Here is a 47,054-nt window from a genome sequence, read left to right on the forward strand (position 1 = left end):
CACGAGAACGGCCTGATGGTGCGGGTCTACGGCACCAAGGGTGGGCTCGAATGGACGCAGAAGGACCCGAACTATCTCTGGTACACGCCGTTCGGCGAACCGAAGCGGCTGCTCACCCGGGCTGGTGCCGGCTCCGGCCCGGCCGCCGCTCGCGTCAGCCGCATTCCGTCTGGCCACCCCGAAGGCTATCTCGAAGGGTTTGCCAATATCTACACCGAAGCGGCCCGGGCGATCTTCGCCAAACGCAAGGGCGAGACCATCGATGCCGCCGTCACCTATCCGACAATCGACGACGGTATGAAGGGCATGGCCTTCGTCGATGCCTGCGTCCAGTCGTCAAAACGAAATGGCGCCTGGGTAAAGGTGTAGCCGGAAAGCATGCCGGGGGGCTAGAGCGTTTCCGGTTTAGGCGGAGTCACAGAAACGCTCTATCTCCTTGTTTTTACGCATTTCCTGACGGAAAACCGCTTCGCACTTTTCCTGGAAATGCTCTAAGTACTTCCGGATGGCGGAAGGCAAACGGCCGCGCTCGACGTTGCGCGCATGCCCTTTCCGGGTTGATGCCGAAGCACCCCGCAGCAGGTTTGCCTCAAGCTGCGGGGGCCGGTTCCAAGCCTACTTTTATCGGTTGCATCCCGGCGTGGTCGGTCGCGTCGGGTCGCATCCGCTCGCCGTCGCAGCACGGTTGGTTCTCGCAGCCGAACTGCCGAGGTGCTCGGCGTAATTGTCGCGGGTGTTCTGATCGACGACGGCGACTGGTGCGGCCAAAACCAGACCGGCCGCGTTGCCGACGGCCGCGGCCGTTCCGGTCGTTGCCACCAGGATCTGGTCGCCGAGACCGACCCGGCTGTCTGTCAGCGTCTGGCCGTCGGAGATGCGCGAACCGATGAGGCGAACGATTTCGGGCGATTCCGCGAACTTGCCGTGATTGAGGCTGTCGCCGGCCTTGATCTTCGTCAGGTCGATCACCGTGATCTTGTTGTCCGCGAGCTCCTTCTTGAACGGCGCCTGCTCCGGATCGATCGCCCCGAGCCGGGAAACGTCGCCCCAGACCCGGCGCGAGACTGCCAGAGCTCGATCGTCGCGGGATACGAACAGCGTGAAGTTCGGGTGCTTCTCGCCCATGTCGGCGATCTGCTGGCGGAAGACATCGACGTCGACATCGGGTGCCGCCAGCATGACGTTCTTGAACTTTGCGGGCAGTTCGCCATTGCGGATTGCCATCTGGCGCAACGCCTCAAGCGCCAGCCAGTTGCCCATCGAGTGCGCGAGGATCGAGACCTCCTTCACTTCCGGGTCGCGGTAGAGGTACTGGAACAGGTTTTCGAGCGCATTGCGCGTGTAGTTGGTGCTTTCGCGATCGTAGCCGTAGGCAAGCAGGCTGCCGCGAGACGGCCACGTGATCAGAATGGGGGCGCTGTGGACGCCGGAATCATGGACGATCTGGGCAAAACGATAGACAGAGTCTTCGAAGCGGTTGTTGAAGCCGTGAACGAAGACGAAAACGCTCTTGTCAGGACTTTTGCGCACACTCGCGCTCAGCCATGATTTGGCGCCGGCCATGTCCAGATCGTCCGCCTTCAGCGTCGCAAAATCGGTTGCCGGATTGGGCGGCAGCTTTTTCGGCCAGGCGACCTCGCCAGCCTTGCGCACGGTGTCTGACGGAATGGAAACGGTCATGTCGACGAAGGTGGGCGCCAGGGCGCGCTCGCCGCTATACATTTCTCCGGGATTTTCCGACCGGCTGCGCGTCGTCGTGATCAGCATGTTGACCCGGCTTGAATCCGGGGCTGTATCTGCGACCGGCGTCAGCACGCCCTTCGGATGCCCGCCGCATGCGGCCAGCACAAACACAAGCATGGCAACCATTGCGCCGCTGCGAATTCGCTCGAGAGGCGAATTGAACCTCACGCCGCCAGTATTCCTGCTCATCCATCCCCCTGTCAAAGCGCAGTGCAAGCAGTCCCCAGCCGGCTTCCTGTCTTATGCCGGGGATGCTAGTGCACGGAGCAGTTACAATGCAATAGCGCGCGCTGACTTTCGGGCGAACCTTGTCCGGTATCGACGACGGGCTTTCGATCTTTTGGCAGGGCCTGACCAGGGCATCGGGGCCGTTCGTCGCGCTCGTCAGGTGGATCTATGGTCGCATTCCGGCGATCCTGCTGATCACCTCAGTAAAGCCCCAATCACCGGCTACCCATCGATCGTCATTCTCAGGCTCATCTGGCTTCTCACTGCGGCGGTGACCGCAGGTCCGCCGACGCGCCCGTTTATCGATCCCTCAATAGCAATTCGGTCCCTGCTCGCGGGCAGGACGGCGCGAATACGGAGCGAGGTTCTTATGCGCGGAATTCCCGACGAGATGCTTGCCGCCTTGAGCAAGGAGGAAATCGGCATGCTTTGGCGTGTTTTTGAGACTGTCTGTATCGAGTACGACATTCCGAGAGATGGCGAGCAGATCCAGCATCTCGCCCGATTTCTCATGCGCGAGTTTCGCCGTCCGCTGGACGAAGAAGCGCTGCTTGTCGCAGCAAAGACTTTCTACCGTCACCACGACGGTGGATTCGCAAAGTCGGCCTGAGGCCGCAAGCCTATAGGCGTCGTCTCGACGTTCCATCACCGGGTACCCGGGACGCAGTCGCTCAGAAGACAACCACGGGAGAAAACCATGAAGCCATCTGTTGGAAGCTTTGGATATCAGTTCAGGCTGCTCGATTTCACGATCCGATCATCCCTGGCGATCGTGCTCGGTGTCGTCGGCTGTGTCACCTTCTACGGTGCCTTCTGGTAACGGGCTGTCCCGAGGGCGGCGCTCAGAGCAGCACCCCGAGGACAACAGCGGCGATGGCTGAGGTCAATATGCCGTTGAGCGCCATGGCAAGGCCCGAGAACGTCCCGGCAATTTCGTTGACCTGGAAAGCCCGTGCCGTGCCGATGCCGTGCGACGTCAGGCCGGCCGCAAACCCGCGCGCGGCATAATTCCGGATCCGCAGAAGGTTCATCAGCGGCGTGACGATAATTGCCCCGAACACGCCGGTGAAGATGACGAGAAGCGCTGTCAGGGCCGGGTCGCCGCCGAGTTGCTGCGAGATGCCGACGGCGATGCCGGCCGTTGCCGACTTCGGCGCCAGAGATATCGCCACACTGTCAGGTGCGCCGAGCAGGATGGCGACACCCGTGGCGCAAACGATCGCCGTCAGGCTGCCCGCGACAAGCGCGACGACGACGGGCACGAGGTTCTGCCGGATCAGTGTCCGGTTCCGGTAAAGGGGAACAGCAAGCGCCACCGTCGCAGGTCCCAGTGCAAAATGCACGAACTGCGCCCCGTCGAAATAGGTTGAATAGGATGTCCCGGTGGCAGTCAGTATCGAGATCACCAGGACGACGGCGATCAGCACAGGATTGACGATAGGGTTGAAACCGCTGAGCGCCGCAAGCCGCTGAGCGGCGATATAGGCGCCGATCGTCACGGTCAGCCACGTGAGCGGGCTGGTCGAGAGATAGACCCAAAGCTCGAACACGCGACCGCTAGTGTCCATCGCCAGCCCCTCCTGCGCCCGACATCCTGCTCGCGAACAGGAAAGCTCCCACCGTCACCATCAAAGTCATAAGGGTCGACACCACGACGGCGATGACGATCGTGCCGGCATATTCGTAGATCAGCCGGTAGTTCTGCATCACCCCAACGCCAAGGGGCACGAACAGCACGCCGAGGTTCTTGAGCAGAGCGTCGGCCACGCCGCTGACCCGGGTGTGGGCGGTGCCATCTTCCGACCCGGCTCTCCTGTCGGCAAACCAGAGATAGGCAAGCAGGAGCACGATACCGAGTGCGGGAGCCGGCATGCTCAGGTCGAGGGTCCTGACAACGATCTCGCCGATCAGTTGACAGAGCAGTATGACAAACAGTCCTTCCATCGCCATCTCCCGCATGATCAGTGGTGATCTCCCCACGGCGTATTCCGCAACACAGCCGCATCCATGGATGCTTCGTAGCCGAAATCCTTCGGCCACGCCTACAGCATATTTTGCGCGATGGCCCAAAGCGCGTTGCTGCTCTAAGCTCTTGTTCTTTCGCATGTCGGGGTCGCAAAACCGCGGCACACTTTTGCGCGACATGCGTTAGTGGTGCGGAACCGCCATGGGGACCTCGTTGCCATCGCGGTCATAGAGCTTCCCGTCGCGATAGTGGTCACCGTCACGCAGAGCGGAAATATCCTGATACCGGATGATGCGTTCCGTGCCGGCCACGAATACGGACTGCTGATCGGAATTGCCGGCCTTGAAATGATTGAACAGCAGGTTCAGCGAGATCGCCATGATCGCGGAAGAACTGATGCCCGAGTGGAAGATGGTTTCGAACCAGGCCGGAAAGTGATCGTAGAAATGTGGTGCCGCGATCGGGATCATGCCGAAGCCGATCGAGGTGGCGACGATGACCAGGTTCATGTTGTTGTGATAATCGACCTTGGAGAGCGAGCGGATGCCGCTCGCCGCCACCGTGCCGAACAGCACGATACCGGCGCCACCGAGCACGGCCGGCGGAACAGCTGCGATCACCCGCCCCATGACAGGAAGAATGCCGAGCGTCACCAGAATGAGGCCGCCGGTTGCAACGGCATAGCGGCTCTTGATGCCGGTCACGGCCACAAGACCGACGTTCTGGGCAAAGGCGCTCTGCGTGAACGAGCCAAAGATCGGGGCGAACAGGCTCGAGATCATGTCGGCGCGCAGGCCATCGCCCAGTCGCTTGGAATCGACCTTGGTGCCGATGATTTCGCCGACGGCCAGGATGTCTGCCGACGTCTCGACCAGGATGACCAGGAGAACGATGAACATCGAGACGATCGCCGCGGCCGTGAAGACCGGCGCCCCGAAATGGAAGGGCGAGGGGAAGGCTAGGATCGGACCTTCGGCGACCTTGGAAAAATCGGTCATCCCGAAGCAAGCGCGATCAGCGTGCCGATGACCATCGCAAGCAGGATCGACAGGCGCGATATACTGGAGCTGCCGACCTTGCTGAGCAGCAGGACGGTGAGCAAAGTGACCGCCGCCAGGCCGATGTTGCTGACGCTGCCGAAGTCGGGCGCGTTGGGATTGCCACCCATGGCCCAGCGGGCCGCGACGGGCATCAGGGTCAAGCCGATCGTGGTAATAACGATGCCGGTGACCAGCGGCGGGAAGAACCGCGTGATGCGCGAGAAGATCGGTGTGATCGCCAGGCCGACGAGTGACGCCACCATCACGGCGCCCATCACCGCTGGCAATCCGCCACCTTCGCGGCTGGTGACGATCGCCACCATGGTAGCGACGCCGGCGAACGAAACGCCTTGAACCAGCGGGAGCTGACAGCCGAAGAACGGAATGCCGATCGTCTGCAGGATAGTCGCCAGGCCGCCGGCAAACAGCGACGCGGTGATCAGCAGGCCAATGTCGGCTGGCGACAAGCCGGCCGCCTGGCCGATGATCAGTGGGACGGCGACGATGCCGCCATACATGGTGAGCACGTGCTGGAGACCATAGACGAGGTTTGCGCCTGCGCCCAGGCGCTTGTCTTCCGGCCGCTCAATCGTTTGTTCGATGTGATCGTTTCGATGCGAAACATCCATGCGTCTCCTCCCAGATGCGTGTGCTGTATAATCTTCGCGTCTCCTCAAACGCGCAGCCCGAATTATAGGCCGAGATCTTGGGCACCATTGCATGCGGGTGATTTGAAGTTGTTTTCGGTTTGGCAGCGGTAATCCGTGCGTCCGGAAACGGACATCGCGATAGGTCAAGCGCCGCCGCTATCGCGACGCTGCCTGGACCACCGTGACGGCGATCATGTGGAAGACGTCATCGGCCGTGCAGCCACGCGAAAGGTCGTTGGCGGGCTTGGCCAGCCCCTGAAGCACCGGGCCGATGGCGGTCGCGCCGCCGATGCGCTGGGCGATCTTGTAGCCGATATTGGCGGCATCGAGATTGGGGAAGACGAAGACATTTGCCTGACCGTGCAGCGCCGAATTGGGTGCCTTGGACGACGATACGGCCTCGACGAAGGCGCTGTCGAACTGCAGTTCGCCGTCGATCAGCAGGTCGGGATTGGCGGCGCGGGCAATGTGCGTCGCCTCGACCACCTTGGAGACGCGGTCGTGCGCGGCGCTGCCATTGGTGGAGAAGGAGAGCATCGCGACCTTGGGACGTTCGCCAAGCAGCGCCTGATAGGACCGAGCCGACATGCGGGCGATATCGGCGAGACCGGCAGCATCCGGGTCGACCACGAGGCCGCAGTCGGAAAAGACGAAGGCGCCCTTCTTGGCGTGGTGCGGCTGGCACAACATCATCAGGAAGAAACTGGAGACGAGGCCGGCGTCAGGCGCACGGCCGATGATTTGCAGAGAGGTGCGCACCGTATCGGCCGTTGTTGCCACCGCTCCTCCGATGGTGCCGTCCGCCTCGTCTTCGCGAACCATCATGGCTGCGAAGACCAGGTCCTCTCGCACTGCCTTCTCGGCCATCTCTCGGTCGACGCCCTTGCTCCGGCGCAGGTCGTGATATCGCAACGCGAACTGCTGTGTCAGTGGCGACGTCGCCGGGTCTTCGATCCGGAAGGCAGGCGCATCGCCGCCGTGATCGCGCAGGCGCTCGGCGATGATCTCGTGCCGACCAATGAGCGTGATTTCGGCGAGACCTTCTGCGCGGGCGCGCATGGCCGCAGCGACCACCCGCGTGTCTTCGCCCTCGGCAAGCACGATGTGGCGCGGTGCCTGCTTGGCGGTTTCGATGATGCGGTCGAGTGGTTTCATTAGAGATGCCCCAGATAATGCATGCCGCCGAGAATGAAGAGGCCGAGGAAGATTGTTTCTGCGACGATGAGCGCGACTGCGTCGCCGCCGACATCGAGCACGCGCCGGAGCGACGTCTTCATGCCGACGGCGACGATGCCCGCCAAAAGCGCCCAGCGCGATGCCTCCATGCCGAGTTCGGCGACGGCGGCCGGCACCATCCCGCCGGAGTTCATGGCGGCAAGGATCAGGAAGGCGACCACAAAGCCGGGCAGCAAGGGCGGGCGCTTGCCGGCCTCCACGCCTTCCTGGGGGACGTTTCGAAGGGCGATGGAGAAGATGAGGACAACGGGTGCCAGCATCGTCACGCGGATAAGCTTGACGAGTGTTGCGGTCTCGCCGGCCTCCGGCGAGACCGAGAAGCCGGCGCCGACCACCTGGGCGACATCATGGATCGTGCCGCCGAAGAAGATGCCGGTGCCGCGCGCATCGAGCCCCAGCGACTGGGCGAGGATGGGATAGCCGATCATCGCCAGGGTGCTGAGGACGGTCACCGACAGCACGGTGAAGATCAGATTGCGCTCGGAAAACTCGTTCTTCGGCAGAACGGCTGCAATCGCCATCGCGGCGGAAGCACCGCAGATCGCGACCGCACCGCTGGTGAGAAGGGCGAGCCTCCAGCCTCTTCCAAGGATCTTGGCGGCCGCCAGCCCGAAGAGGATCGTTGCTGCAATCGCTGCCACCAGCAGGAGAATGGTGCCGCTCCCGAGCCCGATCAGAAGGTCGACGCTGATGCGCATGCCGAGCAGCGCAACGCCGATCCTGAGGATCTTTTTTGCTGAAAGCTCGATGCCGGCGACGCATCTGCCTTCCTCGGAGAGGAAGTGGAACGCGATGCCGAGCAGAAGCGCCATCAGCATGGCGGGCGCGCCATAATGATCCGACAGGAACTGCGCGGCCATGGCGACGGCGGCCGTCACCAGCAGACCAGGACCATAGGTCGACAGCGCCGAGGGCAGCCATTGGAACCGCCGCGTCGTTTCGGATACCGCATTCATGTTAAATTTCCCGTCTGAAAGCGCCAAATCTAAGGCCCATGCCCGGCGACATCAGCCGGGCATGGGTTGGATGTCAGATGTGCTGCTGCGGCCGCATGTCCGATCGCTGGATGCCCGCCACCTGCACCGGCTTCTTCATCGCGTCGCGGCGGAAGGGCTCGCCAAGTTCCTGGTTGAGGATGACCTCGACAAAGGTGGTCACGCCCTGTGACTGGTCGTCGAGCGCCTGCTGCAGGGCGGCCGTCAGGCCCGCCTGCGTATCGACCGTCACACCCTTGAGACCGCAGCCGTCGGCCACTTTCGCGTAGCTGAGGTTGGGATTGAGTTCGGTTCCGACAAAGTTGTTGTCGTACCAGAGCGTCGTGTTGCGCTTCTCGGCTCCCCACTGGAAGTTACGGAAGATCACCATGGTGATCGGCGGCCAGCCGGCGCGACCGATGGAGGTCATCTCGTTCATCGAGATGCCGAATGCGCCATCGCCGGCAAAGCCGATCACCGGCACATCAGGGCAACCGATCTTGGCGCCGACGATCGACGGGAAGCCGTAGCCACAGGGTCCGAACATGCCGGGCGCCAGGTATTTCCGGCCTTGTTCGAAGCTCGGATAGGCGTTGCCGATGGCGCAGTTGTTGCCGATGTCAGTGGAGATGATGGCGTCCTTGGGCAAGGCCGCCTGGATCGCACGCCATGCCTGGCGTGGCGACATGCGGTCGGATTCCCGCCGACGGGCCGAGGCATTCCATTCGGTGCCCGGATCGTCATCCTCGTGGTCCATCGACGACAGCTGCTGCAGCCAGGCCGAGCGGGTGGTGTGGATCAGTGCCTTGCGTTCCTCGCGGCCGATATCGCCGGCCGACGGCGACAGTTGATCGAGGATTTGGCTTGCCACCTGCTTGGCATCGCCGCAGATGCCGACCGTCACCTTCTTCGTCAGGCCGATGCGATCGGAGTTGATGTCGACCTGGATGATCGCGGCATTCTTCGGCCAATACTCGATGCCGTAGCCCGGAAGCGTCGAGAACGGATTGAGGCGGGTGCCGAGCGCAAGTACGACGTCGGCCTTGGCGATCAGTTCCATGGCAGCCTTGGAGCCGTTGTAGCCGAGCGGGCCTGCCGCGAGGCGATGGCCGCCGGGAAAGGCGTCGTTATGCTGGTATCCGCAGCAGACCGGGGCGTCGAGACGCTCAGCCAGCGCGATGGATTCGCCGATCGCGCCGCCAATGACCACGCCGGCGCCGTTGAGGATCACCGGGAATTTCGCTTCGGACAGCAATCTTGCTGCCTCTGAAATTGCCTGCTTGCCGCCGGAGGGGCGCTCCAGCCGAACGATGCTCGGCAGCTCGACGTCGATCACCTGTGTCCAGTAATCGCGCGGGATGTTGATCTGCGCCGGGGCGCAGCCGCGCCAGGCTTTCTCGATTACCCGGTTGAGGACTTCGGGAACGCGGCTCGCGTCGCGCACCTCTTCCTGGTAGCAGACCATTTCCTCAAACAGCGCCATCTGGTCGACTTCCTGGAAGCCGCCCTGGCCGATCGTCTTGTTTGCCGCCTGCGGCGTGACGAGAAGCATCGGCGTATGGTTCCAGTAGGCCGTCTTGACTGCTGTCACGAAGCCGGTGACGCCCGGTCCGTTCTGGGCGATTGCCATCGACATGTTGCCGGTGACCCGGGTGTATCCGTCGGCGATCAATGCCGCGTTGGTTTCATGGGCGCAGTCCCAGAAGGTGATGCCAGCTTTCGGGAAGAGGTCGGACACCGGCATCATCGCCGAGCCGATGATCCCGAAGGCGTGTTCGATGCCGTGCATCTGGAGGACTTTTACGAAAGCCTCTTCGGTCGTCATTTTCATTGTCTGTTTCCTTTCATGTTGGGTTGGGGGCCGACCGAGCGGCTAGAGGATTTCGTCCTTGAGGTAGTACCAGCGGTACATCCCCCACTGGCCGATGCGCCGGAACGGCGTCAGCAGCCCATGGCTGGGGAGAGGGGAGGTGAAGATCGGCAGGTCGAGGGCACCGCCCTTGCCGGCGACCATCTGCGCCATGCGCCGTCCGGCCTGGGCCGAGTACATGACGCCGTTGCCGCCGTAGCCCATGGCGTAGAACAGCGCCTGTTGCGGATCCGGGCGGAAGATGCGCGGCATCATGTCGTGACTGACATCGACCCAGCCCCACCAGGAGTAGTCGACCTTGATGCCTGTCAGCACCGGGAACTTGCGGTAGAGGCCCTCGAGCAGACGGTCGAGATGTTTTGGGTTGACCGCGTCTTTGCCGGTGATCGCGCTGCGGCTGCCGATCTGCACGCGCCCGTCGGGCAACAGCCGGTAGTAGTGGCGAAGCGTGCGCGTGTCGGTAAGCGGAATATGCGTCTGGAAATTCAACGCCGACCGCTCTTCGTCGGTGAGTACGCGCGTGACGATCGAGTTGGAGAGGATCGGCATCAGCCGGTGCTTCGTCAGCGAATGCAGGCCGGGCGAGGTATAGCCGGCCGTCGCGAAACACACCGCCCTCGCCCGCACGATCCCGCCGGGGGTGCGAAGGTGGAAGACTCCGCCTTTCCGGTCGCAGCTGAGAACCGGGCTCGAAGTATGAACGCGGGCACCGAGCTTGCGCGCCAGGGTGAGATAGCCGAAGGCGAGCTTGGCCGCATGGATGCCCATGCCGTCGGGCTCGTAAAGCGCGCCCACCGCCTCGTTGTCGCGGACGAAGTCGCGATGGATTTCGTCGCGGCCGAGGATGCGGGTGCGGTAGCCGAAGACGTCGTTGAGGACGCGGGATTCGGCTTCCAGCGACGGCATCACCTTGTTGCGGTGGGCGATATAGAGATGCCCGCCATCCTGCGGGTCGCAGGCGATTTCCGGCGAGCGGATGAGGTCGCGGAAAAGATCGAAGGCTTCGCTGATCTCGACGTGAAGCTTCCTGGCGACATCCACGCCCCAGCGCTCGATCCATTGCGAGCGCTTGAGCCGGCCCGCCGAAATCTGCGCCTGACCGCCGTTGCGGGTGCTGCAGCCCCAGGCGACGCCGTTTGCCTCGAGCACCGTCGCCTTGATGCCATGCTCCTTGGCAAGATGGATGGCGCAGGAGAGGCCGGTGTATCCCGAGCCGACGATTGCGACGTCGACGTCGATATCGCCAAGCACGGGACCATCATCGGCGGGCGGCGGTCCGGCGGTTGCGACCCAGTAGGTCGGCGCATAATCCTTGCCGTCGCCGGGATTGGCGGCGCGATTGGGATCGTATGCCGGATCGAAGGGCTTGCTCGGCCGCAATGTTTTGACAAGCTGTTCCATGTCGGTTTCCTGGCCTGGCTGGAGCTCAGTAGCGGAAGGGGGCCGCAATCAGCGGCCGGTTCTTGCGAAAGGCCTGCTTGCGGACGATCTTGCCGTCACGGAGCGTGAAGAGGTCGCAGCCTTCGGCCTCGATGCGGCTGCCGTCGGCGTTCGTGCCGGAGAAGGTCCATTCCGATACGGCCCGGTCTCCATGGACGAAATGGCTGTGGTGGGCCCAGTGAGCGTCCGGCATCGTCTGCCACACGCTGCTGAAGGCGGTCGCGATCTGCTCAGTGCCCTCGACCCGGGTGCCGTGCGCTTCGCTGCCGGCCACAGTGTTGAAGACGCAGTCTTCGGCGAAGAAGGACATGACGCCGTCGATGTCGTGCCGGTTGAAGGCGTCGAAGAGGTCGGATAGGTCGGTCGCGGTCATGGCTTGTGTTTCCTAAGCGTTTCAGGCGATGTTTTCGGGCATGGCTTCGCCGCGGCCGGGTGAACCGGCCGGATCGGCTTTGTTTGTGCGGTATGGGGTCCTGTTAGGACGGGGCGGCCATTAGCTCGGTGGCCGCGCCCCTGTTGAACGGTGCATCGTCACACCTTGCCCTTCCAGGGAATGAGCGCCTTCTCGAGACGCCGGATCAGGAGATCAAACGCAAAGGCGAAGACGCCGATGACGATGATGCCCATGATCACGGTGTCGCTGGCCAGGAACTCGGCGGCGTTGAGCACCATGAAACCGAGGCCCCGGTGGGCTGCGACCATTTCGGCCGCAACCAGCGTCGTCCAGCCGACGCCGATGCCGATGCGCATCCCGGTGAAGATCTCCGGCAGCGCCGCCTTGAGAATGACGTGGCTGATGACCTGGCGGCGGCTAGCGCCCATGGCATAGGCCGCATGGATCTGCTCGATCGAGACGGACCGCACACCGGCCCGGGCGGCGATCGCCATCGGCGCGAAGATCGCGAGGAAGATCAGGAACACCTTCGGAAATTCGCCGATGCCGAGCCAGATGATGATCAGTGGCAGGTAGGCGAGCGGCGGCAAGGGGCGGTAGAACTCGATGATCGGATCAAAGAGCCCGCGCATCACCCGGTTCACGCCCATGAGGATGCCGATCGGAACCGCGGTGACAAGGGCGAGCGCGAAGGCCCCGAGCACGCGACCGAGACTTGCCAGCGTATGCTGGGCGAGGGTCGAATTGGAGACGCCCTCTGTCAGCGCGATCACGAACTTGTCCCAGACCGCAAGCGGCGATGGCAAAAACAGCGGCCGTACCCATTGCATCTCGGTGACCAGCAGCCAGAGCGCCACCAGGGTCAGCGCTGTCAGTAGGCTGATATGTCCGCTCATGCCCTCGCCGGGGGCGCCGTAGATCCGGCCCGGCTTGACCGGCTTGGCTTTCGTCACGCGCTCAAGCATGGAGGAGCTCCGGGTTTCCGGATTGGCGTTCGTCGCCGTAGATGATGCTGAGGATCTGTTCACGCATGTCGATGAAGTCGCGACTGGATTTGATTGCACGGGCATTGCCTTCTTCCAGAAACCGTTTGTTGAAATCGAGCTCGTAGGTGTGGGTGATCCGTCCTGGTCGCGGCGACATGACGATCAGGCGCGACCCCAGGAACAACGCCTCCTCGACGCTGTGCGTGATGAAAAAGAACATCTTGTTGGTCAGCTGCCAGACTTTGAGCAGCAGTTCCTGGATGGTCTCGCGGGTCAGCGCATCGAGCGCCGCCATCGGCTCGTCCATCAAGAGCATCGACGGGTCGCAGCTCAGCGCCCTGGCGATGCCCACACGCTGCTGCATGCCGCCGGACAGGTGGTAGATCATGTGCCGGTGAAAATCCTGCAGGCCGACAAGAGCGAGGTTCTTGGAGGCGACCTCGTGGCGTTTCGCCTTGTCGACACCGCGCAGTTTCAGCCCGAATTCGGTGTTGTCGATGACATTGAGCCAGGGCAGCAACGCATGCTTCTGGAACACGACCCCACGGTCGGCACCGGGACCGGAGACGCGGCGGCTTCCAAGTGTGATTTCACCACCGCTCGGGGCCATGAAGCCCGCCATCAGATTGAGCAGCGTGGTCTTGCCGCAGCCCGAGGCACCGAGCGCGACGACGAAATCGCCGCTCTTGATTTCGAGGTTGACGCCCTTGAGCGCAATGACCGCCTCGTCCGAATAGAGACCAGGATAGGTCAGGCTCACATTGCTGACATTCAGAGTTTCCATTGTGCAGGCCTTTCGAGAAATGGCTGTTGAGTGGCGTTGGCGGCGCTCCTGACCGACCTTGCGATCAGGAGCGGGCGTCGGCTACTTCGAAGCTTCTTTCGCGTAGGCGCTGTTGACGTAGGGCGTGTAATCGTCGAGCGCCTTGTCGATTTGCTTCTGGTCGGCAAGGAATTTCGCGCTTTCCGACAGCGCGCGCACAGCACCGCCGCCGAGCCAGGTTTCGGACGCCTGCTCCTGCGCTGTCGGGAACGAGAGCAAGTTCAGCGCTTCGACGGTGCCGGCGCCATCGCCGCCGATGAGCTTGACGATGTTCTGGACCGGTGCGGAGTCTGCCGTCCAGCTTGCGCCGTTTGCCTTGTAGTCGGCGTAGGCTTCGGCCAGCACCTTGGTGAAGGCGGCCATGAACTTCGGATTTTCAGCTGCCCATTTCTTGTCGACCACCAGACCGTCGAAGGTCGGGACGCTCGCCGCGCCGATCGCTTCGGAGTCGGAAATCACCTTGCCGGTCTTCAGCAGTTCCGACAGGGCCGGAGGCCAGACATAGGCGGCATCGATATCGCCGCGCTGCCAGGCGGCCACGATCTGCGGTGGCTTCATGTTGAGGATGTTGACTTCGCGCGGATCGACCTTCCACACCTGCTCAAGCCCAACGAGAAGATGGAAGTGGGACGTCGAGACGAAGGGGACACCGACGGAGCGGCCGACCAGATCTTCCGGCTTTTCGATACCCGAGCCTTCGCGGGCGACCAGCGCTTCAGACTTGCCGATGTTATCGAGGATCCAGAACAGCTCGAGATCAACGCCGCGCGTTGCCGCCGCGGTGGTGCCGGTGGAGCCGATGACGCCGATCGGCACGTTGCCCGATGCAAGCGCCGTCGAGATATCGCCGCCGGAGCTGAACTGCCGCCAGTCGACGAGATAGCCAGCCTCTTTCGCGGCGGCGTCGAAGCGACCGTCGGCGATGGCGGCGATGAACGGGCCGACGATCTGCTGGTAGCCGATGATCACATCGGTCTCGGCGCGGGCAAGACTGGAGGTCAGGAGGCCGGCCGCAATCGTGGCCGCCCCCGCCATGGTTTTCAAGGCGTTGGAATAGAACATTTGTTTCCCTCTGGTTCCGACCCCGTTTTCGGGGTCTGTCGACTGTTATGCCGATCTCATTTTCGACCATAAGGGATAAAGCAGCTTTCCGGTTTGCTTTATAGCCAGATTGAAAGTTAGATAAGTCCAGATTGACCGATAGGGGATCGGACGTGGCACGCATTTCTGTTCCGGAAACAATCTTCTTCATCGACCGGGCGAGCCGTACGAGCCTGCAGGCGCAGATCCGCGAGACGGTCGTCTCCGCCGTGCTGTCAGGGCGGCTGCCGCCCGGTGCCCTGCTGCCGTCGACGCGCAAGCTTGCGAGCTATCTCAACATTTCGCGCCTCACCGTCACGCTTGCCTATCAGGAGTTGGCGACCCAGGGCTATCTCGATGCGGCCGACCGCAGCAGCTACCGCGTTGCCGACAAGCCGCCGTTCAACGTGCTTGATGCGGACGTGGCGTCGCCGGGGGCGGATGCGGTGGATTGGTCGTCTAAGCTGCGCTCGACCTTTCGCGTTGCCAAGCAGATGCGTAAGCCGCTCGACTGGCGGCGGTATCCCTATCCTTTCCTCTATGGCCAGATGGACCCGTCGCTGTTCGATCTCACCGCCTGGCGCGACTGTGCCCGGCGCGCGCTGGCGCGCGAAGATTTCGAACTGATGGCAGGCGATTTCGCCGCGTCTGACGATGTGCAACTGGTCAACTACATCTGTTCGCGCACGCTGCCGGGGCGCGGCATCCGGGCCAATCCCGACGAGATCCTGGTGACGGTGGGAGCGCAGAATGCGCTCTGGATCGTCATTCAGCTGTTGCTGCGGCGCGGGTCCCATGCCGTGTGCGAAAACCCCTGCCACCCGGATATGAGCGCCTCGCTGCAACTGAGCGGCGCAAAGGTGACGGTGCTTGACGTCGATGACGGCGGGCTGCCGCCGGCCAACTTGCCTGAGCACGTCGACGCCGTGTTCGTGACGCCGAGCCATCATTCACCGACGGGTGCGACCATGCCGATGGATCGCCGCGTCGCACTGCTCGAAGCCGCCTCAAGCAGGGACTTCGTCATCATCGAGGACGATTACGAGTTCGAGATGAGCTTTCTCGCGCCACCGTCGCCGGCGCTGAAGGCCTTCGACAGGAGCGGGCGGGTCTTTTACATCGGCAGTTTCTCGAAGTCGCTTTTCCCCGGCCTGCGGCTTGGCTATCTCGTGGCACCGGCTCCCGTCATCCGGGAGGCGCGGGCGCTCCGTGCCCTGATGCTGCGCCATCCGCCCGGCCACCTCCAGCGCACCGCTGCCTATTTTCTGGCGCTCGGTCACTATGACGCCGTGCTTCACAGGATGCGGGAAGAGTACCACCTGCGCCATCGGGTAATGGCAGACGCGCTCAACGCCAACGGGCTTAAGATCGCCGGTTCGGCAGCGTTCGGCGGAACCTCCTTCTGGATCGAAGGCCCTGACGGTCTCGATGCGGACAGGCTGATGGCCGATCTGCGGGAAGACGGGGTTCTGATCGAATCCGGATCGCCGTTCTTTCCGAACGACGAGGAAAGCTGCCGCTTTTTCCGCATGGGATACTCGTCGATCGGCAGAGATCGCATAGCCGAAGGCGTGAAGCTGACGGCAAGCAGAATGGCGCAGTCTTGAAACCGGTCCTCACTTCTCGCCGTTGCGGCCACCCGGCGAACGGTTGCTATCCGTTCGACAGCAGGGCCAGGATTTCTGTGCGATTGAGTTTTTTCCCGGTGGCGACGTCGAAAATCCGGAGCGCGATCTTGTTGGCGGGCGGGTCCGATTGCGTGCAGTTGTTCTGCGTGCACCACTCCGCCAGCGCCTCACGCATCTCTACGACATCGGTTACAGGCGGATTGCGTGTGTCTGTCATGGCTGAACCTCAATTTCGGCCCAAGCTTAGGTTCTGTGCGGTAGCGCCACAACTCTGAGAAATCAGGGGGATTCGGCGGTTTTGCCCCCAGAAAGCGCTGGGCGTCATGCTTGGCGCGCAACGCTTTCAGCTGGGGCAACATCCCCCGTCTGGCGGATATGCGCTTCGATCAGGCGTTTGAGGCCGGCGACATCGCGGGTTTCGAGCGCATCGACCATCATATGATGCTCGCGTGCGGACCGCTCGACGCGGGCTCTTGTGCGCCACTGCGAGACCGGTGCCGAAGAGGTGCGTTGGCGGATTTCGGAAACGAGGTCCACAAGCTCGTGATTGCCTGACAGAAGCAGCAGTTCGCGGTGGAAGGCGAGGTTGGCCTCGTAATGCTCCAGCACCGTGCCGACCATGGTCATCTGGTCGAAATGGCTGGCGAGTTGGCGCAGCCTGGCGATGCTTTCGGGCGTGGCCCGTTCCACCATCAGATCGGCCACCGCTGTTTCGAGGATGACGCGGATATCGCTGACTTCCTGCGCACGCCGGCCGTCCGGCTGATAAACGTGATAGCCGCGATTGGGCACGTGCTCGACCAGCCGCTTCTGCGACAGGCGGTCGAGGGCCCGACGAACCTCCGGCCGGGTGCAATCGTATCGCTTTTCGAGATCGATTTGCTTGAGCCAGGTGCCGGCTGGCAGCACGCCGGTCAGAATGTCCTCGAGAACGAGATCGGTGACGTCCCGCTCCTTGGCCGCAGTCTCGGTCACATCTTGCATTTCGGTCATGGACATTCCTGTTTGCTCAATTGTGAGCGGGCCGCGCGGGCTCGCCTTGTTCGCATAAGCGATCGTCTGTTTTTGCGTCTGCGATCGATACCGAAAATATCCATCGCCGCCCATTGCGCAATTTATTTTTGTATCCTAAATTGGCGCCAATTTTGGTAACTATCGCATATGGGACGCTGAATGCCAATGAAGAATACCGAACTCGTATGGTCGATCGTCGAGGAAAAGAGCCCGGAATTCTTCGAGCTTAGTGACCGCGTATGGGACAGTCCCGAAACCAACTACGAGGAGCTTCAGTCCGCGAGCGAGCATGCCCGCCTGCTTGAGGCGGAGGGGTTTCGCATCGAGCGCAATGTCGCCGGCCTGCCGACGGCGCTGATCGGCGAAGCGGGCGAAGGTGGTCCGGTGATCGCCATTCTCGGCGAGTTCGATGCGCTCCCTGGCTTGAGCCAGGTTGCCGGCCTTGCCGAAGAGCGACCAGTCGTGCCGGGCGGCAACGGCCACGGCTGCGGCCACAATCTGCTCGGCTCCGGCTCCATGCTCGCCGCTGCCGCGGTCAAGGATTACCTCAAGGCCAACGGCCTCAAAGGGCGCGTGCGCTATTACGGCTGCCCCGCCGAAGAGGGCGGTTCATCGAAGGGCTTCATGGTGCGGGCCGGCGCTTTCGACGATGTCGATATCGCCATCTCCTGGCATCCGGCCGCCTTTTCCGGCGTCAACAACCCGATCTCGCTTGCCTGCAACGAGATCAACTTCCACTTCTCCGGTCGCGCTTCCCACGCCTCGGCGACGCCGCATCTCGGCCGCAGCGCGCTCGATGCCGTCGAGCTGATGAATGTCGGCGTCAACTACATGCGCGAGCACATGCCGTCGAGCGCCCGCGTCCACTACGCCATCACCGATGCCGGTGGCGACGCGCCCAATGTCGTGCAGGCCCGTGCAACGGTGCGCTATCTCATCCGCGCCCGCACCTTGCCGGATCTGCTCGGCCTGATCGAGCGCGTCAAGAAGATCGCGCAAGGGGCAGCACTGATGACCGAGACGACCGTGCGCCACGAGGTGATCAGCGGCGATGCCAATCTCGTCGGCAATGCCCCGCTGGAAGCACGGCTCCACACCTGCCTCGAACATTTGGGTCCCGCCGCCTTCGATGCTGCCGACCTCGAAACGGCGCGAAAGTTTCAGGCGACCTATTCCCCCGACGATATCGCCGCGTCCTATGCACGCTTCGGCCTGGCGCCGCGCAAGGGGCAGCCGCTCTGCGACATGATCTACCCGCTCTATGGCGGCGACGGCAGCATCGTCGGCTCGACCGATGTCGGAACCGTAAGCTGGGTCGTCCCGACGGTTCAGATGCGCGGTGCGACCTATGCGATCGGCACGCCCGGCCATTCCTGGCAGTTGGTCGCGCAAGGAAAATTGCCGGCCGCGCACAAGGGCATGGCGCATGCGGCGAAAGCCATGGCGAGCCTTGCCATCGATCTGATGGCGGACCCAGAACTGGTGGCGGCCGCCAAGGCGGACCATCGCAGCCGTCTCGACGACACGCCTTTCGTCAATCCGATCCCCGATGACGTCAACCCGCCTCTTCCCTCGCGCGCGGCCGGGTCTGCGGAACTGGGAGTTCAAACCTTGTGACCCAGCCCGGTATCCTCGAACTCATCAGTTTCGGCCCCGGTGGCTGGGGGAACATCCTCCTTGCCGGTGCCATGATGACGATCCTGATCGCGCTGTCGGGCTATGCGACCGGTGCCGTCATCGGCGTACTCGGAGCCTGGGCCAAGGTGAGGGGCGGACCAGGGACGCGCCTCGCTGCCGACGTCTACACGACGGTGCTGCGCGGCATTCCCGATCTCTTGGTGATCTATCTGCTTTATTTCGGCGGCTCCGCTGCAATCTCCGCCGTCGGACATCTCTTCGGCGCTGAAGGCTTCATCGGCTTTCCCGGCTTCCTTGCCGGCATGCTTGCGGTCGGGATCACCTCGGGCGCGCAGCATACGGAGGTCTTTCGTGGTGCCTTCAGGGCGGTTCACCCCGGAGAGATAGAGGCGGCGATCGCCTGCGGCATGCCACGATGGCTCCGGTTCCGCCGCATCGTCGCGCCGCTGACCCTCAGGCATGCGCTGCCGGGCCTCGGCAACGTCTGGCAGGTGGTGCTCAAGGAGAGTGCGCTGGTCTCGATCACCGGCGTCGCCGAACTCTTGCGCCAGGCGCAGATTGCTGCCGGCTCCACCGGGCTGCCCTTTGATTTCTACCTGATTGCCGGCGGCATCTATCTCATGATCTCGACGGTATCGAGCACCGTCCTGCATCGGGCCGAGCGTCATTTCAGCCGCGGCGTGAGGAGAAGCTGATGGACTGGACCTTCCTTCAGGAAACCTTTGTCAGCCTCGTTTCGGCTGTTCCCATGACGCTGTTGCTGGCGGCAAACTCGATTGCCCTCGGCGCGATCCTGGCAGTCGGCATCGCTGTCGCCCGATTTTCGGCTACCGCCCCCTTGCGCTGGCTGGCGCAGGCCTATGTCTTCGTCTTTCGCGGCACGCCGCTGCTCGTGCAGATCTTCATCATCTACTACGGTCTCAGCCAGTTTCCGGCCATCCGACACAGCCTGCTTTGGCCCGTGCTCAGGGAGCCATACTGGTGTGCGGTCCTGGCGCTGGCGCTCAACACCGCTGCCTATGCCAGCGAGATTGTCCGCGGCGGCCTGCTTTCCGTGCCCTTTGGACAGGTGGAAGCGGCAAGGGCATGCGGCATGTCGCGCTTCATGATCTTCCGGCGCATCACGTTGCCGCTCGGCGTCAGGCAGGCGCTGCCCGGCTACGGCAACGAGATGATTTCGATGGTCAAGGCGACCTCACTCGCATCGATCATCACCCTGATGGAAGTGACCGGCGTTGCGGCGCGCATCATCTCGGAGAGCTACCGCGCGATCGAAGTGTTCGTCGTCGCCGGCGCCATCTATCTCACCATCAACTTCCTGCTCACCCGCCTGGTGCAGCTCGTCGAGTTCCGGCTGAGCCCGCATCTCAGGCAGCCGGTTGCGGTGCTGCCCGCCATCATCGAAGGAGAAGCGCATTGAGTTCGCCCGCGTCGTCCATTGCGCCCGTCGCCATCAGCGTTCGGGACATCCACAAGAGCTTCGGTCCGATCGAGGTCTTGAAAGGCATCTCGCTCGACGCGCGCGAAGGCGAGGTCGTCTCCATCCTCGGCTCGTCCGGTTCGGGAAAATCGACACTGCTTCGCTGCATCAATATGCTCGAAACGCCGGATCGTGGCGAGGTCACGGTCGCGGGCGAAACGATCGAGATGCTTGCTGCCGGCAACGGCAAGAGCCGTCCGAGGGATCGTGCCCAGGTGGATCGCATCCGCTCACGGCTCGGCATGGTGTTCCAGAGCTTTAATCTCTGGTCGCACAAGACGGTGCTGGAGAACGTCATCGAGGCGCCGATCCATGTGCAGAAGCGCCCTCGCGCCGAGTGCCTCGAAGAGGCTGAAGCCCTTCTCGCCAAGGTCGGGATCGCGGCCAAGCGCAATCATTATCCGGCGCACCTGTCCGGCGGCCAGCAGCAGCGCGCGGCAATCGCCCGCGCGCTGGCGATGCGTCCGGCCGTGATGCTGTTCGACGAGCCGACATCGGCGCTCGACCCGGAACTCGTCGGCGAGGTGCTGCGCGTCATGCGTGCGCTCGCCGAAGAGGGACGCACGATGCTGGTCGTGACCCATGAAATGGGGTTCGCCCGCGATGTCTCCAGCCGGGTCATTTTTCTTCACCAGGGTCAGATCGAGGAAGACGGTCGACCGGACGAGGTATTTGGCAACGCCAAATCCGAACGCTTCCGTCGGTTCATCAAGGCGTGAACCGGCGGCTCTAACCACTCAAAAAAGGGGAACTACCAATGAACCACACCAAATCGACAATGAAGGCCCTGTGCATCGCGACGATGATGTTCGCCGCCAATGGCGCGCATGCGGAAAACAAGACCTGGACACATGTGACGATCGCCACCGAAGGCGGCTTCAAGCCTTACAATTTCACCAAGCCCGACGGCACGCTTGACGGCTACGAGATCGAGCTCAGCAAATACCTCTGCACCCATATGAAGGTCGAGTGCGAGATCAGCGTCCAGAACTTTGACGGCATGATCCCGGCGCTGAATGCCGGCAAGTTCGATGCGATCATTTCCGGGATGTCGGCAACAGCCAAGCGCGAGCAGGTTATCGATTTCAGCGACTCCTACGGTTCGACCGGCCAGGCCTTCGCCACGCTGAAATCCGGTCCGCTCGCATCACTGCCTGAAAAGGGCGTGGTGTTTTCGCTCGCTTCGAACGAGGCAGGTGCTACCGCCGAGATCGAGAAGTTGAAGCCGCTGCTCGAAGGCAAGACGATTGGCGTCCAGATCGCCTCGACCGGTGCCGCCTTCGTTGACAAATATCTGAAGGGCGTCGTCGAGGTGCGCGAATACAAGACGACCGAAGAGCACGATCTCGATCTCGCGGCTGGCCGCGTCGACCTGGTAATGGCCTCGATGGCTTACCTGACGACGGCTTCCGAAAAGCCGGGCAATGAGGACATGACCACCACCGGTCCCCGGTTCCAGGGCGGCTTTCTCGGTCGCGGCAGTTCCGTCGGCCTGCGCAAGACGGATCCGGATCTGAAGACACTGTTCAACGAGGCGATTGCTGCCGCTAAGGCGGACGGCACGATCAAGACGCTTTCGGAAAAGTGGTTCGGTTTCGACGTCACGCCGCGATAAACCACACGACGATTTCGCCTTTCACCGGACGCCGCCGCACATGATCGCGGCGGCGTCCGGATAGCGTGCGTGAGGGAAGCTTCGCTCCTCTGGCTTAGCTCGTCACATACATGGCCTGGCCCTGTGCCAGGTACTGAAACAGCTCGTAGCTCATCCAGATGTAACCGCCGCTGCCGTTCCATTGGCAGCCCCAATCCGGTCCGAAGCTGTTCTGGATGAGGATCGCCTGCTGCGCATCGTCGTAGCCGATGATCAGCATGCAGTGGCCGACAAGCTTGCCGTTGGCGCCCCGCACCTTGTCGAGCGGCCCCGTCAATGGCCCAGGGCCGCTATAGCTCATGAAGCCGGAATTGAGGGCCGTGCCGTAGCACAGAGCACCACCATCAGCGATGATGGCCTTGATCGCGTCGAGATCCGATGTTTCGACGATGGCCCAACCGGGGATCTGGAAGCTGGTATCGGCGGTGGCGTCGGGGTCGTAGCTGGACCAAAGTTCGGGGCAGTTGGGGTAGTAGGGGGCCGTCGCCCAATTGGGCGTGCCGCCCTGCTGCAGGATGTTGAGGTAGGACGCCAGATTCGAGCCGCTGCACGTCTTCTGACCATCGTTGATCATGACCTCGATATAGATGTTGGCGGGGCTTGCCTGTTGCGACGCGCCCGACGGCGTCTGGCCGGATGCGGCGGCCGCCGTGTAGGTCGCAAGACCATAGGTAGACGCCCAGGCTGCACAGCTGCCGGGACTGCCGACATGCTGAGCCGTGCCCTGCGCCTGCGGTGGTGGCAGATATTGGGCGTTAACGGTTGCTGAAGCCGGTGGCGCGCCTGTCGTCTTGGGCCGAATGGTGCGCCCGACCTCGACGATGGTTGGATCATAACCGAAATCCAGGAATGCCTGGTGGAGAGACATGAGACCTCCTTTTGGCCGGACCCTTCTGCCGGGCCAGGCACGTGTGTTGACGAAGGGATTTTTGTCGGCCGTCTGGCCATGCTTTGCACGATGATGTCTTGACTGCGATGCTCGGCATTGCGGCGTGGTGACCCGGCCTGAGAGCAAGGACCTCTCGGTCGAAACTTCCGGTAGATCATCAAATCGGACTTTGAAAACGAAAGCTGAGGCCGGCTCCGGATAAATTGCCCTTGCTCCGGTCGGCATGGCCGCCTGCGACCATGTGGCTGCACGCAGTGGTAGAATACAGCCATGGCCACCGAGAGCAGTACCCTCAGTTTGAAGGGGTACCGGCGAGCATTTGCTCGTATGGTGTAAACATCGTGTTGGCCGTTCGATATTGGATCGAATCCCAAGGGAGAGGAGCCCCCCTGGTCGCAGATACTTTAACCGCGATAGTCGTCGCGCTGGACGATCTCGAAGAGAGGCTTTCGCCGTAACCCGGGTTGTAAAGCTGCAAATATTCGCCGTGATCGTTGCCGCTAGGCAGTGCTTGGTACCCCCATCATCATTCGCGGAATATGCCCTTGTAGTAGGCTCCGTTCCTCGGAGGAGGGTGGTTTACGACAACGGTGGGACGCTTGCCTCTTGCTGGAGTAGTGGCGGTTTTCGCCGGTACATCGGCATTGCGCGTTGAGCGTTCTTTGGGTGTATTTGCGGCTGCGGCGGGGTCCGTTGCGCCAATGCCGATCGTAAATCCCACGAATGCAATGACTGACAGTCCGCTGAGCAATCTGTGCATTTTTCCAACCTCATGTTGCCAGAGCCTCTCCGGTTCAAACGGAGCCGCAGAAACGCTCTATCTCCTTATTTCCAAGCATTTCCTGCCGGAAAACGGCTTCGCACTTTTGCTGGAAATGCGCTCCGCCACGGTGAACGATCGCATGGGCCCGCGTCTGTCGTGTGACGCTTGCCGCGTACTCTACCGCTCGCAGTAGCCGGTGCAGGATCAGCACGACCCGCCAATCCGGATCCTCACTCGGAAGTGGTACGCTTTGCAACCCAGCATGTCACAGCGTTCGACCGCATTCTATTCTGGGTCGGCTGAACTCGAGGTGATCAAGTGTTAAGCTCGCTGCCCCGAGGGGACGGAGGCGAGTGCGATGCTGCGCGCAGATCAAGGCGATCAGGGGCCCTTCTGGACACGGCCCATTCCGGTGGGGCAGGCGGAACTCTGCCCGTCCGTTCTCGATGAGATCGATTCCAACGGTGGCAGAACCGGGTTCCGCGGTTACGTCCTGCAGATCTTCGATGCGCCGGGCGCGCGACCTTCGGGCATTCTCGAAATCGCGCTCAATCGAAAGCAGCGCCGCGCCTGCGGCGTCTACGAATGCGAGGCATCCGACACTGCCTCTTGGACGGAGCACGCCGTTCTAACGACCGATCCAGTCTGGTTTGCGGCTTCGACGCCTCAGGAGGCTGCAAACGTGTTGTTCCAAACCCTGGTCGACCGCGCACCTGATCTGTAGGCGTAGGAGAGCCCTCCGCAGGCATCGCGGTTGCCTCAAGGAAAGTCATTCCGATCACGATACCTGCCGGCTTCTTGTCGGCGGTTCCGTTACCGGCCTGCCGGGGAGAGCCAAATCGGCAGCCGTGCTTGAACGCGCCCGGTCAGCGCAGCCGTCACGCAATCGGCAAGGTTTCCGAGGCGCACCGCACGGCCGGAGAGGCCGGGGCCGTAATGGGCATATTTGCCGGAATTGGTCATCAGCGCGCGGGTTCGCGTCGGGAACACCGGTTCAGAGATCGAGCACCAACAGAGGTCGGGCAGGACCTGCACACCGCTTGCCTCCAGGGCGGCAAGTGTCCCTTCCGCCCGCGCAGCGGCAATCACCTGATGGCCGGCCGTAACGATCACCGCTACATCCCCGTGACGTTTGCGACCGGCAAGCGCTGCCGCCAGAGCCCGACATTCGCTCAGCGAGGCGTGGGGGCTGCCGATGGCGACCAGGTCCACATCCTCCGGTCCGTCGTTCAACAGGGTCCAGGCGGCCGCCATCTCGGCGCGGGTGATTGCAACAGTGCCAGCTTCGCTTGACGCAGCACCTTCCGCCTCCGGCGTGACACCTTCAATGTGCAACATCGGCGCTGCCGATGTGGTGCCGAAGGCAGCGCACAGCGCCTTCAGGTCGTCGGACGAAGGCTTTGCAGCCGCGAGGCCACGCAGAAGCGGGATGCAATCGGGTGCAGCCCGCCCAGCGAGATAGCCGATGAGCGGCCAGAAAGCGTCGTCCACCCCTTCAGGCAACTCCACGTCGATGACGCGGCTGGCCTTGCGGTGTTCGTCGAGATAGACGCCGGAGAGCGGCGCGCGGCCGGTCAGCGCGATGCAGAGGTCGAGGAAATCCGGATGCTTCGCGGTGCGGGCGCCGAGCACCGTATTGGCGTAGATGACGGCGTTGGATTCCGCCCAGGCGATTGCCTCTCCGGCCTCAGGCGCGCTGTCGAGCAGATAGGGGGAACAGGTGAAGGTCGGACGGCAGCCCATGCGGACATAGGCGTCGGCCAGCCGCGCGGCCGGATCGCCGAACGAGGCCGGCACCCCCTGCGCCTGCCAGTTGGCGCGGTCGACAGAAATGGCGTTCATTGTCGTCGGCAGCCGGACCCGCGCGCCCATATCCGCCATTTTTTCGGCGAAGGTGAGATTGGCAGGGCTGGCATAGATGCAGCCGTCGATATGCCCTTGCGTCACGCTGACGAGGCGTGTTGCGCCCTGCTGCGCCGCCATGGCGCAGATGATGCGCATCGCGACCTCAACCGCAACCCCGTCGCGGCCATCCAGCATGGCGAGGTCCGCTTCATCAAGATCGAGCGCCGCGGTCGCAAGCGGTGCGATTTCGATCGTCAGGCCGTCGGCCTCGATCGCCGTATCGGTGATGCGCGCGGTTTTTGCCTCCGCCAGCGCTGCGAAGGCATCGGACGAAAGGCGCAGGACGGGCAGCGGCTTGCCGAACATCTCGGCTGCAATCAGCGCGCCGAGGGTTAGCACGTCCTCGGCTTCGGAAAAGACAAGCGCGGCCGGCGCACGACCGGTCAACGCAAGATCGAGCAGCACGCCCGAGCCGGTGCAGGAGCCCCGGCTCGACGGCATCATCAGGATACTGCCCGTGAGACAGGTCCCGTGCAGTGGGTGGTGAACATCGATCACCGCTCCGGTCGCCGGATCGACACCACCCCAGAAGCTCAGCGCTTCCGGTGCGGCAACGATCGGCCCCTCGGCCGTGCCGCCAAGGATACTGCGAGCGGAGAACGGATTGTTCATTTTACGACGAAGCCGTGGGCGAAGGGATCGCGATCATCGATGAAGATCGTGTTGATACCGGTCATGCGCGCCCATCCGGCGATCGAGGGGATGATGGCATCGCGGTCGGCGACCTTGGTCGCGGCCTCCACCCGACCCTTGAACAGCGAGCCGATGATCGATTCATGCACGAATTCGTCGCCGACCTTCAGCTTGCCCTTGGCGGCAAGCTGCGCCATGCGCGCCGAGGTGCCGGTGCCGCAGGGCGAGCGGTCGATGGCCTTCTCGCCGTAGAACACGGCGTTGCGGGCATGCGCCTCGGCTTGCGTCGGCTTGCCCGTCCACTGGATGTGGCTGAGCCCCTTGATCTCCGGGTGCTCGGGATGCACGAACTCGTACTTCGCGTTCAAGGCGGCGCGCAGTTTCGGGCTCCAGCCGATCAGCTCGCCGGCCGTGTGGTCGGCCATATCGCGAAAATTCTTCTGCGGCTCGACGATGGCGTAGAAGTTGCCGCCATAGGCGACGTCGACGACGATCTCTCCGAGGCCCTCGACTTCGGCCGTCAGTCCCTCGGCATAGAGGAAGCCGGGGACGTTGGTCAGGCGCACTTCCTCGACGAAGCGGCCCTCCTGGCGATAGCTGATGTCGACCTTGCCGGCAGGCGCGTCGATCGACAGCTTGCCGGGCTCGCGCGGCGTGATCAGTCCGTTCTCGATCGCCATGGTGATCGTGCCGATGGTGCCGTGGCCGCACATCGGCAGGCAGCCGGAGGTCTCGATGAACAGCACGGCGACATCGCAATCGGGCCGTGTCGGCGGATAGAGGATCGAGCCGGACATCATGTCATGTCCGCGCGGCTCGAACATCAGGCCGGTGCGGATCCAGTCGAATTCTCTGAGGAAATGGGCGCGCTTTTCCAGCATGTTGGCGCCCTCAAGACGAGGACCGCCGCCGGAAACGAGGCGGACGGGATTGCCGCAGGTGTGCCCGTCGATACAGGAGAAGGTGTAGGTGGCCATGGTCGAAACCTCTGTCAGAACCGTTGAGGCGAGAAGGGGGCGATGTCAATCGTCGGAGCCTGGCCGGTCAAAAGATCCGCGACGAGCCGGGCGGTGCCCGCCGATTGGGTCAGGCCGAGATGGCCGTGACCGAAAGCGTAGACGACCCGCGATGTCGCGCGGGCGCGGCCGATGGCCGGAAGGCTGTCGGGCAGCGACGGGCGGAAGCCCATCCACTGCACGCCACCTTCGGGCTTGAGCCCCGGCAGGAAGGTTCGTGCCTTCTGCAGCATGGCTTCGGACCGGCGGTAGTTCGGCGGCAGTTGCAACCCGCCGAGCTCGACTGCGCCGCCGACACGGACACCGGTCGAGAGCCGGGTGACGACGAAGCCATGGCCGCCGAAGGTGACCTGCGTGCGCAGGTCGAAGGCGTCTGCCGGCAGCGTGGTGTTGTAGCCGCGCTCGGTTTCGAGCGGGATGCTCTCGCCGAGAGATTTGGCAATCCGGTGGGAGAACGCACCGGCCGCGAGCACGACCTGTGCCGCCCGCCGCGTCGCGCCACTTGTGGTCCGAATTTCGACGCCGCCATCGATTGGCGCCAGGGCCGTAACGTCGGCGCGCTCGATCGCCCCGCCCTTGGCGCGGAAGTGTTCTGCCAGCGCCAGCGTATAGAGCTTCGGGTCGGCAATGGAAAACCAGCCCGGCGTAAAGGTGCCATGGGTGAAGCGGGGCGCCAGACCCGGCTGGATCTCAGCCATCTCGGCTGCGCCCATATGGCGGAATTCGATGCCATGGTCCGCACGCGCCCGCCATCCGGGCAGCGAAGCCTTGAGTTCGGCTTCGCTTTCATAGACCTGAAGATTGCCATCCTTGCGCAGCATCGGCAGGGTGCCGGTTGCGGCAAGGAACGGCTCCAACTCGACCTTGGAGAGGTCCATCATCGCCGTCTGGGCGGCCGTCGAATGCGCCACCCGCTTTGGCGAGCAGGCGCGCCAGAAACGGAACATCCACGGCGCGATCTGCGCGGCGTAGGCCGGCGGGATGCTCAGCGGCCCGAGCGGGTCGAGCAGCCATTTCGGCGCCTTCTTGAGGATGCCGGGCGAGGCGAGCGGCAGGATGTCGGTGAAGGCGAAGGCCCCGGCGTTTCCCGCCGAGGCTCCAGCTGCCGGGCCTTCCCGGTCGAGCACGGTGACCGAAAGCCCCCGTGCCTGGGCCGCTATCGCGGCGGAAAGGCCGACAACGCCGGCGCCGATGACGATGACGTCAGGCTGAGCTGCATCCTTCATGATCGGCTCAATGCGTCGCTGCCAGGAACTTCTGCAGTTCCGGATCCTTCGGCGCGCCGAACAGCTCCTCCGGCGGGGCGATCTCGGCCATCACGCCCTTGTGGAAGAAGGCCACCCGATCGGACACTTCGCGGGCGAATTTCATCTCGTGGGTGACGCAGATCATCGTCATGCCTTCGGAGGCGAGCATGCGCAGCGTGTCGAGCACTTCGCCGACGAGCTGCGGGTCGAGCGCCGAGGTCACTTCGTCGAACAGCATGTAGGCCGGGGACATGGCAAGGGCGCGGGCAATCGCCATGCGCTGCTGCTGGCCGCCCGACATGCGGTTGGGATAGACCGAAAGCTTGTCGCCAAGGCCGACATGAGTGAGCTGTTTTACGGCCATGGCCTCGGCCTCGGCTTTCGACTGACCCAGCACCTTGCGCGGTGCGAGCATAACGTTTTCGAGCACGGTCAGATGCGGGAAGGCGTTGAACTGCTGGAAGACGATGCCGAGCTTACGGCGCAGCTTGTTGAGGTTCGTCGCTTTTGCATGCACATCGGTGCCGTCGACCACGATTCGTCCGCCGTCTATGGTCTCGAGCCCGTTGATGCAGGTTAGCAGCGTTGACTTACCCGAACCGGAGCCGCCGATGATGGTCAGGACTTCGCCCTTCTTCACGGTGAGGTCGATACCCTTCAGAACTTCCAACGGGCCGAAGGATTTGCGAACGTTTTCAATCTCAATCATTGGGGGACCACCGTTTTTCGAGATACCCACCAAGCCGGGCGATGGGGAAGCTGATGAGGAAATAGATTGCACCACAGATCAGGAGAATGAACAGCGGTTCCTGCAGGCGGGTGACGAGAATCTGCGAGGCGCGCAGAAGCTCGATCAGACCGAGCCAGAGCACGAGTGCCGAGTCCTTCATGACGCCGAGCGTGAGGCCGATCCAGGACGGAAGCGAAACGCGGGTGGCAAGCGGCGCCACGATGTAGCGCATGTCCTGCCACCAGGTCATGCCCAGCGAGCGTGCCGCGCGGCGTGTGGTCGGCGGCACCGACGAGATGCCGCCGCGCACGATCTCGGTGCAATAGGCGGCCGTGTAGAGCGACAGCACCACGCAAGAGGTCGTGAACGGCCCCCAGCCCATTTTGGCGATGGACTGGAAGGCATTGGCCAACACGAGCTGGATCAGGAGCGGAACGGAGCGAAACACGTCGAGCACGAAGGTCAGCGGCGCCGACCAGTAGGGGCCGGCTTGAACACGGATCACCCCGAAGAGGATGCCGAGCAGCGTACCGGCGGTAACCGAAACAGCGGTGACGGCGAGCGTCATCGCCGCACCCTGTGCAAGGAAGGCGAGATCACTCCAGGTGAGGGCGGTATTGAACATCTCTCACCTCTCTCAGTAACGGAACATGCGCGAGGCGATTGCTCGGGCAGCGAGGGTCACGGCCTTGGCGATCACGTAGTAGATCACGGCTGCCAGGGCGAAGAATTCGAAGGTGCGGAAGGACCGGGCGTTCAGTTCCTGGGTGATGCCGGCGAGGTCGGTGTTCATGCCGACGGTGACGCCGAGTGAGGTCATCAGGATTGCCCAGACCATCTGGTTGGTGGTCGGCAGGAAGGCGACGCGCAGCATCTGCGGCAGGATGATGTAGCGGAAGGCCTGCAGCGCCGTCATGCCGAGCGAACGGCCGGCACGGGTCTGCGTATCCGGGATCGCTTTCAGGGCGCCGCGGAAGTTTTCAGCCAGATAGCCCGCATTGTTGAAGGCAATGCCGACGAGCAGCGCCGTGTAGGGGCTCAGATGGATGCCGAAATTGCCGAGGCCGAAATGGGCCATGTAGATCTGGAACAGCGCGGGGGTGTTGCGCGCGATCTCGATCCAGGCGGTGGCAAAGCCACTGAGGATGCGATTGCCGGACAGGCGGAACCCGGTCAGGGCGAGCGCGCAAATGACGCCGATGAGCATCGACAGCAGCGCGATCTGCAGCGTGACCAGCGCGCCGTCAAGCATTTGCGGCAATGCTTTCAGCGCCTGGTTCCAGTGGAAGGAGTAATTGAACATCGCCGTCTCACCTTTTCGAAAATGAGTGGTACCAACCTGCGCTGATATTGGCCGATTGCGCCGGAGCGATTTTAGCTTCCGGCAAGCAGACAACCGCAACCGGACCAGACGGTCCGGTGAGGATTGTCGACGCGGTCCGGGGGCCAAAAGCGCCCGGCCCTTCGGGTGGGCCGTGTGTCGGCCACCGGCAGTGTCGCAATCCTCGACCGATGCCAAGGCATCGCTCTAAGGTCCGCTCCTTGCCGGATGACCGCACACGGTCCGACGCAATCGGTCAATATCAGCGCAGGTTGGTACAACGGCGCGAGACGTTTGCCTCGCGCCGCCAGAGAAACGGACAGATTAGCGGTAGACGCCGTTCACCGCCAGCGAAGGCAGTTCGCCGCCGACCCACTTCTCGTAGAGTTCGGCATAGCGGCCGGTGCGGACCTGCTGGTTGATGAAGAGGTTGAGGTAGTTGATGAGGCCGTATTCTTCGCGGTTGGTGAAGAGAGCCACGTAGTCGATGTCGAACGGCGCCTTGCCGACAACCGAGATACCGGCGAACTTGCCGGTCTTCACGTTGGCCTGCGCCACGGTCGAGGTCGACACCGTTGCGTCGATCTGGCCCTGGCTAAGCGCGAGGAAGACGTCGGCCTGCGTCTGGTAAGGACGGAATTCGCCCGCACCCCATTCCTTGACCTGCTTTTCCAGCGCGATCGCTTCGAAGGTGCCGGCGGTGGCGCCGACGACCTTGCCCTTCATGTCCTCGAAGGACTTGATGCCGGTCTTGTCGTTGGCGGTAACGGCCATTTCGAAGGCGAAGTAGGGAACGGTCATGCCGACGGTCTTGGCACGCTCGAGCGTATCGGAGGTCGAGGCGACGCCGACGTCAACGCGGCCGGACATCAGCGCGGGAATGCGCTCGGGGAAGGGAGTTTCGACGATCTCGGCCGTGACGCCCAGCGCCTTGGCAAGGTCGTTGCAGTAGTCGACGTCGAAGCCGACCGGATTGTTGTTCTCGTCGCGAGAACCCATCGGCGGGAAGTCGAGAACCACTGCGCAACGCAGCGTACCCGAGCCGATGATGTCATCCAGCTTGTCGGCGTGGGCCGGGCTGGTCAGAGCAGTGGCGGCAACGAGGCCGAAGGCTAGGACCGAGGTCTTCATTTTTCTCTCTCCCTGAATTGGTGCGCCGTTTGACGGCGAGCGCAATATTCCGCGTTGGAGAGCGTAAATCAACTTAAAAATACAAACAGTATACAAAAAGTATATGATCGTGACGTCATTGGCCCGCAGGGATCCCATTTGTTTCGCAAAATGGGGTCCCTGCGCAGCGATCGGTCGCGGATCAGTTCAGGAAATCTTCCGGCAGCAGGGCTTCCGGCAGGTTCTGGTAGGAGACCGGACGCAGGAAGCGGCGGATCGACATGGTGCCGACGCTGGTCGCGCCAAAGTTCGTCGAGGCCGGATACGGCCCGCCATGCACCATGGAATCGACGACCTCGACACCGGTCGGGAAACCGTTGACGAGCAGGCGGCCCGCCTTGCGCTCAAGGATGGGGCGCAGGCGACGGGCCGGCTCGATGTCGCCGGCATCCATGTGCACGGTGACCGTCAGCTGTCCCTGGAGACCGCGCGCGAGCTGTTCCATCTCGGCTTCCGAATTTACCCGGACGACGAGGCCGAGCGGGCCGAAGACTTCCTCGCCGAGCGCATGGTCGGCCAGAAACTGGCTGCCGGTCGTCTCGAACAGGTTGGGCGACGCGGCGCGGTCCGACGAGCTGGTCTCGAGCAGCGGCTTGACGCTGTTGCGGGTGGTGAAACGCTCCTGGCCGTCGCGGTAGGCCTTGGCGATGCCATCGGTCAGCATGGTCTGCGGCGCCACCTTTGCGAGCGCATCGACGGCAGCGGCCGTGAAGCGGTCAGCATCGGATCCTTCGATCACCACCGCGATGCCGGGATTGGTGCAGAACTGGCCGGCACCCATGGTCAGCGAACCGGCCCAGCCCTGTCCAAGCGCCTCGGCACGTGCCTTCAAGGCTTCCGGCAGCAGGAACATCGGGTTGACCGAGCCGAGCTCGCCGAAGAACGGGATTGGTTCGGGGCGGGCGGCGCACAGATCGAAGAGTGCGCGTCCGCCGGCGAGCGAGCCGGTGAAGCCGACGGCCTTGATCAGCGGATGCTTGACGAGCGCGTGGCCGACGTCGCGGCTGCCGCCTTGGATCAGCGAAAAGACTCCCGGGTGAACGCCGCACTTGCGGATGGCGGCTTCGACGGCCTCAGCGACGATCTCGCCGGTGCCGGGATGGGCCGAATGACCCTTGACCACCACCGGGCAACCGGCAGCCAGCGCCGCTGCGGTATCGCCGCCTGCGGTGGAAAAGGCGAGCGGGAAGTTGGAGGCGCCAAAAACGGCGACCGGGCCGATCGGCCGCTGGATCAGCCGGATTTCCGGACGGGGCGCCGGCTGGCGCTCGGGGAGGGGCGCATCGACACGTCGGTCGAGGTAGTCGCCCGCCTCGATATGGTCGGCAAACAGTCTCAGCTGACCGGTGGTGCGGCCGCGTTCGCCCTGCAGCCGCGCTTCCGGCAGGCCGGTTTCCTGGCTGCCAATCGCGGTAATGGCTTCGGCCCGTGCCTCGATCTCGTCGGCGATGGCGCGCAGGAACGCTGCGCGTTCGGCCCGCGACGAATAGCCGTAGGTCCAGAACGCTTCTTCCGCCGCCTCGCAGGCGCGGTTCACCAGTTCGACCGTGCCGACCGCGAAGTCATGCGCCGGGCCGTGTGCCGGTGTCGAGGCGAAGGTGCCTGCGCCGTCGAGCCACTCGCCGGCGACGAGATGTTTTCCTTTGGGGGTGAAGACCATCTGCGGATCCTTTCTTGAGAACACCGGTGTCTTTCGGCATGAATAGCTGACAGCCGAATTGCACTCGGCGGTTCTTTGTATACTCTATGTATGCATAACTTCAACCGCCCACAACAGGGTCATACGCAGTCAGAAAGGTACAAGATGAGTGAGACCACCACCCTGACAATCGCCGCAGTTCAGGAGCGGGTCGAGGCGATCTTCCGCAAGGCCGGGCTCAATGCCGTCCAGGCCGGCGCCCTTGCGCGGGTGATCGTGGCAGGCGAACGCGACGCCTGCAAGTCGCATGGCATCTACCGTATCGAAGGCGCGCTACGCACCGTCAAGGCCGGTAAGGTAAAGCCGGACGCCACTCCCGAGCTTCTACCGCAGGAAGGCTCGGCGATCGTCAAGGTCAATGCCATGGGTGGTTTTGCCAATCCGGCCTTCGAGCTTGGCCTGCCTGTTCTGGCCGAGCGTGCCCGAACCCTGGGGCTTGCCGCCCTCGTCATCAATGACTGCACCCATTTCTCGGCGCTCTGGCCCGAGGCGGAAGGACTGACGGATATGGGCCTTGCCGGGCTCGTCATGTGCCCGAGCTATGCGACGGTCGCGCCGACCGGCGGCAACAAGCCGTTGCTCGGCACCAACCCGTTTGCCTTCGCCTGGCCGCGCGAAGGCCGTCCGCCCTATGTCTTCGACTTTGCGACCTCCGTTGCCGCACGCGGCGAGATCGAGCTGCACCGCCGTGCCGGCAAGCCGCTGCCGGAGGGCTGGGCGATCGACGCGTCGGGCAATCCGACGACCGATCCGGATGCCGCACTTGCTGGCGCCATGCTGCCGTTCGGTGGCCATAAGGGTTCGGCCATCGGCACGATGATCGAACTCCTGGCCGGCATCATGATCGGCGACCTGACTAGCCCGGAAGTGCTCGACTATCTCGGCACCACCACATTGGCGCCGTTCCATGGCGAACTGATCATCGCCTTCTCGCCGGAGGCATTTGCCGCCGGGCGTCCCGGCAATCCGTTCGACCGCGCCGAGGTCCTGTTTGACGCCATTCTCGGCCAGGGCGCGCGCCTGCCGTCTCAGCGCCGCTTCGCCGCCCGCGCAAAGTCTGAGGTCGATGGCATCACCCTGACGGCCGCCGAGATGGAGCAACTCGAGCGCCTGCACACACTTGGGCTCGATGCCGTGGCGTAAAATCCAGCCGGGGGCACTCAGCCCGCTTCTGGCACTCAGTAAAACGAAAGGTCATCCCGGAGAGCCTAGCCTTTCCCAAAATGTGGAACCAGGTTGCCCTGGTTCCACATTTTCAGAATCTGCCGGTAACGGGTTCATTGAACGGGCATCCGGTAACAAAGGCCGCGAGATCACCGAGAAGATGCGCCCCCAACGCAATGCGTCACGGCAGCAGGGATCGTGCCGTCGGCGTCAGCCGCAACACCTCGTTCTGCCGCCACGTTCGCCGCTCCATCTCCGAAACGACCTCCGTGATCCAGGTCTCGGAGTGCGCAAGTTCGGCAAGATGCGTCTCGTAGGCAGCCAGACTGGGGAAAGCGGAGAACCAGACGAAGACGGTCTCCCCTTCGCGCACAGGCAGCCTGGGGAAAGTGTTCGGGCTCTGCTCGGTGACCAATGCTGCCAACACCGTAGCCGAGGTTTGCTCCAGATATGGCCTGACAACGGCTTCAAAGAACACGGCAAACGCGTCGTCCGTGCGTGGTGCGAGATAACAGATCGTCGCAACCACAAGACCGCGCCGTACATCCGCCGCGCCAGAGGCGGCGCGCGTGACGCCCGACCGCGCAAAGCCGGTATCGGGCGATGCGGGCCGCAGGAGCAGAACGTTGTCCGAATTGATCATCGTTCCGTTCGCCTGCTCGCGGTGAGCTGCCCACACCGGGCCCGTATAGAACGAGTTCAATGCCGCTGCGCGGGACGGCATGTCGCGAAAGCCTCGCAGCCATACAAAGCTGTCGGGATCATCAAGGTCGCGGAATTGTCCCATCACGCTCATTCCCTGCGCTTCCTGGGGTTCGATGAACTCGCGATCGAACAGGTCGATCAGCGTCTCCCTGGTGTTCGGCCGAAGCCGATACCGCCGCAGTTCAACGATCGCGTTGGTCGGATCGTCCGTTAGCCGTCAGTGGTTCGCTCATTGTGAATACAGTCATGGCCACCTTTCCTCGGAACAGGACAATCGTCCTGTTTTGTAATACAGGACAGTTGTCCTGTTTTGTCAACCTGTTATAACCAGGAGGAAAGGAAGGACCCATGTCGGAACGACCTACCTCGTCGCATAGACGCATGAACGATCCCGAAGGACTAAGGCAGCGGCTTGTGGATGCTGCCTACGCTGCATTCTCGACCCGCGGCTACCATTCCAGTGCCCTCCACGACTTGAAGCGCGAGGCGGGCGTCACGGGTGGAGCGCTCGCCCATCATTTCCCCACCAAGAAGGCCCTTGGCCTCGCCGTTATTCAGGATCGGGTGGCGGAAGCCGTCGAGTTGACCTGGGTCACGCCAGTCAATCTTGCGACGACGACGGCCGACGGTATCCAAGCGGTGTTCGCAGCCATCATTTCCGAACTGGAGCGGAAAGGGGCAGTGTCGGGCTGTCCGTTGAACAATCTCGCTCTTGAACTGTCGCGCGAGGACGAAGATTTCCAGGCCGCGATCGAGGCGATCTTCATGCGTTGGAGGTCAGCCATCGCCGACAAGCTAAGGGGCGACCTCCGGGCGGCCCCCGTTCACGATTTCGATTCTGAGGCCATGGCAACCCTGGTCGTAGCAACCTATTCCGGTGCGATGGCGATGGCGAAAGCATCCCAGTCCGTGGCTCCCCTGAAGATCTGCGCCGCGCAGCTAACGTCGATCATTCGAAATCAGACGTTGCTGGGGCGCGAACCTTAAGGACGAACAGACGCTGGTTCTCGCTTCCTTCAGATTTTTAAACAAAAAGAACCCCCTAAGTCCTTGCGGTGTAGGGGGTTCAGCAGAAACGTCACCTAAAATTCCACACGTCAGCTAAGGACCCTCCCGACGGGAGGGCCTTCTTGCTAACGCGCGGTCAACCGATGATCAGCCCTTGTATGTCTGCACTGCGCCCGGGAGCTTGCTCCACGCGGCATACCAGCTGTTGAACAGCTTGAACTGCGCTTCGACATAGCCGCGCTGGCTTTCCGACAGGGCGTCGGTCTCGTTGAAGTGCAGCGTGTATTCCTTGTCACCCTTCAGCACCATCATGTGCTTGAAGTAGAGAACCAGATCCGGGCCTTCGTCGAAGGAGGAAAGCACGGCGAGCGCCTGTTCCAGTTCCAGCGCGCGCAGGCGTGCATCGACGTCGCCTTCGGCGGCTGCCCGCGACAGGTTGCACATGTGGATGACTTCCTTCGGCAGCACGCAGCCGATGCCAGTGATGGCGCCGGTTGCGCCGCAGTTGACGAAGCCGTGGAACACAGCCGTGTCGACGCCGATCATCAGCGAGACGCCATCGTCACGGCTGGTGATGTTCTCGGCCGCATAGCGCATGTCGGCGGCGCCGCCGAATTCCTTGAAGCCGACGAGGTTCGGATGTTCGGCGCGCAGCGCGAAGAACAGGTCGGCGCGGGTGGCAAAGCCGTAGTAGGGGCTGTTGTAAATCACCGCCGGCAGGTCCGGGGCAGCCGAGAGGATGGCCTTGAAGTGGTTCTTCTGGGCGGCAACGACCGAGCCGCGCGAAAGCACGCGGGGGATAACCATCAGGCCCTGGGCGCCGACCTTCTGGGCGTGGGCCGCATGGGCGACGGCAGAAGCGGTATTGACGGCGCCGGTGCCGACGATAACCGGAATGCCGGCCTTGACCAGGCGCTCCACGCCTTCCATGCGCTGCGCGTCGGTCAAAAGCGGCCAGTCACCCATCGAACCGCAGTAGACGACTGCGGACATGCCCTGGGCGATCAGTTCCTTGCCTTTGCGCACCAGCGCATCGAAGTTGGGGCTGCGGTCGTCGTTGCACGGGGTCATCAGCGCAGGAATGACGCCGGAGAAAATCTTGGCCTTCATCTCAAACTCCTCAATTGGTCTGTCGAATGGGCTGAGGCCAACGTCATCACCGACGCCGATCTCAGCCTTCGACGGTGACAATATCCTGTTGTATTTTATTTGTCGACAAGAAATCGACAGAAGATTACAGCGCGATATCCAACCGCTCGTCGCGGGTGAAAAGCCGCTTGATCTGAGTGACGATCTGCTCGGCATGCACCTTGGCCAGCTGGTCGGCCGCTTCGACGTTGCGGGCGGCGATCACGGTGATCATGTCCTCGTGCTCGTCGACGAAGCGTTGCGGCAGCTGGTCACCATAGGACTGGTAATAGAGCCGCAGCATCCGCCGGCCTTCGTCGAGGAGCCGGTTGAAGAGGCCGCTGAAATAGGCGTTGCGGCCGGCCTCGGCGATGGCCGAATGAAAGGCGGCGTTGGTGGCGATCATCGCCAGCGCATCCTGGGCCTGCACCGCGGCTGCGAATTCAGCCTGCCGGGCGCGGATGATCTGCAGATCCTCCGGGCGATGATGCTGCGCCGCGAGCCGGGTGGTGACGCGGTACATCAGCACGAGCGCATCGAAGAACGTGTGCATGTTGAGGAAATCGATGCTTGAAACCATCGTCGACCGGTTCGGCAGCGTATCGATCAGGCCCTCGCCGGCCAGCCGCACCAGCGCTTCGCGGATCGGCGTGCGCGACATCTTGAAGCGTTCGGCGAGTTGGACCTCGTCGATCGGGCTGCCCGGCGGCAGGACCAGATCGAGGATTTCGTCACGCAGAAGGTCGTAGACCATCTTTACGCCGGAGCCGCGCTTGCGTTCGAGTGTGGGGTTGGAATCGGTATCGGTCATCTTTAGAATCCTTTTGTCGACACGATAAATACTTCCCCATGTCCGTGGGATCAACTCTGCATAGGCATTGGTTCGAGATCGCGAGGTTTCCCGAGCGTTGGCGTCGTTCGGTACCGGTCCTCTATTTTCGCGCGACGGATGGGTGAGATTGGCAACTTTGCGCCGGCAGTAAACGCTCGCTTCGCGTTGCGGTTTCAAAACTGGCGGAGGAAATGAAGATGTGCGATATTCGTGCCCAAGACGACTGCCACCCTGCGGCAGTTAGTAAAGCGTGACTAGCTGTTGACGCTTCGATGGCCGGTATGTCTGTCGCCGCCCTATGGCGAATTTTCAGAGCAGCATTCACCCTACCCAACATTTTCCGCTGAGACGGCGCTATGCCGCGCAATTTCACAAGCTCATCGTCCCGAATAAATGAGGAGGAGCACCCCTATGCTGTGAGAAGGGCATCCCCCACTACAGCGCCGCGCGTCGTATTAGACGCGCAAAGGTCGCTGTAACGCTTTGAATTGCTGCATGTTTTTATCCATAGATCGAATAGGATTTAAGAAAACACGCAGTAGGCCAAGTTAAACGGAGGGAATGAATTATGAGTGGCATGAGAAACCTTTATTTTGGTTTGCTGGCTTCCGTATTCGCGACCGCGCTGGCTGCGCCATCAGTTGCGCAGCAGCCGCAGCCAAAACCCAACATTCTTGTCATCATGGGAGATGATGTCGGCTGGTTCAATATCGGTGCCTATCACCGGGGAATAATGTCCGGGAAGACGCCCAGCCTCGACAAGCTGGCGGCAGAGGGCATGATGTTTACGGACTATTATGCCGAGGCAAGTTGCACTGCTGGACGGGCGAGTTTCATTACCGGTGAAATCCCGCTCCGAACGGGCCTGACGACGGTTGGCCAGGCGGGCGCAGACGTAGGAATGCCTGACAAGGCGGCAACCATAGCCGCCGCGCTGAAGACGGAGGGATACGCCACCGGCCAGTTCGGCAAGAACCATCTCGGCGATCTGAACAAGTTTCTGCCGACACTGCATGGGTTCGACGAGTTCTTCGGTTACCTCTATCACCTCGACGCGATGTCAGACCCCTATTGGTATTCGTTTCCGAACGAACAGTCGTACCGAGACAAGGTCGGGCCGCGCAATCTGGTCCACACCTTTGCTACCGATACGGACGACACATCCGAACAGCCGCGTTGGGGCAAGATCGGCAAGCAGAGGATCGTGGACGAGGGTCCCCTAGCGCCGTACCCTGACATGTCCAACGTTCCGAACATGCATGACATCATGCCCAAGGCCAAATACGACATGGGCTCCTTCGATGAAGTCCTGGTCAAGTCGTCGTGCGATTTCATGGACAAGGCAAAGACAGACGGCAAACCGTTCTTTGTCTGGCACAATACGACGCGAATGCACGTCTGGACTTTCCTGTCGCCAAAATACCAAGCGCTGATGAACAGCGACACCAACTATGGCCTCGAAGAAGCTGGCATGGCGCAGCTCGATGACAGCGTCGGCGCTCTCCTGAAATGCGTGCAAGATGCGGGTGAGACCGACAACACCATCGTCATTTTCACGACCGACAACGGCGCGGAGGTGTTTACCTGGCCCGACGGTGGCATGACCCCGTTCAAGGGCACCAAGGGTACGGTAATGGAGGGCGGGTTCCGCGCGCCGGCCATTATCCGTTGGCCGGGCAAGGTTAAGGCGGGAACGGTCGAGAACGGCATATTTTCTGCCTTGGATTGGTTCCCAACGCTGGTCGCGGCGGCGGGCAACAGCGAGATTACTGACCAGTTGCTCAAGGGCGCGAAGCTGGGCGACAAGACCTACAAGAACCACCTTGATGGCTACAACCAACTCGACCTGTTGACGGGCAAAGGACCATCCGCACGGCATGAATTCTTCTACTTCGGCGGCCCTTCTCTGGGGGCAGTTCGCATCGATGACTTCAAGTATCAGTTCTTCCAGCAGCCTCAGGGTTGGCCCGGTGCGAAGGTAACAACGGACATGCCCACCATGGTCAATATCCGTCAGGACCCATTCGAGCGGACGCCGTCGATTGGCAGTCAAAGCCTCAATGACCTCGGTGGGGGCTACATGAACGACTTCTATGCTCGCGAGTTCTGGCGTTTCGTCAGTGTTCAGCAGGAAGTCGGCAAACTTGCGCTCACCGCGATTGACTATCCGCCAATGCAGGATCCGGCCTCCTTCAACCTGGATGCAGTGAAGAAACAGATCGATGCGGCGATCAAGAACAAGCCGGGGAACTAGTCGAACATGTCGAGACGAGGGTTGTTCGATTGACTGCCCTCATTCTCCCGGTCGGCCGAAATCAGCGGTGTGATATTCCAGCGGACATCCGCTGGAAACGACCGCTTTGCACCGGAAGTCGCGGTTGGGGGCGTTGCTCCATAAGACCGGAAAGAAGCGCGGCTGCCTGGGCCGCGCTAGAGGACATCGAGGATGTCGCGGGTCAAAGTGCCGGTATGTTAGCCTGCGAAAAACCCGCGAACGCCGCTGCCGGCAGCGGACCTGCGGTCATCAAGGTAAAATCGAACGGTGCGCGCACGTCCGGACCGAGCACATACTGGCGATGAACGCGCAGGAAGTTGCGCCTGATCCGCCTATAGCGGTCAGGCGACAGCATGTGCTTGACCTTGATATAGGCGATGGACGGCTGCCTTGCCTCAGGATGCCCCGACAGGGCGACGACACGCGTCTTGTAGAAATGGATCGCATCCGTCAGGCAATGGACCTCGAACCAGAAGATTTCCTTGGCGCGGGCAATTGCCCCGACGCGGGCCCGCAGGGCATGGGCCGGCGCCATCAGCGCGCATTGCAGGATCGCGCCGCCAAGTGTTACGAACACCACCCGTTTGCCTTCGATAACATCCGGCCGCCGCTCGATCAGCATGCCGATGACATGCGCGGCGACACTCGAACCCATGCTGTGCGAGCTGATAAGATACTCGTCGGCGTCCTCGCTGAACGCCTCGCAAGCGGCATCCACACAGCTTTCGAGCCAACGGTTGAAATCGGGCCGATCCAGTCGTGCCATGGCCACGGCCATTTCCCAGTCGGCAAACAGGTGCAGCGTATGGAACTTCGTGGCCAACGGCATCATGACCTGTCGCAGCAGGAGACCGGCCAGCGGTACGCTCCACAGCAGGTTCCAGCTCGAAAGGCTCAGCCAGTGGGGAATGAATGCAACGACTAGGGCCGCTGCCGTCATCAATCCGGCCAGCAGGAAGGGGAACAGGAAAAATAGGCCAAAGCGCCAGGCATGGCGAAAATAACCCCAAAGCCCACCGTTGAACGTTACGTTCAGCGCACTGGCAAATCCGCCGCCCAGCCGGCGTGTGAATGACTGGCGGCTCAAGGTATCGACGAGCACATCGTGATCGAAAACATGGATACGGCTTGAAGTCCGCCAGTCCGGTCCGGCACAGTCGACGTCGAAATGCGTCGCCGCGCCCGTGCTCACCAAGGGCCCGACATCGGACTTGAAGTCCCACACCTCGGCGCTCTGCCGCGCTGAACGGGCGTAACGCCGGCGGTGCGCCTCCGCGTCGAAGGGCTCAAAGCCCGGAAAATGCAGTACGACCCTCTTTTTCACACGGGACATGGGAGGCTTCTGTGATGATGGTTTCGACGGTCGCCGCCAAGCGACGCGGCGGCGATCCCGATTGGGTGACCGCTGGGCATCTGGCGACGTAAGGCGAGGGAGGGCAGGAGGCGGAATCAGCTTGAAATTGACCGGCACCGTATCGATGCGAACTGCGGCGCAATCGTGATCGATCGGGTGGCCAGCGTCGGGCTCGGTGAAATAAAATCAAGGCGACGGTTAGGATCGAGCGAGTTACCTTCAGTCGCTTGCTGCCGGGGATATTCGGACTTGGAAACCGGAAAGCAACTTGGCCTTGGCCGTGCAACGGTCTATCGAGGGGTGCCGTTCGGCCGGCCGGGGATTTCGGGGCTTTCTGCCAAAGACGGGCGGAAAATCCGGGTAGATCAATCCGGTCGGAGAACCCCGGGCTGCCGTTGAACTCGTTGCCGAGAAGAGTGAGCTTATGAACACCAATCCAGACACCGATTTTCCCGAACTCAATGCGATCGAAGCCCGTGTTCTTGGCTGCCTGATCGAGAAGAAGGAAACGACGCCTGACGTCTATCCGCTGACACTCAACTCCCTCCACTCCGCCGCCAACCAGAAGACGGCGCGCGACCCGGTGATGGCGTTGGAACAGGTGGACGTGCATCGTGCGCTCAATTCGCTCGCCCAGAAGGGGTTGGTCCGGCAGGCCTTTGCATCGCGCGTCGAGCGTTATGAACATCAGGCCGCCAACCGCTTTTCGCTGACCTCGCCGCAAATCGTCGTGCTCGGCCTGCTTTTGCTGCGCGGCCCGCAGACAGCCTACGAGCTCTGGTCTCGCAGCGAACGCATGGCGCGGTTCCAGTCGGTCGAGGATCTCAAGGATAACCTCGATCTGATGATCGGGCGTCGGCCTCCGCTGACCGTGCAGCTCAACCGCGGCGCCGGCCAGCGCGAAGACCGGTTTGCGCATCTTTTGTGTGGCGAGGTCGACCTGACGGTCGCCGCCGCGCCGAGCATGCCGTCCTTCACTACGTCAGGCCTGTCCGAGCTGGAACAGCGCGTGCAGACGCTGGAAGAGACTGTGGCGTTGCTCCAGGCTGAAATTGCCGCGCTCAAGGGCCACTGACGGTCGCTGCGAAAAGACAACCTTGATGCTCGTGAATTGGAGGCCGGCTGCCATGGCGACCGGCCTCATGTTTACTTTCCGGCCGACGCCGCAGCCGTCCTTGCGGTCTCCGCTTCGCCAATGGCGGCAGCGCATTCCTCGCAGCAGACTTCTACCGTCTTGCCGCCGAGCTTGACCTTGATGCTGTCCTGATCGAGTTCGCAGTCGCAGGCCGCGCAGGTTTTCTGGCTCATCGTCTTCGTCTCCTCTTGGTCGTGATTTCGACCATCAGAGAAGACCATCTGCATGGCAGCGCCGCTGTCAGATTCTTTAGCGATCGATGCGACCGTTGGCTGGTGGCAAGGCGGTACGTCAGGCGCACACGCCGCGGCCGTACGTGTCTTCCGTATCCTTGCCGGCGCCGCTATGTTTGGAGAAGGGCATGTTTTCTGCCCGCCCTGGGGGTGTTGAAACAGTGCGGCAGTTTCCCAAGCGCCCGTGTCGCGCGGCGAAAAATAGCCCCATAAAAGTTGATTGATTTTCGGCTGCAAGATCGCCAGAGTAGCGAGGTAGAGCACAGCTCGTCCGCTTCAAGTCAAAAATGAGCAAAGCCGCGAACGAGGTAGTATTTCGGTGCTCCGAAACTATATTGATTGTCATTTGCAAGACGAAAACAAAAACAAAAAATGGGCCCCGGCATGTACAGCCGGGGCCATTTTTTTATGGGCTTGCGTCGGCAAGGGTCGATGATGCCGCTAAACGCGATCACGAAAAGTTGACTGTCCGCCGTATGGGTTCACGCCCCTCGATCACGCCGCGAACCTGCCTGCGATCGCGACGCAGCACATCGAGGCAATCATTGCCGAACCATTCCAGCGATGCGTCGTGCTGTCCGTCGCCCGCGATCTCCAGGAGAAAGCCGGTATAATCGACCGTGCCTTCGAACAACGGCGTCATTCCGTCGCGACGGCCGGCCGCGGCATAGACGTTTGCCGGTTCGAAGACCGAGAGGTCCGACCGGTCGCGGATGTTCTTCAGATGGTAATGGCGGATGTGCGGTATCATCTGGCGGTGCACGGCGATTGGATCGTCGCCGCCCTCCCAGACGTGGAGCGTATCGAAATTGATCGCGAAGGCGGGTTGGTCGACCTCCGCAATGAGACGCAATGTCGAGGCCGCAGTATCGGCCAGCGTCTTCGGATGTGTCTCCGCCAGCAGTTGAATGCCGTAGCTGGCAGTGATCGCGCATATCTCTCTCAGCCGCTCCACGATGCGCTGCCGCTCTTCGTGGGAGACGGAGAGACTGCCGCAATTGCCGGCGAAGGTACGGATTTTGCGGGTTCTCCAGCGGCGGGCGAGCCTGCAGAGCTCGACAGTCTTGTGCCGCAGCGTCTCCGTATCGCCGTCGAGCGGCAGATAGTCGCTGATCATCGGCACATTCAGCCCGAAAGTATCGAGCCAATCGGCATTGCGGTCGGGCTGCTGCGCCAGGTTGCGTGCATGCGCACCCCAGAGCTCGATCCCCTGAAAATCGTTGGATTGCGCCCAAGCGGCGATTTCGCCGAGGGAAATCAGATGATGGCGAAACGTGATCGTGCACAGCGATATGTTCATCGCGCAACCCTTTTCAGCATGGGCCTCTCCAGCATGGGAATGTCGGCGGCAATGTTCTGTTCACACCAGAGATCGAAGATCTCGGCGAGCTTGCCTTTCAGTTTCGTCTCGATCCGGTCGGCTTCTGCCAGCCGCTCGAACACCGGAGTGGCCAAGGCGCGGTCGCCGGTCTGGCTCAGCTTCATGCAATCGTAGTGCAGCGCCTTCAGCGCCTGGACGAGCGCCTCGATCTCTTCGCACCAGCCTTCGAACTCGGCCGCCGGCAGCTTCAGCGCCCGCCAGAAGAACGCAAAGCCATGCTCGTAGGCGTATTTGCGGATGGTGATGACGGGCAGTTCGCGCACGGCGTCCGTGAGGTCGGAGAGGTCGATGCCGCCGCGTCCGTCGATATGAGCCGTGACGATCATGCGAACGGTGTCGGCCAGCGGATTGCTGTCTCTGATAAAGCAGGCCTCGAAATAGGCCTTGAGGTCTTCGGCTGCCGGTGGCCGAGCCTCTGCATTGTCGAAGACATAGCCGCCGCCGACGGTCGGCTGCATCACCGCATGGATCACCTTGTCCCGCGCGATCTCGCCTTCCCAACGGTAGTCGGGATCATGCACGAACCACGTATCGGGGTCGGCGGTTTCCTGCAGCATGAGGTAGTGCGGGAAGGGGTTCTGGTTGAACTTGTTCTCGCGCTCCGGCAGGTGGAACATGTCGAGCATGACCATGACGGAGCCGGTATCTGCGCGCCGTTTGACGAGGTCGAGCATCACGGTGAGATTTTCGCTCTTGCTGATGTCAGGGTCGTACCACTCGTAAACGGTGACGCCGTATAGCCGCTGAAACCAGCTGCGGAAGAATTCCTGGCTGATCTCGGGTGCATGATAGAGAAGCTGGAAGCGGTCGCTGAGCCCAAATTTCGCGTCCCAGACACCGAAATAGAACGGTCGGTGATCCAGGCCCTTTCGCTTCAGCCCGTCGCAGACGCAACTGACGAAGCAGTGCACCTTGATGTCGTAATAGGCCTCGCCATGCACGCCTTCGTCTGTCGTACCGCCGGTTAATGGAAACGATGGGACGACCGTCTCGATCGACTTCGGCTCATAGAGCGCGGCGAGATCGGCGACCGTCTGGACATCCTGGCGGGCGATCGCCTCTTCCGGAACACTCAGCCCGTATTCCAGCTCCAAATTGAGAAAGATCTGCAGGATCAGGACGGAATCGAGATAGAGGTCCTCGTTGAGGCGAGCTTCCGGGCCAAAGCCGTCGAGATGCGGATGCATCATGTGTTCGCTGAGGACTTTGTGGATTGCTTCCAGGGTTTTGTTGCTGGTCATGACGCGGCTCCCGCGATCGACTTGGTGAACTCGCCGGCGGCGTGGCGGGCGGCAACCTCGCGGCGGCTGATCTTGCCGTTGGCCTGGCGCGGGATGGTGTCGACCTGGCGGATGTCCATCGGTAGCTGATGGCTGGCGAGGTGCAGGCTGCACCATTCGCGGATCGCCTGCGGCGCGATGGTTTGACTGGCGCTGAACAGCAGCGCGACACGCTCCCCGGCAAAGCGGTCGCCCATGCGGAAGGCTACGGCGTCGCTGACTTCAGCCATCGCCATTGCCGCGTCCTCGACATCCCGGGGATAGACGTTGAGACCGGAGACATTGATCATGTCGTCCATGCGCGACACGAAGACCAGCATGCCGTCATCGCGGCGATAGCCGAGATCGCGGGTGTGGATGGCAATGCCGTCGTCCTTGGTCACGACGATTTCGTCGGCATTTTCGGCGTTGCTGCCGGTTTGCGGCAGAAGATGCGGCAGCACGAACCCCATGTCGCCGGCGTTGGTGACATCCGGATTGATGGCGATGCATCCGGCTTCGGAGCAGCCATATTGCTGGAACATATGCCGGCTCCTGGCCCTGATCTGCGCAAACCAGGGATCCGGCAGCAGCGTGCCCGAAGTCATCGTCGCATGGATCTGCTCGCCCTCGGGCAGCAGCCGGGCAAGCGTGTGCAGGATGGCCGGCGACGAATAGAGCAGCGGCCGCTCGATCTCGCGAAGAACCTTCATGAGATATTTCGGATTGGCGGTGTTGACGATAACCGGCGTCTGGCCGCGCTTGAGCGCCACCAGGATGCCGCAGATCAGGCCATAGGAATGGGTCGTCGGGCAGGCGATGACCGGGGTCATGTCCTCCGGCGCGCGGAAGATGCCAATATAGCTTTCGATCTCGGCGTCGATATCCTCCCAGCTACGCGCCACGCATTTTGGTGCACCTGTCGTGCCCGAGCTCATCTGGAGAAGCGTTCCGACCGGCAAGGCGTTCTGCGACCGTTCCAGTACCTCCGCCGTCGGGCTGTTGTAGAACAGTCGGTCGCAGCCCGCGCCGATCGCAAGCTTGCGCGCGGCGGCATAGGGCGTGCCCGGATGGATCGGCAACACGCTGGCGCCGGCCTTGCGGATGGCGAAGAATAGCGCCAGCCAGTCGATGGTTTCGGCAAAGCAGACCGCGTAGCGTCCGTCGTCGCGGTCCTTCAGGCCGATCTGCCCGGCCAGGCGTGCGGATGTTTCGTCGAAATAGGCGCGATCATAGAGCCTGTCGTCGATACGGATCATGGCTTTCTCCAATGAAAGAACACAAGGGGCGAAACGCCTTCGATTGGCGGCTTTTCCTTGGGTTCGGTTGGTTATTGATCGGCATTTTCGCCGATCGGCTAAAT

The 47,054-nt window shown here is 62.3% G+C and carries 44 protein-coding genes and 1 pseudogene; 14 read left to right on the forward strand and 31 right to left on the reverse strand.

The features are described 5' to 3' along the window. Positions 1-369: Gfo/Idh/MocA family oxidoreductase (locus ASD52_RS23270; RefSeq protein WP_244497504.1), on the forward strand; the 369-nt coding region annotated here is incomplete at its 5' end. A 252-nt stretch (positions 370-621) separates the two neighbouring features. Here ASD52_RS23270 and ASD52_RS23275 read toward each other — a convergent pair. Beyond that, complete coding sequence (locus ASD52_RS23275; protein ID WP_057212955.1) at positions 622-1,869, reverse strand: alpha/beta hydrolase; 1,248 nt, start codon at positions 1,867-1,869, stop codon at positions 622-624. On the opposite strand from ASD52_RS23275, the gene ASD52_RS40275 reads away from it, so the two are divergent. Next, a complete protein-coding gene (locus tag ASD52_RS40275; RefSeq protein WP_244497505.1) occupies positions 1,859-2,581 on the forward strand; it encodes a hypothetical protein in 723 nt (240 codons plus the stop codon). The genes ASD52_RS23275 and ASD52_RS40275 overlap by 11 nt on opposite strands. 87 nt (positions 2,582-2,668) lie before the next feature. Then, a complete protein-coding gene (locus ASD52_RS40635) occupies positions 2,669-2,791 on the forward strand; it encodes a hypothetical protein (RefSeq protein WP_025429467.1) in 123 nt (40 codons plus the stop codon). Positions 2,792-2,813: 22 nt separating this feature from the next. On the opposite strand, the gene ASD52_RS23285 is transcribed toward ASD52_RS40635, so the two are convergent. The 11 genes and pseudogenes from ASD52_RS23285 to tauA form a co-directional block, all read right to left on the reverse strand. Then, complete coding sequence (locus ASD52_RS23285) at positions 2,814-3,539, reverse strand: LrgB family protein (protein ID WP_057210071.1); 726 nt, start codon at positions 3,537-3,539, stop codon at positions 2,814-2,816. Then, positions 3,529-3,915 (reverse strand): CidA/LrgA family protein, encoded by a 387-nt coding sequence (locus ASD52_RS23290; protein WP_057210070.1) that lies wholly within the window; start codon positions 3,913-3,915, stop codon positions 3,529-3,531. The genes ASD52_RS23285 and ASD52_RS23290 overlap by 11 nt, the downstream gene beginning before the upstream one ends. A gap of 204 nt (positions 3,916-4,119) precedes the next feature. After that, positions 4,120-5,606, reverse strand: a pseudogene (locus tag ASD52_RS23295) (nucleobase:cation symporter-2 family protein). 177 nt (positions 5,607-5,783) lie between these two features. Next, the gene (gene pta, locus ASD52_RS23300) at positions 5,784-6,782 is read right to left on the reverse strand and encodes a phosphate acetyltransferase (RefSeq protein ID WP_057225530.1); all 999 of its coding nucleotides are present in this window, start codon (positions 6,780-6,782) and stop codon (positions 5,784-5,786) included. Further along, positions 6,782-7,819, reverse strand: coding sequence for a YeiH family protein (locus tag ASD52_RS23305; protein WP_025429463.1), 1,038 nt, complete (start codon positions 7,817-7,819; stop codon positions 6,782-6,784). Before ASD52_RS23305 ends, pta begins: the two co-directional genes overlap by 1 nt. A gap of 73 nt (positions 7,820-7,892) precedes the next feature. After that, complete coding sequence (xsc, locus tag ASD52_RS23310; RefSeq protein WP_057210065.1) at positions 7,893-9,668, reverse strand: sulfoacetaldehyde acetyltransferase; 1,776 nt, start codon at positions 9,666-9,668, stop codon at positions 7,893-7,895. A 42-nt stretch (positions 9,669-9,710) separates the two neighbouring features. Beyond that, positions 9,711-11,108, reverse strand: coding sequence for an FAD-binding oxidoreductase (locus tag ASD52_RS23315; RefSeq protein ID WP_057225532.1), 1,398 nt, complete (start codon positions 11,106-11,108; stop codon positions 9,711-9,713). 25 nt (positions 11,109-11,133) lie between these two features. Further along, a complete protein-coding gene (locus ASD52_RS23320) occupies positions 11,134-11,520 on the reverse strand; it encodes a nuclear transport factor 2 family protein (protein ID WP_057212940.1) in 387 nt (128 codons plus the stop codon). Between the two features lie 158 nt (positions 11,521-11,678). Further along, positions 11,679-12,506: an ABC transporter permease subunit gene (locus tag ASD52_RS23325; protein ID WP_025429459.1), complete on the reverse strand. Its 828-nt coding sequence runs from the start codon at positions 12,504-12,506 to the stop codon at positions 11,679-11,681. After that, positions 12,499-13,311, reverse strand: coding sequence for a taurine ABC transporter ATP-binding protein (locus ASD52_RS23330; RefSeq protein WP_057212938.1), 813 nt, complete (start codon positions 13,309-13,311; stop codon positions 12,499-12,501). Before ASD52_RS23330 ends, ASD52_RS23325 begins: the two co-directional genes overlap by 8 nt. A gap of 81 nt (positions 13,312-13,392) precedes the next feature. After that, a complete protein-coding gene (gene tauA, locus ASD52_RS23335; protein ID WP_057225534.1) occupies positions 13,393-14,412 on the reverse strand; it encodes a taurine ABC transporter substrate-binding protein in 1,020 nt (339 codons plus the stop codon). Positions 14,413-14,564: 152 nt separating this feature from the next. Here tauA and ASD52_RS23340 point away from each other — a divergent pair, with 152 nt between their 5' ends. Further along, positions 14,565-16,037: a PLP-dependent aminotransferase family protein gene (locus tag ASD52_RS23340; RefSeq protein ID WP_057225552.1), complete on the forward strand. Its 1,473-nt coding sequence runs from the start codon at positions 14,565-14,567 to the stop codon at positions 16,035-16,037. A 46-nt stretch (positions 16,038-16,083) separates the two neighbouring features. On the opposite strand, the gene ASD52_RS23345 is transcribed toward ASD52_RS23340, so the two are convergent. Together ASD52_RS23345 and ASD52_RS23350 are read right to left on the reverse strand one after the other, a co-directional pair. Continuing rightward, positions 16,084-16,275: a hypothetical protein gene (locus tag ASD52_RS23345; protein ID WP_025429455.1), complete on the reverse strand. Its 192-nt coding sequence runs from the start codon at positions 16,273-16,275 to the stop codon at positions 16,084-16,086. 104 nt (positions 16,276-16,379) lie between these two features. Then, entirely contained in the window at positions 16,380-17,057 is a 678-nt protein-coding gene (locus ASD52_RS23350; protein ID WP_057210128.1) for a GntR family transcriptional regulator, read from the reverse strand. A 180-nt stretch (positions 17,058-17,237) separates the two neighbouring features. Here ASD52_RS23350 and ASD52_RS23355 point away from each other — a divergent pair, with 180 nt between their 5' ends. Genes ASD52_RS23355 through ASD52_RS23375 form a run of 5 tightly spaced genes read left to right on the forward strand, consistent with a single transcriptional unit; the run spans position 17,238 to position 21,805 of the window. Beyond that, a complete protein-coding gene (locus ASD52_RS23355) occupies positions 17,238-18,689 on the forward strand; it encodes a M20 family metallopeptidase (protein ID WP_057210056.1) in 1,452 nt (483 codons plus the stop codon). Beyond that, on the forward strand, positions 18,686-19,405 hold the full coding sequence (locus ASD52_RS23360) for an ABC transporter permease subunit (protein ID WP_057210054.1): 720 nt from the start codon (positions 18,686-18,688) through the stop codon (positions 19,403-19,405). The genes ASD52_RS23355 and ASD52_RS23360 overlap by 4 nt, the downstream gene beginning before the upstream one ends. Further along, positions 19,405-20,130 (forward strand): ABC transporter permease, encoded by a 726-nt coding sequence (locus tag ASD52_RS23365; RefSeq protein WP_057210052.1) that lies wholly within the window; start codon positions 19,405-19,407, stop codon positions 20,128-20,130. Before ASD52_RS23360 ends, ASD52_RS23365 begins: the two co-directional genes overlap by 1 nt. Next, entirely contained in the window at positions 20,127-20,909 is a 783-nt protein-coding gene (locus ASD52_RS23370) for an ATP-binding cassette domain-containing protein (protein WP_057210050.1), read from the forward strand. Before ASD52_RS23365 ends, ASD52_RS23370 begins: the two co-directional genes overlap by 4 nt. A gap of 38 nt (positions 20,910-20,947) precedes the next feature. Further along, a complete protein-coding gene (locus ASD52_RS23375) occupies positions 20,948-21,805 on the forward strand; it encodes a transporter substrate-binding domain-containing protein (RefSeq protein WP_057225536.1) in 858 nt (285 codons plus the stop codon). Between the two features lie 94 nt (positions 21,806-21,899). Here ASD52_RS23375 and ASD52_RS23380 read toward each other — a convergent pair whose 3' ends face one another. Then, positions 21,900-22,712, reverse strand: a complete 813-nt coding sequence (locus ASD52_RS23380) for a C1 family peptidase (protein ID WP_057210049.1) — start codon at positions 22,710-22,712, stop codon at positions 21,900-21,902. 1,142 nt (positions 22,713-23,854) lie between these two features. On the opposite strand from ASD52_RS23380, the gene ASD52_RS23385 reads away from it, so the two are divergent. Then, positions 23,855-24,220 (forward strand): hypothetical protein, encoded by a 366-nt coding sequence (locus tag ASD52_RS23385; RefSeq protein ID WP_057210044.1) that lies wholly within the window; start codon positions 23,855-23,857, stop codon positions 24,218-24,220. Positions 24,221-24,309: 89 nt separating this feature from the next. On the opposite strand, the gene ASD52_RS23390 is transcribed toward ASD52_RS23385, so the two are convergent. The 8 genes from ASD52_RS23390 to ASD52_RS23425 form a co-directional block, all read right to left on the reverse strand. After that, entirely contained in the window at positions 24,310-26,013 is a 1,704-nt protein-coding gene (locus tag ASD52_RS23390) for an aconitase X (protein WP_057210042.1), read from the reverse strand. Next, entirely contained in the window at positions 26,010-27,011 is a 1,002-nt protein-coding gene (locus ASD52_RS23395) for a 4-hydroxyproline epimerase (protein ID WP_025429445.1), read from the reverse strand. Before ASD52_RS23395 ends, ASD52_RS23390 begins: the two co-directional genes overlap by 4 nt. Before the next feature lie 14 nt (positions 27,012-27,025). Continuing rightward, positions 27,026-28,276, reverse strand: a complete 1,251-nt coding sequence (locus tag ASD52_RS23400; RefSeq protein ID WP_057210041.1) for an FAD-binding oxidoreductase — start codon at positions 28,274-28,276, stop codon at positions 27,026-27,028. Positions 28,277-28,283: 7 nt separating this feature from the next. Further along, on the reverse strand, positions 28,284-29,006 hold the full coding sequence (locus ASD52_RS23405) for an amino acid ABC transporter ATP-binding protein (RefSeq protein WP_057210039.1): 723 nt from the start codon (positions 29,004-29,006) through the stop codon (positions 28,284-28,286). After that, on the reverse strand, positions 28,999-29,652 hold the full coding sequence (locus tag ASD52_RS23410) for an amino acid ABC transporter permease (RefSeq protein ID WP_025429442.1): 654 nt from the start codon (positions 29,650-29,652) through the stop codon (positions 28,999-29,001). The genes ASD52_RS23405 and ASD52_RS23410 overlap by 8 nt, the downstream gene beginning before the upstream one ends. A gap of 12 nt (positions 29,653-29,664) precedes the next feature. After that, the gene (locus ASD52_RS23415) at positions 29,665-30,330 is read right to left on the reverse strand and encodes an amino acid ABC transporter permease (RefSeq protein WP_025429441.1); all 666 of its coding nucleotides are present in this window, start codon (positions 30,328-30,330) and stop codon (positions 29,665-29,667) included. A gap of 342 nt (positions 30,331-30,672) precedes the next feature. Next, positions 30,673-31,479 carry a transporter substrate-binding domain-containing protein gene (locus tag ASD52_RS23420; protein ID WP_025429440.1) on the reverse strand — a complete coding sequence of 269 codons (807 nt, stop codon included), beginning with the start codon at positions 31,477-31,479 and terminating at the stop codon, positions 30,673-30,675. Positions 31,480-31,660: 181 nt separating this feature from the next. Next, entirely contained in the window at positions 31,661-33,178 is a 1,518-nt protein-coding gene (locus ASD52_RS23425) for an aldehyde dehydrogenase (NADP(+)) (RefSeq protein WP_057210038.1), read from the reverse strand. A gap of 144 nt (positions 33,179-33,322) precedes the next feature. Between ASD52_RS23425 and ASD52_RS23430 the strand changes: the two genes are divergently transcribed. Further along, positions 33,323-34,360 carry an Ldh family oxidoreductase gene (locus ASD52_RS23430; RefSeq protein ID WP_057210036.1) on the forward strand — a complete coding sequence of 346 codons (1,038 nt, stop codon included), beginning with the start codon at positions 33,323-33,325 and terminating at the stop codon, positions 34,358-34,360. Positions 34,361-34,562: 202 nt separating this feature from the next. Here ASD52_RS23430 and ASD52_RS23435 read toward each other — a convergent pair whose 3' ends face one another. Continuing rightward, positions 34,563-35,276, reverse strand: a complete 714-nt coding sequence (locus ASD52_RS23435; protein ID WP_057225538.1) for an NIPSNAP family protein — start codon at positions 35,274-35,276, stop codon at positions 34,563-34,565. A 158-nt stretch (positions 35,277-35,434) separates the two neighbouring features. Here ASD52_RS23435 and ASD52_RS23440 point away from each other — a divergent pair, with 158 nt between their 5' ends. Continuing rightward, the gene (locus tag ASD52_RS23440) at positions 35,435-36,073 is read left to right on the forward strand and encodes a TetR/AcrR family transcriptional regulator (protein ID WP_057225540.1); all 639 of its coding nucleotides are present in this window, start codon (positions 35,435-35,437) and stop codon (positions 36,071-36,073) included. A gap of 168 nt (positions 36,074-36,241) precedes the next feature. Here the strand turns inward: ASD52_RS23440 and ASD52_RS23445 are convergent, their stop codons facing one another. Then, entirely contained in the window at positions 36,242-37,204 is a 963-nt protein-coding gene (locus tag ASD52_RS23445) for a dihydrodipicolinate synthase family protein (protein WP_057210031.1), read from the reverse strand. Between the two features lie 124 nt (positions 37,205-37,328). Next, positions 37,329-38,033, reverse strand: a complete 705-nt coding sequence (locus tag ASD52_RS23450) for a GntR family transcriptional regulator (protein WP_057210029.1) — start codon at positions 38,031-38,033, stop codon at positions 37,329-37,331. A gap of 589 nt (positions 38,034-38,622) precedes the next feature. On the opposite strand from ASD52_RS23450, the gene ASD52_RS23455 reads away from it, so the two are divergent. Then, a complete protein-coding gene (locus ASD52_RS23455; RefSeq protein ID WP_057210027.1) occupies positions 38,623-40,308 on the forward strand; it encodes an arylsulfatase in 1,686 nt (561 codons plus the stop codon). 202 nt (positions 40,309-40,510) lie between these two features. On the opposite strand, the gene ASD52_RS23460 is transcribed toward ASD52_RS23455, so the two are convergent. Then, on the reverse strand, positions 40,511-41,662 hold the full coding sequence (locus ASD52_RS23460; protein ID WP_057225542.1) for a hypothetical protein: 1,152 nt from the start codon (positions 41,660-41,662) through the stop codon (positions 40,511-40,513). 445 nt (positions 41,663-42,107) lie between these two features. Here ASD52_RS23460 and ASD52_RS23465 point away from each other — a divergent pair, with 445 nt between their 5' ends. After that, positions 42,108-42,758: a DUF480 domain-containing protein gene (locus ASD52_RS23465; protein ID WP_057225544.1), complete on the forward strand. Its 651-nt coding sequence runs from the start codon at positions 42,108-42,110 to the stop codon at positions 42,756-42,758. Between the two features lie 71 nt (positions 42,759-42,829). Here ASD52_RS23465 and ASD52_RS39435 read toward each other — a convergent pair whose 3' ends face one another. The 4 genes from ASD52_RS39435 to ASD52_RS23480 all read right to left on the reverse strand — a co-directional run bounded on the left by ASD52_RS39435 (position 42,830) and on the right by ASD52_RS23480 (position 46,950). After that, positions 42,830-42,991, reverse strand: a complete 162-nt coding sequence (locus tag ASD52_RS39435; RefSeq protein WP_192433255.1) for a hypothetical protein — start codon at positions 42,989-42,991, stop codon at positions 42,830-42,832. A 511-nt stretch (positions 42,992-43,502) separates the two neighbouring features. Then, positions 43,503-44,351, reverse strand: a complete 849-nt coding sequence (locus ASD52_RS23470) for a sugar phosphate isomerase/epimerase family protein (RefSeq protein WP_057225546.1) — start codon at positions 44,349-44,351, stop codon at positions 43,503-43,505. Beyond that, positions 44,348-45,673, reverse strand: coding sequence for a DUF6005 family protein (locus tag ASD52_RS23475; protein WP_057225548.1), 1,326 nt, complete (start codon positions 45,671-45,673; stop codon positions 44,348-44,350). Before ASD52_RS23475 ends, ASD52_RS23470 begins: the two co-directional genes overlap by 4 nt. Beyond that, a complete protein-coding gene (locus ASD52_RS23480) occupies positions 45,670-46,950 on the reverse strand; it encodes an AMP-binding protein (RefSeq protein ID WP_057225550.1) in 1,281 nt (426 codons plus the stop codon). Before ASD52_RS23480 ends, ASD52_RS23475 begins: the two co-directional genes overlap by 4 nt. Positions 46,951-47,054: the final 104 nt, after the last annotated feature.

This window comes from Ensifer sp. Root142 (genome assembly GCF_001426785.1).
Lineage (GTDB): Bacteria > Pseudomonadota > Alphaproteobacteria > Rhizobiales > Rhizobiaceae > Ensifer > Ensifer canadensis.

Coding starts and splice junctions, on each gene's coding strand:
- ASD52_RS23440 (WP_057225540.1), top strand. CDS start 35,435: ATGTCGGAACGACCTACCTCGTCGCATAGACGCATGAACGATCCCGAA.
- ASD52_RS23320 (WP_057212940.1), bottom strand. CDS start 11,520: ATGACCGCGACCGACCTATCCGACCTCTTCGACGCCTTCAACCGGCAC.
- ASD52_RS23355 (WP_057210056.1), top strand. CDS start 17,238: ATGAAGAATACCGAACTCGTATGGTCGATCGTCGAGGAAAAGAGCCCG.
- ASD52_RS23455 (WP_057210027.1), top strand. CDS start 38,623: ATGAGTGGCATGAGAAACCTTTATTTTGGTTTGCTGGCTTCCGTATTC.
- ASD52_RS23415 (WP_025429441.1), bottom strand. CDS start 30,330: ATGTTCAATTACTCCTTCCACTGGAACCAGGCGCTGAAAGCATTGCCG.
- ASD52_RS23275 (WP_057212955.1), bottom strand. CDS start 1,869: ATGGTTGCCATGCTTGTGTTTGTGCTGGCCGCATGCGGCGGGCATCCG.
- ASD52_RS23420 (WP_025429440.1), bottom strand. CDS start 31,479: ATGAAGACCTCGGTCCTAGCCTTCGGCCTCGTTGCCGCCACTGCTCTG.
- ASD52_RS23410 (WP_025429442.1), bottom strand. CDS start 29,652: ATGTTCAATACCGCCCTCACCTGGAGTGATCTCGCCTTCCTTGCACAG.
- ASD52_RS40635 (WP_025429467.1), top strand. CDS start 2,669: ATGAAGCCATCTGTTGGAAGCTTTGGATATCAGTTCAGGCTGCTCGAT.
- ASD52_RS23445 (WP_057210031.1), bottom strand. CDS start 37,204: ATGAAGGCCAAGATTTTCTCCGGCGTCATTCCTGCGCTGATGACCCCG.
- ASD52_RS23315 (WP_057225532.1), bottom strand. CDS start 11,108: ATGGAACAGCTTGTCAAAACATTGCGGCCGAGCAAGCCCTTCGATCCG.
- ASD52_RS23285 (WP_057210071.1), bottom strand. CDS start 3,539: ATGGACACTAGCGGTCGCGTGTTCGAGCTTTGGGTCTATCTCTCGACC.
- ASD52_RS23350 (WP_057210128.1), bottom strand. CDS start 17,057: ATGTCCATGACCGAAATGCAAGATGTGACCGAGACTGCGGCCAAGGAG.
- ASD52_RS23425 (WP_057210038.1), bottom strand. CDS start 33,178: ATGGTCTTCACCCCCAAAGGAAAACATCTCGTCGCCGGCGAGTGGCTC.
- ASD52_RS23345 (WP_025429455.1), bottom strand. CDS start 16,275: ATGACAGACACACGCAATCCGCCTGTAACCGATGTCGTAGAGATGCGT.
- ASD52_RS23465 (WP_057225544.1), top strand. CDS start 42,108: ATGAACACCAATCCAGACACCGATTTTCCCGAACTCAATGCGATCGAA.
- ASD52_RS23390 (WP_057210042.1), bottom strand. CDS start 26,013: ATGAACAATCCGTTCTCCGCTCGCAGTATCCTTGGCGGCACGGCCGAG.
- ASD52_RS23325 (WP_025429459.1), bottom strand. CDS start 12,506: ATGCTTGAGCGCGTGACGAAAGCCAAGCCGGTCAAGCCGGGCCGGATC.
- ASD52_RS40275 (WP_244497505.1), top strand. CDS start 1,859: ATGGCAACCATTGCGCCGCTGCGAATTCGCTCGAGAGGCGAATTGAAC.
- ASD52_RS23475 (WP_057225548.1), bottom strand. CDS start 45,673: ATGACCAGCAACAAAACCCTGGAAGCAATCCACAAAGTCCTCAGCGAA.
- pta (WP_057225530.1), bottom strand. CDS start 6,782: ATGAAACCACTCGACCGCATCATCGAAACCGCCAAGCAGGCACCGCGC.
- ASD52_RS23405 (WP_057210039.1), bottom strand. CDS start 29,006: ATGATTGAGATTGAAAACGTTCGCAAATCCTTCGGCCCGTTGGAAGTT.
- ASD52_RS23385 (WP_057210044.1), top strand. CDS start 23,855: ATGCTGCGCGCAGATCAAGGCGATCAGGGGCCCTTCTGGACACGGCCC.
- ASD52_RS23395 (WP_025429445.1), bottom strand. CDS start 27,011: ATGGCCACCTACACCTTCTCCTGTATCGACGGGCACACCTGCGGCAAT.
- ASD52_RS23305 (WP_025429463.1), bottom strand. CDS start 7,819: ATGAATGCGGTATCCGAAACGACGCGGCGGTTCCAATGGCTGCCCTCG.
- ASD52_RS23375 (WP_057225536.1), top strand. CDS start 20,948: ATGAACCACACCAAATCGACAATGAAGGCCCTGTGCATCGCGACGATG.
- ASD52_RS23470 (WP_057225546.1), bottom strand. CDS start 44,351: ATGAACATATCGCTGTGCACGATCACGTTTCGCCATCATCTGATTTCC.
- ASD52_RS39435 (WP_192433255.1), bottom strand. CDS start 42,991: ATGAGCCAGAAAACCTGCGCGGCCTGCGACTGCGAACTCGATCAGGAC.
- ASD52_RS23400 (WP_057210041.1), bottom strand. CDS start 28,276: ATGAAGGATGCAGCTCAGCCTGACGTCATCGTCATCGGCGCCGGCGTT.
- ASD52_RS23380 (WP_057210049.1), bottom strand. CDS start 22,712: ATGTCTCTCCACCAGGCATTCCTGGATTTCGGTTATGATCCAACCATC.
- ASD52_RS23460 (WP_057225542.1), bottom strand. CDS start 41,662: ATGTCCCGTGTGAAAAAGAGGGTCGTACTGCATTTTCCGGGCTTTGAG.
- ASD52_RS23330 (WP_057212938.1), bottom strand. CDS start 13,311: ATGGAAACTCTGAATGTCAGCAATGTGAGCCTGACCTATCCTGGTCTC.
- tauA (WP_057225534.1), bottom strand. CDS start 14,412: ATGTTCTATTCCAACGCCTTGAAAACCATGGCGGGGGCGGCCACGATT.
- ASD52_RS23290 (WP_057210070.1), bottom strand. CDS start 3,915: ATGGAAGGACTGTTTGTCATACTGCTCTGTCAACTGATCGGCGAGATC.
- ASD52_RS23365 (WP_057210052.1), top strand. CDS start 19,405: ATGGACTGGACCTTCCTTCAGGAAACCTTTGTCAGCCTCGTTTCGGCT.
- ASD52_RS23450 (WP_057210029.1), bottom strand. CDS start 38,033: ATGACCGATACCGATTCCAACCCCACACTCGAACGCAAGCGCGGCTCC.
- ASD52_RS23480 (WP_057225550.1), bottom strand. CDS start 46,950: ATGATCCGTATCGACGACAGGCTCTATGATCGCGCCTATTTCGACGAA.
- xsc (WP_057210065.1), bottom strand. CDS start 9,668: ATGAAAATGACGACCGAAGAGGCTTTCGTAAAAGTCCTCCAGATGCAC.
- ASD52_RS23430 (WP_057210036.1), top strand. CDS start 33,323: ATGAGTGAGACCACCACCCTGACAATCGCCGCAGTTCAGGAGCGGGTC.